Below are 57,671 nucleotides of genomic sequence, written 5' to 3'. Positions count from 1 at the left end.
TGATCATGGTGTCCTCGAACACCTGGATCGACGACTGCTCGATGGCGATGGTCGGGGCGTCGTTGACGGACGCCACCGCGACCGACACGCGCCCGGTACCGACACCGCCATTGCCGTCGGCCACTCTGAAGGTGAAGCCAGCTTCGCCGCTGAAATCGGCGGCCGGACGGAAGCGCACATTCCCGTCGCTGCCGATCCAGACCTGCCCGTTCGCAACATCGGTGAAAGCGCCAAGCGTGAGAGCATCGCCGTCCGCATCGGCCGCCAGGGCCAGCAGATCGGCGCGCGCGATCACGAGCGTGCCGTCCTCGTCCATCGTATACGCGGCATCGCCCGCGTCGGGCACGGTGTTCCCGGGGGCCAGAAGAATCGTCGTGCCGTCGCTGCGGAAATGCAGCTCTTCGACATTGCGCAGACGGTCGGTGCCGTCGCGGTTGCCAACGAGGTCCTTCACGACCACGCGGTCGCCTTCGAAAGTTATTTCGTATTCATCCCGCGATCCGCGCAGTTCCACCGTATCGCGCCCTGCCTCACCGTCGATCGCATCGTTCCCGCGCCCGCCATCGAGAATGTCATTGCCCAAGCCGCCGGCAATCACATCGGCGCTGTCGAAGCCGCGAATGACGTCGTCGCCCGCTGTCCGTCCGGATGCGAGTACGCGGCGCTGGATGTCGAACCAGTCGAGCGTCGTGCCGTCCGCCAGTTCGAAACTCTCCACCCGCGCAGCAGGCGAGCCGAACTGGCCCTTGACCGTGAAAGCGAGCCGGTCGCGACCTGCGATCTCGATCAGAAGGTCGGAACCGCCTGCGCCGGTGCGGCCGAACGCGATATCGTCGAGCGCGATGCCCGGTCCAAAGCGCACGAGGTCGTTGCCGCCGGCATCGCGGATCGTGTCCTCGTCGTAGCCGCGCCCGAAATCGTAGATGTCGTCGCCCGTCCCGCCGAGCAGAAGGTCGTCGCCCGTGCCGCCGTCGAGTACGGTCCCCTCGTCGCCGCCACGCACTACCGGGCCCGACGAAGTATCGACCCCGCCGACCAGTCCGCGCACGACGTCCCAGCTGTACGCGGTGCCGTCGGCGAGCTCGAAGCGGGTGACCGGCTGGTAGTCGTTGCCGTTGTAATCCTCGAAGAACTGCCCCGCGATCCGCAGGGTCTCGCCGGTTTCGCGGATGCGGACCAGCAGATCGTTTCCGTCGGCGCTGGCGAAGAAGGCCAGCTCGCCGAGCGAAGCGATGCCCTTGAAACGAACCGCATTGTCTTGCCACGTGTCGGGAGAGTTGGAGCCGAATACGGTATCGTTGCCCGATCCTTCTCCGAACACGGCTGTTGCATCGCCATCCCTGAACACGATGATGTCGTCGCCGCCGAGGCCATCGATCGTGCGGCCGGCACCAACATAGAGCGTGTCCGTCCCTTCGGTCGGACCGGGACGCAGCGCATCGAGATCGATGACCCGGGGGCCTTCGCCGCCTGCAACGCTCTCGTCGCGCTGGACGACGAAGGGAAGGATATCCTCCCAGGCGGTGAACTCGAGGACGAACCCGAACGGTGTCGACATTTCGAGGCCGATCTGGCCGACCACGAAGCGCTGCAGCGGACCGTCCGGCTGGCCGTCGAGATCGTCGTCGAAGGCATATTCGTCGGGCACTCCGTCACCATCGACATCGCGGGCGAGAATCGACAGCTCGGGACTACCGATCCTGAACGTGGTGAGGCCGCTTGCAGGATCGGCATAGCGCGTGACCGACGAGCCGGTGTTCTGGTCGAAATAGTTGTCGATGGTCTCGACCGTCCAGTCGGCCTCGCCGTCGCCATCAATGTCGGGATTGTCCCAGTCGGGTGCTCCGTCGCCGTTGAAGTCGAACGCCGCGACATCGGAAATGCCGTCACCATCGGCATCGACCGCTGCCCAGTTCACCGTGCCGTCGGCATTGCGCGGCAGCGCGAACTCGTCTCCCGAATATGTACCGTAGTAGTCCGGCTGGTTGTCTCCGTCTTCGTCGGAGAAATAGATGGCATCGAAGAACCCTCCGTCACCCAGCGGTATTTCGAAAGAATCGAAGATGCCGTCTTCATTTTTGTCGTTTGCATAGAGTTCGGCAATGCCGTCCCCGTCGATATCCAGCGAGGCGTACCGGTGAGTTTCCCAGTCGGCGATACCGTCTCCGTCTGCATCGGGGCCCGCCCAATTCGGTTCGCCGTCACCGTCGGTATCGAGAAATGCAAGGTCCGCAGACCCGTCGCCATTGGTGTCCAGCACGCTCCAGCCGCTTGCGCCCGATGGCGCGGGTTCGACCGCGGTCCACGGATCGACCGGCTCTCCTCCCGAGAGCCCGCCGAGGAATTGTCCTACGACGCGCAACGCCGCTCCGGTCGCGAGATTGCGGATCACCAGATCGGCGGGCGAGGACGAATCCTGGACAAACTCGAACTGGTCGAGGGAGGAAGCGCCGCTCAGGATGACCCTGTTCGAACGCCAAGCCGCAGCCGCTGCCGTATCGTCGAGTACGCCGTCGGAAAATACCGCATCGACGAGCACGTCGTTGCCGCTGTCGGGAGCGAAGCCGAGCCAGACATCGCCTTCGAGAGCAAGGTAGGTGGTCGCTGCGGAGGGGTTCAGGAAGACCTGCTCGCCGCGATCGAGGAACTGAACACCGATCGGTCCGGTCCATCCGAACGAAACCGTTTCACCGTCGGAATAGCTAATGCCCCCGATGCTGTCGGTCCCGACGATCACGCCATCGTTGCGGTCGTTGAACGATAACAGCACGTTGTCCGAACCGTCGTCGAGAAAGGTCACCACCAGATCGGCCGGATCGAAGCCCTCGCCGAGCACGATCTGGTAGATCGAGTCGCCGACCAGCCGGTCGATCCCGTCACCGAGATTGAAGATCAGCGTGTCGCTTCCGCCGCGACCGAAGACTATGTCGTCGCCCTTGCCGGGCTGGAAGACATCATTGACCGCCCCCGGGAGCCCCTCGCCCGGAAAGTCTTCGAATTCGGATACTTCTCTCGCGCTTTCGGTCAACATCGCGGCAGACGGAATGTCGCCGCGGTTGAAATCGCCATTGAACATGTCGCTGCCATCGGTCGCCACTTGGGCTCCGACCAGCGCGCCCTCCCCGTCCGCCCAATAGCGCAGTCCCGCCTCGTCGCGGACGTTGATCTTGAGGCCCTGGATCCGGTAATCGTCTCCTTGGAGTTCGCCTTCGATCACGATTTCCTCACCCGACAGACTTCGGATCACGGTCACCGGCTGGCCGTCGCGCCGTTCGACGAACACCGCGACGTCCTCTGCAGCGATGCCGTCCAGCCGGATATGGACCGTAACATCGGGCTCGCCGGTGTTGATGACGGTATCGCTGCCCATCCCCGCCGCCATCACGACATAGAGGTCGTTGAACGGATTCACGATCGTGTCGTCGCCGGCACCGCCATCGATCCAGGAACCGTCCGGGCTGATGAACCCGCTGTTCGGCGCACCGAAGTTGAAAAACGTGTCGGCACCATCGGTACGTTCGGAATCGTGCACGATCTGTTCGATGTCGCGCTGGCTGATCTCGCTGCCGTCGGCGAAGATGATCCGTTCGATCCAGTGCGCACCGCCGCGATCGCCCTCGCCGTAGCCATCGCCGAGCGAGTCCTCGAAGTGATGGACGTAATCGTCGAACGGCGTGCCGTCGAGCGTGAGCGTTTCGCCCGTGTCGTTGATGGTGATGACGAGCGAGAGCGGATCGGATGCATCGCGCGAAAAGGTAACGTCCGATCGGTTGAGGCCCACCAACGTCAGCGTATCATTGTCGCCGCTGCCGCCGAGCAGGCCGTCCTGCTCCTTGATCACATCGTGCCCGTAGCCGCGGCCGAAGCTGTAGTCGTTGGGCGATCCTGTCCCGATGAGCGTGTCATTGCCAGCGCCGCCATCGAGTGCACGACGTCCATAAAGAAGGTCGTCGCCGTCGGTTGCAACAGCCATTTGCGACACGATACCGGTAAGCGAGACCGATTTGTTGGAAAAGCGAAGGAAGCTGTTTCGGATGTCGGCAGCCAGCGGTTCGAAGACATTCTTGAGCGTGAGGCTGTCCTCGTCGGTGATCGAGATCACCAGGTCGTATCCCGACCGGGTGTAGGTCACGTCGGAGCTGTGCGAAATCCCGGAAAACTCGAAATCGGTGTTGTCGATCCAGGAATCATAATATTCGTCATGGCCGAACCCCGCCGTCAGGACGACCCGGTGCCAGCCGTTGAAGCTGAAAATGCGATCGTTACCCGCGCCCGGGCGGAAAACCTGCCGCTGGCTCGCGTAGCTGTAGAGGATGTCATCGCCTTCGTCGCCGTTCAGCAGCTGCCCCGAGGTGAGATCGACTCCCCGCCCGTCGGCGAATTCGATGCGCTCGATATCGCCTTCGCCCGGGATCGGAGCGCCCGTGCTGTAGTCCGATTGGTTGCCGATATCGATGCGGATGTCCCGGTCACCGATCCGTAGTCGTATGGGCGAATAATAACTGTCGCTCCCGGCGAACGTCAGATCTTCGAGCGTGTAGGCAGAGTCGACAGTTATCGTGTCGTAACCGAACCCCTCGTCATAAATTCCAATCCGCCCAGCGCTGACATGGTAGGTGTCGTTGCCGAGGCCGCCATTGACATAATCGTCACCGCCATTGGGCAGGATGAGATCGGCCGCGTCGGTTCCGGTGATGAAGTCGCGCCCGGCTGTGCCGTAAATGGTTTCCTCGGTCGAGGTGCCTGCAAGCATTGCCTGCGCCAGCAGCACGGCTGCCGGGCTGAGGGTCTCGCCGCCGATTTCGACCGATGTCCGGTTTACGGATGAGGTGCCGCGCACCACTACGCGGTCGCCCGTCGTGCGATCGGTAATGCTGAGGTCACCACCACCGATGCTGAAATCGAGGTTGGCGCGCGATACGCTGTCGTCGAAGGCGAGCACGATGGCCCCTTCGTGGTCGTCGATGGTCGTCAGGCCGTAGCCGGCCCGCAACACGTAACGGTCGTCCCCGTGACCGCCCTTGAGCGTGTCGCCTCCGCCGCGCCCGTCGAGGACGTCGTCGAGATAGGTGCCACCGATTTCCTCGCCCGCCGAAGTGCCGGTGGTGAGCAGCTGGCGTATCTCGGCTGCGGTCAGAGTGGTGCTATCGGCGAAGATAAACGTCTCGATCCCGACGTTCTGTCCGGAGAACTGACTGGCGATCAGGGCGGACCCTCCGCCCTCGAGAGCGATAGCCAGGTCCTTCCCGCGGGCCCCGCCGACACTCAGATCGGCGTCGGCGAAGGCGGCGTCGACATAGATCCGGTCGTCCGGCGAGGCGCTGTCGGGTCCTTCCACGATCCAGTCCGCGCCGCTATCCGCGCTGACGGTATAGCGGTCCGATCGGCTGAGTCCTACTAGCAGCTGGTCCGCGCCGTCGACCCCGAAATCGAAAGACGTGCCGTTCCCGCCGATCTTCAAACCGTCGGTATCGCCGACGAGATCGGTAATGCTCGCACGGCTGTCATCGGCGAAATGGACCGTATCGACCGGCGAGCTCAGACGGCCGTTCGTGACATCGAGCACGAAGCGAACCGATTTGTCGCCATTGCGCAGTTCGACGGCGATGCTCGAATAGATTGTTCCGTTCGACAGATCGGTATTGAGCGCCAGGGTCTCGGTCGATACCACCGTTTCCGCGCGCGACCAGCCGCGAAGGACCAGCGTGTCGCCCCCTGCGGTTTCTCCGGTGATATCAAGCTCGCGAACCGTGTCGAGCACTACGATCCGATCGCTGTCCGACACACCCGATAGCGTGACCTTGTCGCCATCGGCCACGAGAATGCGCGCGCCGGGATAGGTCTCGTTCCCGATGGTGCTGACCCGGGTGCCCATCCCGATCCCGCTCGAATCGCCGATGAACAGCGCCGTGCGCAATCCTTCCGCGGTGAAGCCGAGCTCCTGCTGGGCAAATACCGCATCGAGTGCATCCGTGATCGTCCGGTCCGAGGCCCCGAGCGCGGCTCCGTATTGCCGAACCACACCCGACATGGCCTTCCAGTAGCGCAGCCTGTCGTCCGCATTGGCCGGTGCGCTGGACGCGACATCCTCGATGAGGCTTGCAAGGGTCGTATCGCTGCCGACGACGAAGTCGGCTGCCGCCGCAAAAGCCGTATCGGGCATCAGGTGCGCGCCCAGCGCGCTCTGGCCGAGAAGCCGCGCGGCGACCCGGTCGACCAGTGCCGACCATTCCTCGATCAGCAGCGAGGCGGCATCGGCGCGCGGATTGGAGCCGATGACCGCCTGGTTGAATTCCTTGCCGACGATCTGCTCTATCACATGGAGCCAGCGAGCATTGATCGTATCGCCCCGTTGCTCGGGATCAATGGCGTCCGCTCCGGTCCAGCGCAGCACGATCCGCTGTACACGTTCGTGAATCTCACCCGCCCGCGATATATCCAGCGTCGCGAGCTCGCGCACGAGGTTCTCGAGGCCAGCATCGCGTGCCATCGCGACATGGAGATCGGCCAGCGAACCCGACCCGAGAATGTTCGGCAGGTCTTGCACCCGGTCAAGATCGAGTTCGGGGTCGACGATTTCGCGCGCATCGAATTGGTCGATTGCCAGATAGGCATCGTAGATCGTGCGCATGGTGCCGTCGGCAAATGTCACGCTTGAGGATCGGGTTACGGAGGAGTTGTCGTTCGGTCCCGTGAGGTGATCAGACTTCGCCGTCACGAGACCGATCGAAACGATTCCGAGGTCGGCAAGCGAAACCAGTTCGCCCTCGTCGGTCACGGCATCGCCATTGGTGTCGATCCACACCTTGAGCGTCCCGAAATCGGCATCCGCCGCCGTGATGGTGCCATCGGCATTCGAATCGAGACGGGCCAGTTCGATGAAACCCGCTTCGCCGAACTCGCGCAGGCTCCCGCCATCGCTGTCGACATTACCGGTACCGAACATCTCGGTGCCATTGTCGATCGTTCCGTTACCGTCGAGATCGCGCACCAGGAACCCGTCGGCCGCCCCGGCCCAGGCGACCCGCTCGGCAAAGCCATCATTGTCGAGATCGAAATAGGCGGTGCTGGCGGTGAGCGCGGTCACCACACTGCGGTCGCCGTCGAGATCGATGATCAGCGGGTCGCGCTGCTTCTCGCCATCGTCGGTCGGCGGCTCGTCTTCCTCCTTCTTGAGCCTGATACCGGCGAGACCGTTCGAGAAGTTGTTAATGGTTATGGAAGATGCCCCGAGGCCGAACAGGCCGCCTGGAGAGGTCACCGTCAGCGTGCTGCCCGACAGCTCGTATGTCGTGCCATCGTCGGCTTCGTAGACGCCCGATCCCTCGCTTGTCTCCGTTCCGCCCGTGATCAGCTTGCCGAGTAGCTTGACCCGGTCACCGCGATCGGGATCGTGAATGACGTCGCCATCGTTGGTGAGGAAAACGTCGCTACCGCGGCCGCCCCAAAGCTGGTCGGTATAGCTGATCCCCAAGGTCGTATCATCGGTCGCCGCGTCGATTATATCGTTGCCGGAGCCACCGAAGATGTCATCATTTCCGGTGCCGCCAACGATCTTGTCGTTGCCACCTTCACCGAAAATGATGTCGTTGCCAGCTTCGCCATAGACGATGTCGTTGCCCGAGCCGCCATTTATGACGTCGCCCTCGCCGAGCAACCAGTTCTCGTCGCCGCCCCTGATGATATCGTCGCCGTCGTTGCCGCTTATACTGTCGACGCCAGCATCGCCCGACAAATTATCATCGCCGGCTCCGCCGCTAATTCCATCGTCGCCAGCACCGCCATGAATAGTATCGTCCCCATCTCCCCCGTCTATTTCATCGACGTCGTCTCCTCCAAAAAGGATGTCTCGGCCATCTCCTCCCTCAATGCGGTCCCTCCCCTCGCCGCCATAGATCGTATCCGCTCCGGCTCCGCCGAACAGATGGTCATCGCCATCATACCCCCGAATTGTATCATCGCCTCCGAAGCCGTAGATATAATCGTAATCGTCCGTCCCACCGACGGCGTTGTCACTCGAAGAACCAACGTAGAGTATGGGGCCCTCAACGTTTCTGGAGCGAAAATCCACGTTCTCACGAACAACGCCATTAATCTCTTCCGGCCCTCCCTCACGGTCCACAATAGCGTTCTCGATATATCGCCCTTGGGTATAGTCTCTCCCGACTATTAAATTGCTACCGCGCGCGAGATAGCCGACTTCCTTGGGTATACCGAGCTGCTCGAACCAGGGGTTCACGTTGTTGACATTGGTTCCGCGAAGATCTGCAAATCGGGGATCGTCGTATGATCCAGGAATTAAAGCATGCCCCAGTTCGTGGAGAAGGATAGCCTCCCAAGGCATCTTATGCGCCTTGCCAAATTGGTCCAAATAGGTGACGTCATTGTCGGGATTGAGCAGGAGGTTGCCCGATCCAGTCGGTTCGATCGCCTGCGAACCTCCGGCGGTTCTGCGTATTCTTATTTTACTGTCAGGGTTCGACGCGATCCATCTGTCGACCCAACCGCGAAACAAAGACGAATTGAGGTAAGAATGCAGAAAGGATCGAAACACGTCATCATTGCTGACCGCGCCCCCGAAGCCCTCGATGTCCAACTTTGCTTTGATCTCTGCTTCACTCAACATTTCGCCCCCGATACATGAACTTTACAATGTTACTCTATTGGCGAAACCTCTACTGGCCTCAAATTTCCACCTTCGAATAACTTCGAAGTATAAATATCACCTTGCCCATCTTGTCCGAAAACTCGACAATGTCGTTGAGATTTTTCAAATTTTTCCCCGTTCATCGCTACCACATCAACGCATAATCGGAGATTTCCGTCATGATGCTGCGCGACTTCCCAATTTCCGGCGTACTCCATGACATCAATTTGAGCAAACCAGCCACTCCAAGAATAATCTTCGTAAAAATACTCTACGAACGGATTTCCTGACAATGCCTGACTTTGCTCCAAACGCCTCCCTGACATTAGCTTAACCAATTTATCATTTTCGTTATTCTTTAAAAATGAAATATTCACTTGAGAATCCGACGAACTGCCGTTGTTAGAAACATCCACACTGCTTCCGCAGGCACAAAGCGAACCTGTACCTAAAATTGCGAATGCGGAATACAAAACCCTGATGTTTTGCTTGATACCATTGAGCAACGACTTCACAATAACAGATGCGTAATTCGGACACAGGTCCATTTTTCTGTATTCGATCCTAAACATCGGAGCAGTAAGGCCATCCGATAAGATCATTGCACAGCCCTTAGTTATGGCGATGACGCGCATACATTTCGCCGGAAATAGACCCGCCTTCTTGAGTGAAGCGGAGCCGAAACAGGTCGTTTCGATTTTTGAAAAATTCGACGCATTCGACCGTTTCTTGACGGTTTTTGTCCCCGAAGACGCAAATATTCGAGTCGTTGATTTCGAAATACCGGATGTCGTACACGACGGCTTCGCCAGAGGTGGCGTACACGATCTTCTCATCGCCCCTGAAAAGCAATGATGGAGATAGCGACCGCTCGTCCGCTGGAGCGAACCTGCTGAATGGCAGAACCGACTGCAACTCCAACCTCGACAGCGGACTTTCATCTGAAGCTTCCATGTCTCGCCCCTCTTTATCCGGCCTGGACTGGTCGCCCGAAATCGTCCGCAGTGCTTGCCCCGGCCTATTCTCAGCTGCTGCCGGATTGCTCGTGTCGCTCTTCGACCCCGTCTCGATGCCCGAACCGCATCCGGACAAGGCCATAGCCCACAGCGCGGCGGCAATCGCGGAAACACCCGGGATCGTGCCCTCCGGCCCTAACTGCACGCGCAGTCCACGCTGAATATTTGACAAAAGAGGCAGGATCAGCGCGCCAAACTGTGCCCGGCCCAGCAAAACGCCAACCATGCCCTGACAAAGCGACCGCACGTCTTACCCCCTCGCGAATCCCAACCTAAATCTGCCACAATTATTGCGTCGCGCAAGTGGAAACCTCATTTATTTTCAAGTTTTTGGAAGACGTTAAGCGCCGCACTCGAACCATACGAAAAAAACGAACGGACTGGTTAATAGAGAATTCGGCATAGTCAGTACCAGACACCGCCATTTCGGTCCGTCCGCACACCCGAATTCCAGGCTAGCGCTTGCACCCGCCTTATCGACCGCCTGGCCGATTAGGCTGAGAATGTACTGGATGATCCGCCGCTGCCCATTCTTGATCTCAGCCTGCGTAGCCCTGCCCGGTTGGATGCGGTCGCACGGAGGCCAGCTCGCACGGGGCTCGCGAGAAGTTACCCCGGAGGCGCTCGAAAAATGTCGACACAGCTTCCCGAGAAACTGCGCGACGAGAATTCCACCTTACGAAAAGCCTATCTGCGGATGATCGTGAAGCGCAGGCAATGCTGGGAAGAGGGATCGCCCGAGGCTCTCCGCGCCTCGAAGGCGCGGTTCCCATCTTTGACCAGAAGTGGTGCCGCTTACAGGACTCGAACCTGTGACCCCATCATTACGAAATCAGGGGGAAGGCCCGCGCTTTTCATTTATTATCAGAGCCAAACTCATCGGATTCACACATCAGTCCTACTGCTCCCAACGATATCCCAAAGTGGATTAAACGAAGCTCTCGGGCACCACCTTCTGAAAGCTCTTTGGCCCGCTCGACGTCGCGGCAGCGACCTCAGGCTACCCCACTTCCGTCAGCTTTGCGCCCCCATCCCGGTGATTGTAGCCTCGACAGGGATCGCCCGAAAACCGACAATCTCGGCTGTCGGAATACGCTCCAAGAGCGAGAGCAATTCAGGGAAAGACAACGTTCGAACACGTTCCGCGTACCCTTCGGAAGTCGGGTTTGATCGTTCCAAGATGCGGGCGCAAGGTGGACTTCGCGACCTCATCTTGTGCCGACGAGGACGATAGCGAAGGTCGTCCAGTCGTTGATGATGTGCGCCCCTGCCGAAACCCAAAGGTTCTTGGTCTTGAGATAGGCCAGTGTCAGCACGATCCGGGCGCTGCCGATCACGATCAGACACTGCAGGATGTTCCAGTTGTATGTCGGTAGATGGATCGCGGCAAACCAGACTGCGGTGATCAGCCAGGCGGCGATGATCGCCGTCCTGCGCGAGAAGCTGAGCTTTTGGGTCAGTAGGTACAGGAGAGCCAGGAACGGTATGATGCTAATCAGCTCTTCCCCGACCAGCTGCGGGATCGAACTGGCGAAGAACAAGATTTGAAATCCTGCATCTCCCGCGGCCAAGCTTGCGATGCCCGCGTTACGCTCCGCTTCGACAAAATTGACCGCGGCGAGGCCAAGCGGGATGGCGATGGAGTAGTTGAGCAGCGCGAAGCCGACCATCCAGCCGATGTCCTTCCATGCGACATGCCTGAACAATGCGGTCCAATGTTTGCCCGCCACGAGTGCCAGTCCGGCGAGCGGCAGGATTACCAGTAGCAGCGAGGGGACCGCCTGCCATGACCCTTGTGAGAAGACCGGCAGCCGGGCCAGCAGTATACACGCCGCAAGCGCCACGGCCGCCAGCGGGACCAGCCATTCCTTTCCGCTGATCCAGACCGGGGCCCCCTGATAGTAGGGAAAATCCGGCGACAGATCGTTTCCGTTCATACATCCAATCCTCGTAAGCGACGCCCGTCACAGATACCGGCGCGAAGAACACCTCCGAAATTCAGCGAATGCTCCTTCGCATCAGTAGAAAAAATCGCATACGGCAATGCTTAATAAGCATTTACTCTTCTTCCGATTGCCAAGGCCGGTTGAGCGTTGTTATAAAACAGAAAACCGATTCTCTCCATCTGCATTGATGGAGATCGATTCTGCTCGAGGCTGGTGGCGTTATACTGCCAGGTGTGCAGCATCGATAATAGCGGAGTGTCGCAAGTCGGTAAGGAGGCCTTATGCCGCGAAGAAGAGCTAGGATCGCCACCATGGGAATTATCGGGCTGATGGCGCTGTCCCCTTTCAGCGCGACTATTGCTCAGAGCGATGGCCGCGATCGCGGCTATTTCGGCGGCGTCGACCTGCACCTGATTTGCTATGGCGAAGGTGCCAAGCCAAGTGTCCAGAGCGTCCCCACGCTGCACTGGAGCCGCCGCCACCACGAGTTCGATACCGACTATGCCACGATCATGACGCGGCGTGAGTTCGACAGCATGGTGCAAATCGACATCCACGGCGATGACGGACACATCTGGTTGCCGCGCAAGCTGATCCCTCCGATCCACTCGGGCGGCACGGATGGTTGGTGGGAGCTCGACGATCTCGACGTCGGCTATTCCGAGATCGACGCCAGATATCGTCTCAACGGGCTGAACAAGCCGAAGATCAGGATCGACCGCCGGACCGGCCATATCAGGATCGATGGAATCGAGGATTTCCGCGGCACTTGCGAGGAACACGAGGAAGGCGGGTCCCGGCGTTTCTGACGGGACCGCGGAAAAGAGGAAGGCCCGATGCGCACAATCATTGTCCTGACACTCGCGGCCGTTTCTTTGGTTGCGTGCGACCAAGGCACCGATGACACCGATATCGACGCGGTCACACCGGCCGAAGCCGAAGGGCCTTCAGGCGAGCCGGTGGCGGAAGAAACGCCGGCTATCGATACGACCGGGGCTGCAAGCCTTGCGCCCCGCATCCCGGTGTTCAACGCAATCTGCGGCCCCGGCATCGAAGTGCATGCCAACGAAGGCGGCCCGGTCTTCATCGACGGCGAAAAGACCACGCTCGAAAAGTTCAACGACAATTACTTCGAGGCCAGCCTCGACGGGACGACGATTTCGATCTCGTTCAATCCCGACGAGTCTTTGAGCCTGACCTACACCGGACCCGACAGGGCCAACGGCATCTGCACCTTGCAGTGATGGCCGACGGGCCTTGTCGCCGACGATTGAATGGGAGCAAAGACAATGATGTGCCGCCAGCAAGCCGTTGCCGCCGTATGTATCGCCGTCGCCGCGACCGCTGCGCCCGCAGCCGCGCAGGAGGCGCCGCGCATCTTCGCAGGCACCAACGGCGAGATCGAGGCCACATTCTCCGAGAACAATTGCGTCGTCTATTACGACGCGCGTGGCCAGCGCGAGCGTGCGAACGACCATTGCAGCCGGGCGCAGATCGCGCGTGCCGACACCGGCGTCGCCTCCTATCGTCGCGAACAGGGGATGGACGGCTTCCCCGGTCGGGAGGCACCGCGCGGCGGATTCGGAAATGATCGCGGCGCATATCACGGTCCGCCCGAAGTCGTGATGGACCGGCACGGGCGCAGCCACGTGAATGTCGGCGGAGCATGCATCGTTTACTACGACCGCGACGGCGACCGGGATGAGACGAATGATCATTGCTCGCGCGCCGACCGGCGCGAGGCCGACGATGCGATGAAAAGCTATCGGCGGGAGCAGGGGAAAAGCGAGAGGCACCGGTCGGGTTACACCTTCGGCATTCCGGTCTTGCGTCTGCGCAACGGCAAGTATCAGGCGACCGTCTCGGGCACCTGCACGGTCTATTTCAACGATAGGGGCGGCATTCTGACCTGGTTGCCCGATTGCACTACTGCCGAGAAGGCGAATGCCTCGATCGCGGTGCTCCAGTATCGCCGCAATCACGAGTGAGGCTGGGGCGTCAAGCCAATCGTGACCTGTGTGCAGGAGCGTATTCGCAGCGAACCGCGTCGTCGCTGCAGTTCCGGTCGGTCAGAGCGCGCTCGGGCTGGGCCTTATGTCTAGGATGATCGACCACTCTCGCAACCGGATTGCTTCCGCACCTTTCCACTATGCCCTCATGATCGCGGTGGTGCTGGTCGGCACGCTTTTGCTCATTCCCGGGGCGGCAATTGCGCAGGCGAGCGACGGCCGTTCTTTTGAAGCCATGCTATCCGGGTTCGACCAGCGGGCGGAGCGGGCACGGGCGCTTCTGCGCGACCGGGAGGAGAGCCAGTCACTCGTCTATCAGCGCGAGCTCGCGGACATGCGCAGCACGCTCGCTGCCGACCGCGACCGGGCGGCCGAGCTGGTCGCGCGCGGCACGTTTCAGACCCGCCTTCTCGATGCGCAGATCGACGCGCTCGGCGCGCCGCCCGCCGATGGTGAGACCGAACCCTCTCCGATCGCGGACCGGCGAAGCGCGCTGGAAGACCGGCAGGCAGGCGCGATGCAGCCCCTATTGGACTTGCAAGAACGCCGGGCGCGCGCCGCGTTGTTGGTCGCCGAGTTGGATGCGAGGTCCGAACGCATCGTCAGCGATCAGCGCTACGAAAGAGGGCTATCGCCGCTCGATCCGCGGATCTGGGGCCGCTCCGTCCGGGAATTTCGCTCTGGTCTGAAGACTCTTCGCACAAGGAACGGAGTCGTCGAGAATCCGCTCTCGTTCCTTCTTTTAGGCTTCGGCAGCATTGCGGTGCTGGGCGCAATCTCGATCTGGATCGGGCATCGCATCTGGCACGCCCTGGCGGCGAGGGTCACCCGGCGGCTGACGCAAAGCGGGAGCGTGCTTCGCCACCTGCTGCTGCTGGTTGTGCTCGATCTTGTCGCGGCCCTCGTATTCCTCATCGGGCTCGCGATCAGCGTGTCGATGTTCATCGTGACGCTCGTCGCCGTGATAGACGCTGATCACGTCACATTCGTCGCACTGGCGATCGGTCTTGCCTTGGGAATCATCGTCCTGGGAAGCTGGCTGGGCCGCAGCGTTTTCGCGTCCCCGATCCGCGAGCTTCGCCTGCTCGCCCTCCCCGAAGAGAAGGAGACGAAGGCTGCTGCCTTGGTGCGCCTCCTCGCGGTCGTGGTTGCCGCCGAACTGCTCATTGCGAGCTTGGAAGAACAGGCGATGATCGGCATCAACATCGCGCAACTGCTTTCCTTCGCGCTGGTGCTGGCGGGCGCCGCGCTGACCTGGCGCATGGCGGCGCTGCTTGTCGATGCGCGGCGTGCCGCCAAGGAGCAGCAGAGTGTCGCTCCCGACCACAGCGCCGTCCTGAACTTCAGCGGGACGATCGCGAGGATAATGAAAGTCTTCGCCATTGCCTCCCTGGCTGCGGCGCTGGTCGGCTATGCCTATCTGGCCCGTTATATTCTGATCGCAACGCTTGCCTCGCTCGCGATCGTCTGCCTCGCGGTTTACGTCCACCGATTTATCGGGCTGATCGTCACGACGCTCGCGGCGGCTCCGCTGCACCAGTACCGCCGACTTCTGCACTTGGCGCCGCTGCTTGTCGGCTTCGTGCTCACTCTGCTGGCTCTTCCGATCCTGGCAATCACATGGGGCTATAATGCCAACGCCATCGGCGATGGCGTCATGATGCTGAGAAACGGCATCGAATTCGGCGACGTGCGCCTGTCGGCAGGCGATGTGATCACTTTCCTCGTGGTGTTCTTCCTTGGGTATTTCCTCACCCGCTGGATCCAGCGGTTCACGAGGATCGCCATCATTCCTGAATTCGGTATGGATACCGGCGCGCAGGCGGCAATCATCACGTTTCTCGGCTATGTCGGCATAACGCTCGCTGCCTTCATAGCGATCGCCGCGACCGGGCTGGACCTCTCGAGCCTCGCCTTCGTGGCGGGTGCCCTTTCGGTTGGCCTCGGTTTCGGCCTGCAGTCGGTGGTCGAGAACTTCGTTAGCGGCATACTCTTGTTGATCGAGCGGCCCGTGAAGGTGGGCGACTGGGTCGAGGTGGGCGAGCATTCGGGGATCGTGCGCAGGATCGCGGTGCGATCGACCCACATCGAGACCTTCGACCGCCACCAGATCATCGTGCCAAATTCGCAGCTCATCACCGAAGTGGTGAAGAATCGCAGCTTCTCGGTCGGCCCTTCGCGTATCATCGTGCCCGTTGGCGTTGCGTATGGCACCGACCTGGAAAAGGCGCGCAATATCCTCCTCGAGATCGCGAACGCAGACGAGAAAACGCTCGACTATCCTGAACCGCAAGTCGCGATGGACGGCTTCGGCGACAGCGCGATCAACCTGAAGATTCTGGCCTTCGTGCCGCACGCCACCGACGGCGCGCCCACGGCCTCGGCACTGAATTTCGAGATCGCGCGCCGCTTCGAGGAAGAGGGCATTTCGATACCCTTCCCGCAACGTGACCTGCACTTGAAATCACTGCCGGCGAGCTATGGCGCACAGCCTTCGTCCGGCGGCGAAGGATGAGCTTATCAACTTTGGCGTCCGGGTCGGGCAGAAGGCCTTGCGTGCTGATTACCTGAAACCGAACGGTTCGCTATCGGCCCCATTGGCTGCTTTCACATAAACCGCATTATCAATCTCTGGCCCGTCCAGGTGGATGCAGGCATACGATAAGTGAGCGCCAAAGCGTTAAGCGTTATCGCTAGACCTTGATTCCTGCCGCGCCTGAAGGCGACCAAGTGGGGTGATTGCGATACTTTCCGGCATCGTCCTTGTACCAATCGCATTTGGCCGGGTCAGGCCCCGTAAGCTGAGAGAGGGTTTTGCCCACATGCTTGCGATTGAAACCAAGCTTACTCAACACACCGATGATGCGCGGACCTTCGAGGACGCCTTCATCTATGCATGCGGTGATTAGGACCCGAGCCGTGTCATGTCTGCTCGCTTTCGCACCGCAGTCGCGCCAGAGTTGATGGAGTCTTTGGAAGAATGCGTTGGTAGATTCGTTCGTGCCGAAGGGGTCGGATTGCGTCTTGTCGGTACTGGTCATTTGAATTCCTTAGCTGCCGTCATTCGGCAAAAAAATATGAAGGGGTAGCCCCTCCGCGTCGGGTTAAAGCCGATCGCGGAGGGGTTGGTTTTGGGATTAGTTATCGACGCCTGCCATCTGAGCGGCACCGGCCTCGACTGCATTCATCAGCGTTGCATTGGCAAGGTGCGAGTACCGCATGGTGGACTGGTAGTCGGCATGCCCGAGCACCTTGCCGATCGTCAGGAGATCAACCTTGGCGTTCGCCATGAACGACGCCGCTGAGTGGCGTAAATCATGGATGCGCAGCCCCGAAAGGCGAGCTTCCTTTCTCGCCGTCGCCCAGGTTCGCTTGATCGAGTTGTAGGGCTTGAGCGTTTCCGGGTTCGGCAGGAGCCACGGGCAGCCCGGTATCTTCACCAAGCCCTCGATGACGGCCACGGCTGGTCCCGATAGGGGCACCCACCTCGCCTTCCCCGTCTTGCTGTCAGGTATAAGCCATGAGCGAGCCGCAAGGTCGACATGCTCCCACTTGGCAGTGAGCAGCTCCGTCTTCCGAGCTCCCGTATACAGCAGCAAACTGACGATCGCCCAAAGCTGCGGATTGCTCGAAGCCTTGCAAGCCGTGAGCAAGCGTTGAGCCTCGTCCTTCGTCAGATAGCGCTCGCGAGCATTATCGAACTTGAACCTCGGGACACTGCGGACAGGATTGGTTTCAGCGCCGGGAATCTCCCACTGCCTCGCCAGTTCGAAGGACCGGCCCAGCATCATGCGCAGCTTCTCGACGGTGGCGGGTGCGAGCTCCTGCCGCTTTTCCGCGAGCCATCTCGAGATGTCGGCTGACTTGATCTCGTCCAGCCGCATGTCGCCCCATCGCGGCAATAGATGTGTGTTGATCACCGCCTCGGTGTTCTCCGGTCGTTTGAGGTAGGTGCGGGCGTGGTGAATATGTTTCTGCGCGAGATCGGCATAGGTCGGCACCTTGCGCTTCTTCGCCTTAGTCTCGGCTGGGTTCCCCGCCATGACCACTTCAGCGCGCAACTTCTTCGCAGCCTTCTGAGCGGCTGCGAACGTGATGTCTTCCCAGCGACCGATCTTGACCTGCCGCTGCCGTCCGTTGGGATCGATGTAACGCAGAGCGTATGTTTTCCCGCCACTGGCGCGGCATTCAAGCAGGAAGCCCGTTGTCACGGAATCATAGTAGTCGACCTTCGTTTTGCCGTAGGGGCAATGAGCTTCGGCGCAAAAGGCCGCATCCAGCCTTACCTTAGGCATGGCAAATTCCTTTCGTGAAAGTGTGATAGCAAAGGCACGAGGAGCGCGGCTGGGGCGGCGGCAGGGGTAGGCCCCATCGACTGCCCGATCGCTCGCCAGCGCGGCTCTCTCGCCGCCTCTGCATGGTTTTTTGGGTCGACGCGCGGCTGGTGGTTTTGGCCGTGGAGCCGCAACGTCGGTGATGTGGTGAAAAGTGCCACCCCCTCCCCACCCCCGCGCGACCTCAGGGTATCCTCGAAAGGCATGTGGTGGGGGGAGGGGGCGGCGAATTCGAAAGACTAGGTGAAGACCTCTTCTTGCTCGAAGTAGTCCCTCGCATCCGGATCGGGGGCCTGACCCCACGGGATAGGCCAGCGATTTTGACCGCGAATGCGCTTGCTGTCGCCCAACAGCTTCCGAAGAGCGACATTAGCTTCCTTCGACTGACGGTTGCTGGGATTCTTGATGCCCAAGGCATGCAGAACCTCATTCGCCGTCAACCTCGGATTGCTTTTCCTGTCCTTCAGTTCCAAGTGCAAGGCCGTCGTGATCCTCGCCTCGATCGCGCTGACAATTGAGTGTCGGCTGTTGATCTCGTCGAGGGTAGTCTCTTCTTCCCTCGTCAGGTGCCAGATTGCATCCTTGTCGCGAGTTGCCTTCAGTTCCGCGAAGACTTGCTGCATGTCGATGTCGTGCAGGTAGTCGATTTCTTTGACCGCAATGGTCCAGAATCGACTGTTCCCGGTGTTATCGAGCAGGAATTGCGGATCGTTAACCGATGCGCCGAATATGGTGGAGCGGGGATATTCCTCCTCGACTCTACCATAGGGCGGTCGGATCTTGTCCGTCGTATCGGTGAGAAACGCCTTAAGCGCGTCGATCTCGCGCCTGAACGAACCTTCGATCTCACCCAGCTCGACAATCCTGTGCCTAATAGCGGTCAAGCGAGCGTCTTTGTGCCCGCCGTCCCAACTGTGGCCCAGCTTCACGACATCGTCGCGCAGGTCAGAGGGACCGACCAGCCGAGCGAACCAAGCAGTCTTCCCGATGCCCTGCCCCCCTTGAAGGGTCAGGACGCCTCTTGCCCGAAAGCCCGGCCCCTCATACGTCGCCGCAACGATTGAACGCAGCCACTTGATAACAAGCGCGGTGCGCATCGCGTGCGGGTAATCGTCTTCGGGCACGAGCGTTTCCGCAATGGCAGCGAGACGCCCCTTCGAGTCCCAAGGCTTACTGTCGATCCAGTCAGCAAAGGGGTCGTAAGGTTGATCACTGCCGAGCGCGAGGATGTAATCTCGCACCTTCGCGGGGGACATGCGGTGACGGATCGCCGGGTTTTCGATCTGGGTCAGCATTGCCGCTGCACGAGCTACTCCGGCGACCTTGAAACCAGGCAGATCGATATCGACCCTTTTCTTGATCGCGTTGAAGCGAAGCTCGATCCCATAGCACTGCAACAGATGCTCAAAGTTCTCCAAGGTCGGAGGAATACCCTTCCCGCCGTCGGATGGAGGTAGGGGCCAGCTCTCCGCCTTGATCTTAACCGCCGGAATGGCCGAGCCGTTCGAAAAAGGAGGGCCCGAAGGCCCCCCAGTCTGATGTGGATCAGCCATTCACTCGCTCCATTAGCTGAAGCGTGTGGTCCTTCTCGAAATACCAGAGCTTGTGTTGCTCTTCCTCGATCAGGGCCTGCACGCGCGCTTCGATGTGCGCTCCGGAAATTCGGCCTGCCAATTCGACGATCTCAGCATCATCGGTGAGGCCAGATTTGATTGCCGCGACCACGAAGCTCTTCAGCTTGTCGCGGTCCGCTTGGTCCAGTTCGAACTTGAGCTTCTGTTGCTGCCACAGGATTTTCGCACCTGTGGAACTCATGGTTGTTTGCGTGTTCATTTTGTTTTTCTCTATTTTTTACGCATGGTTGACTCTCCTGTTTGGAGAGGACGGAATGTCCTCGCTTGAGGTATTTTCATGGGCCCAGGCCACTTGGCCGTTGCCCGTTCAAATCGGATTTACGCGACCGCGACGCTGACGGTCTTTTCAATGAGCTCCGACACGCGCGTCTGACGGTCGGCATCCCGATCTCAGCTGGGACAAAGCTGGTTCGCGCTGTGAGGCTCAACGCTGGCAGCATTATAGCTCTAACCGGCGGAAATTGTTGATGAATCTACTTTCCGAATGCATCGACTGAAGGCTCTCTCAGCCTAGTTATGCATTTTTTGCATTGCTTTCGATCGACCTTCCGGATTGATGCGACGGCTGAACCTGCGAAGTGATTCGCAGCGGCCAGAACCTCGGGAAGGTGCAATAATGAAGGACATCTCGGACATCCGGATCGTCTGGCTAGAGACGTTCATCGCCGTTGCCGAGCTGCAGTCCGTGACCAAGGCAGCCCAACGGCTCAACATCTCGCAGTCCACCGCCAGCCGCAACCTAGCGCGATTGGATGCCGCCTTGTCCCGGCTCCTCTTGACGGGTGATGTTCCTCCGTCGCTCACGAACGACGGGTACGCATTTTTACCAATAGCCGAGCAGATCGTGTCCTCGCTCAAAGAGTGGACTGTTCCGGTCAAGCTTCGAGGCTAGCGGGCTTTCGGCACATAGGCAGTCAGCACGCCCATCGAAAATAGCGTTAGCGCCAACGCGGGATGCGCCTGAGCAATGGACACTGCAGCGAAGAGGATCAGCGCCGTAATCGTCGTGGCTGGATGACGGACCAAGGCCCACAAGAGCCATGCGGTGACGAGTACGAGGCCTAGGGCAATGGCCAGCCGGAGCAGCGCGAGCCCAAAGCTGGCCAGGAGGATGTACCCAAGCAGCCTCACGTTGCATGCTCGCGGCACAGCTCGGCGAAGGGTGAGCCGTCGGCATCCTCCACCAGCAATATGAATGCGAAGCCATCATTGCCGACCGTATAGAGAAGCTCCCACCAGCCGGAATGATGCTCGATCCAGTCCCAATCCGGTGTATCCGGCAGGTCTTCCATCCGCGATCGAAGCGGGCTGAACCCAATTGCGTCGATCACCGCTTCTTCAGTGTCGACAGCTTCGATAACCAGCACGTGCGTTAGGTCTTGCAGGCCGCAATGCAGCGTGTCGTCCAGGCGATCGCGGAGCAGGGTCTTTAGTGTAGGATCGATCGGCTGGTCGAGGATGGCGCGCAAGGCGTCCATGTCAGGCAGGTCATACATTGGGATTTCCTTTCGGCATAAAAAAAGCCCGCTCGGATTGAGCAGGCTGCGTGGTGTGTGTTGGCGGAGAGCCTAGGTCTGGTGGCGTTGAGTCAGAGAGCTATCGGCCTTCGGCTTTTTCGGCATGATTGCGACAGATGGTCAGCAAGGTGGCATCGATTTCGGATCGATCAGGAATGAGCACCACGTGCCCAAATCCGTCGTCCGACAAAACGAACACTGCTTCGAACCAGCCGCTTTCTGCGATGATGAACTCCCAGCACTCGAACGGTCGCTGCCGGACTGTCGCTAGGTCTGCTGCGCTGTCACCCGGCTGGATGATAAAGAGCCAGGCCAGGTCGATCAGGGTGACGTAGCGTTCGAGGATGGGTGGCGGGATGAAGGGATAGGCTTGGCTCGCATGCGCCAGCGCCTCATAGCTGGTGAGGATAATCATCTCGGAATCTCCAATGAAAAAGCCCCCGGAAAACCGAGGGCTGGATGGTGGGTGGAGGGTTTAACCGCTCCATATAAGATACCGAGATTTGCGCGTCGGCTTTGCAGCACCAGATGCCGATCGTATGGTTAGCGAAGGCGATGAGAGGCTACTAAATGCAGGAAGGCAGACCAGCGCTCCAGAAAGGTGATCTCTTGGCGCGTGGCTTCACCTCGGCCTGCGTCTGGCAAAATGACGCGGGCTGCTTGAGGCGCTCTGCCACCGTCCCTGATCGACCAGGTGTCTACGCGTTCTGTAGGGACGCTGAAGTGCTTTACGTTGGACTCGCTTGGAAGAGCTTGGCCAGAAGACTGTATGGCTATGAAAAACCCGGCCCCTCCCAGAAGACCAATAGGCGGCTCAATGAGCTACTGCTGGCCAGCGCCAGTGCCGGAAACAATGTCGAAGTCCTGATCGCTTCACCTCCTAATTTCGACTGGAACGGCTGGTCGATCAGCGGCGCGGAGGGGCTTGAAGCGGGCTTGATCAGAGACTTCAATCTCCCGTGGAATGTTCGAGGCGGGGTTATTGAGGCGGCGAATCCTGATCGGGTTGTCGCACCGGATACCGAGCTAAGCCAAACATCCGTTCCTACCCGTCACGGCGGCAAGTACGGGCCCTTGAGGACCTATTTGGAGGATTGTCAGCGCGACCGGGTAACTCTGACGCTCCGGCAAATCGAAGAGTTGGTCGGCAAGTTGCCAAAGTCAGCTTCACTTCACCTCGCATGGTGGGGAAACCACGAAGGCAACACCCAGGCCAAGGCTTGGATGGGCGCGCGCTACTTGGTCGAGGCAAACCCGCCGGGTCGTTCCGTGACCTTTCGAAAATTCGAGTACTAGTCGGGCCTGTCTGTCGTTAAGAGCGGCTGGTCGCAAGCCGGAGAGGCTGGGCTGGATCGGACCTACGTGAGCGGCATCGAGCGGAGGGTGAAGAACCCCACGGTCACGGTCATTGAGCGGATCGCGAAGGCGCTTGGGTGTAAGCTTGGCGACCTGCTGGACTGACGGACTTCCATAAAGGATACCGAGGTTTGCGCATTAACTGGCTAAGCAAAGCTTGGTGAGCGACCGGCCATCGGCCCTTCGAAATCGCCAAATTCTTTAAACTATTCCCCGGTTTCGGCGTAAGCCATTATCTAAGCGGCACGCCGGGTTATCTGGCAGGTAATCGTGTTGTGGCGTCGAATGTGTTTTGCAACTTGAACACCGATGGCCTTCGCCATTGGCACCGGCACCGCATTCCCGACCTGCACAAAGTGCTTCATCATGGCTCCGCCAGCAAACTGGAAGCGATCTGGAAATCCCTGCAGCCGTGCAGCTTCGCGCACAGACAGCGTTCTATCCTGAACGGGATGGATATATGCGCCCCAATGTGGATCGCATTTGGTTAGCAACGTGGAAGCCAGACCAGTCCGCTCAAGTCTTCCGTATCGCTTTGTATGATCCTGCGGATGCGCGCGCTGCATTCCGGCTGGGAGCAGATCAAACGGAATAGAACGCCAGTTCCCACCTTCGGGAATATGGACAATGCGGTCCATGTTTACCTTGGTGAGCCGGTTGCAGACGTGATTAAAAATTTTCCTCGTCCCGCGACGCGCTGCTCGCTGATACTGTGAGAACGCGACGCTCCCAGCCCGTGTCATTTCGAGTTCGCCCCCTCCATTCTCGAGAGCAGGAAGATCGCCGATCGCTTGCCATACGCTGATTAAACGCTGTCGAGCCGTTAGGGGGCGCTTCTGGTGCACGCGAGCATGGATACGAAAATTCGGAGACCAATGGGTCGGCTCGGGAAGCATCTCAGCGGCAGGGCCTACACGGCTGGCAACAATAATGACCCTGCGCCGCACTTGCGGCGTACCAAACTCTTCAGCTGACAAAGTCCCGACGGCTACATCGTAGCCGAGTGTCCTCAAACGCGCCTCGATCTCGCGTAGTATTGCTCCGCCACCAATCGAGCGAATTCCAGGGACATTCTCCATCACAAGCGTCTTGGGATTGAGACCCCCTACCAAGGCAAGATAGTGCTCGAAGAGGCGGGCGCGCTCATCCTCAGCGCTGCGCTGATGGTTGTTATGGCTGAAGGACTGACACGGAGGCCCTCCAACGAGACAGCCTAACTCGCCCGGTTCCAAACCCGCATCATCAAGAATGTCGCGGGCATCGAGATCGCTCACTTTTCCTTCGAAGAAACTCGCCTCCGGGAAATTCAATCGGAAGGTCTCGCCTGCGGCCGCGTCGAGATCATTGGCTGACAACACACCCCAACCTGCATCGCGAAAACCAACGCCAAGGCCGCCCGCACCCGAGAAGAGGTCAACACAGGCCAGCTCGGCCTCGATCGCAATGCTGCGCTGGAAATGGCGGATGTCCATGAAGATTCACTACATGTTCCGATTACCCGAGGGAATCCCCTCCGGTCAACGGCAGACATCTTTCCCAAAAAAGCTCGATCCTTGACACCTCCCCACCCTGCACTTACCTACCTCTTTGATGTTTTTGCCTTGCCGAAGCTTGCTCAGACAAGAAAGGGATATTGGAAATGGATGCCGTGACCACGAACGTGTCGACCGAAAGTAACACGAAGATGGGCGATAAGGACGAGAATCGGGTGTTCATCGAGCGTATCGGTACCCACGAGTTCGAGCTCATCGAGACCCAGCTTGATGTCGATAGCGAGGTGCGCCTTTGGGACGCGAACCCTCGCATTATGCCGGATCTTCCTACCCAGGGGATCTCGTCGGAAGATGACCTTATGGCGGCTCTACGAGCCAGTACGGGCTATGATACACTGAAAAAGTCCATCTCGGACTTGGGACAGATGGAACCGATCTACGTGAAGAAGGTCGGCGATAAGTATCTGGTCTACGAGGGCGCTACGCGCCTTACCATTTTGCGCGAACTTCATAGCAAGACAGTTGGCGGTGTCGACGAAGGCAAGTTCAAGAACGTTCGCGTCCGTGTTCTTCCGCCTGAGTTCGGCGACCAAGAGCTGGCCATCCTCCTCGCACGCATCCATGTGCGTGGCCCGAACGTGCGGCAGTGGGGACGCTATACCCAAGCGAAGTTTATGTACGACACGATCGTCGGCATCGCCGGCAAACCGGCCGTGATGAACCAGGCGCAGATGGCTCGATTCATGGAGAAATCCGAGAGCTGGGTTAATAGGCTTAAGTCTGCGTACGAGTTCGCCCGCCATTTCATCGACTACGTCGACGCCGAAGACATCGACGGTGAGCCCACCGAAAAGTTCGTCGTGAAGCGCTTCAGCATTCTTGAGGAAATCAGCAAGGCGACTGTGATCGGTCCGAAGCTTCGCGACTACGACAACGCCAAGTACGACTCCCTTCGCGAAGAAGTCTTCGAAATGGTAAAGAACGACGTCTTCAAGGAGTACCGTGACGCTCGATTCATCAAGGAATTCCACGAGGATGCTGATGCTTGGGACCAGTTGAAGTCGGGCGAGAAACATATCGCGCACGACCTAGCTCGCGAGATGAACGCGAAAGAACGCGGCGCGAGATCGAAAGTTGCAGCAATCCCCGCGCTGGTGAAGCGTGCGATCGAGCGTGATGACACCGAGTTCGAAGAGGAGGACATCGCGTCCCTTCAGGAAGCCATCTCGGAAATGCAAACACAGGTCCATCAGGGTGTGAAGCCTTTCCGGGTCGAACTCCGTCGCATGACCGAAACTCTCAACGAGGCCAGCAAGTCGGACATCGAAGCCTTGGAAGCCGAGGAGGTTGAGAACTTCGCCGAAGCCTACGAATGGTTCACCCAGCTCACAGAGAAGTACGGGAACGCCTGATGAACTATGAACTAATGGAGCATCAGGAAACGGGCGTCCGGTTCCTGACCGACAAGCAACACGGCTTGTTGGCATTCGAGCAAGGCTTGGGAAAAACGCTCGTAGCCATCGATGCGTTTTCCCGCCTGCTACAGGACGGGAAAGCAAACCGCTTGGTCGTCATCTGTCCCAATTCCCTGAAACGAAACTGGGAGTCGGAGCTGGAGAAATTTGCGCCACACATGTCTTCGGAGATCATCGAAGGCACACCTCAAGCTCGTCGCCGGAGAATGATCGACAGTCGCGCTCGTATTTTGATCCTTAGCTACGAAACTGCGAAAGCGGAGGTCGTAGGCCTCAAGTCGATCCTGCAAAGGCAAAGTTGCGTGCTGGTTCTCGACGAATCTCATGCAACCAAGAACTGGGCTTCTTTGACTTCGAAATCAGCGAGGGAAATCGCTCCCTTCGCGAAGTATCGCTGGCTGTTGAGCGGCACACCCGTCACCAACCACGCATCCGACCTGTACACCCAGTTTGAAGTGCTATCTCCCGACAACAATCCGCTCGGCTCCGCTGAGGCGTTCCTCGCGGTGATGGAAACGGACCCATCGGGCAGCGGCTTTCGCGACGAGATAGATTCCATGGTCTTTCGGAGGACCAAAGAGGAATGTTTGGACCTTCCAGACAAGACGTTCGCTGACGTCTATGTCTATTTGCCCCCTTGGCAGCGCAAGCTTTACGATGACATGAAAAATGAGATGGTCTGTGAACTTCAGGCCATGTCCGGTGAGGAATATCGTACCTTCGCCTCAACGGCATTGGTGCAGCTTACGAGGCTGAGTCAGATTGCAAGCAATCCCGGTCTCATTTTCACAGAAAGCATGGATAACCCCGCCAAGTTCTCGATGATTGAAGATGTTCTGTCGGATCTTCTCTCAGTCCCGGGAAGGAAGGTCATCATCTGGTGCAATTATGTCCGTTCTATCGAACAACTTCTGGAGCGCCTAAGTTCCCACAACCCGATCGCATTGTACGGGGCTATTCCGGGGCCCGATCGACAAGAGTTAGCGAAAAGATTTCAGGAAGACCCTGATACTCGTGTGCTGATTGCAAACCCTGCCGCAGCGGGGACTGGCTTTACACTGACGGCCGCAAACTACACGATCTATGAATCGCTCTCTTGGAGGTATGACCACTACGCGCAGAGCCAGGATCGCAATCATCGAATTGGCCAAGATTTCCCGGTGACCTACATGCGACTTATCGCTGTGGACACGATCGACGAGGCAATTATCCGCGCGCTTGAGCGAAAGTCGGGCTTGGCGAAGTCCTTGCTAGGCGATGCTGACGTAGGGTCTATGATCTCGCAGTTCACGAAAGACGAGATGATCGATCTTCTGACGAACAACACTTTGCCCAGCTAAGACAATCCGAAATAGGGGTCACTTTATAGGTCAGTCGGTCCGCGTGCTCGACGTTATCCCAAAGCCCACCCACTTCAGTCCCACGGGCGCACCCAGCCGAACGGCCTTTCGCCTTACACCGGCGCGCGGATAAGCTGAGAGTGGTGGTGCCGCTTACGTGACTCGAACACGTGACCCCATCATTACGAATGATGTGCTCTACCAACTGAGCTAAAGCGGCATTCCGCGCGGGAGCGACGCCCTTATCGCCGTGATGGCGTGGGGGCAAGGGGAATGCGGCCCGGATCGCAATTCTCCTGCGAATGCGGGCCGACCGGCACGTCGAGACCGTGTCAGGACGGCGGCCGGTCGTCGAGAATCATCAGCAACCGCACGAGCTTGGCCACCGGGCGCGGCACCCCGACGCGGCCTTCGAGCCACAGGCTGACGGTCGAGCGATCTACGCCGATCTCGCGCGCCAGCGCGGCCTGGGTGTGAAAGCCCAGCATATCCATCGCCTCGCGCAGTTGCGCCGGACGCATCGAGGCGAGCAGCGGGTCGGGCGCGCTGGCGAGCGCCGTTTTCGCAGGTGCAGCAGCGTCCGCGAAACCTGCGACCGATGGTGAACATTTCACATCCATGGGCAATGCACCCCCCTCTCAAAATCGCGCCAAATCAAGTTGTTAGACTGCCACCCTTTAGAGCGGACCGCCAATTGACGGTTTGACCAATATTGTGCGATGCATCATAAATGACAAATCCGTGACCCTTCAAGCAAGAATTAGAAGGGGGCGGGTGTTGTCGCTGAAATTTAGCTGCCGAGGGGGGCACATGAAGCTGATCGTCGCCATAATAAAACCATTCAAGCTCGACGAGGTCGTCGAAGCGCTCACCAGCGTGGGAGTGACCGGGCTGACCGTTTCCGAAGCCAAGGGTTTCGGACGACAGAAGGGCCACACCGAGGTCTATCGCGGGGCCGAATACGACACGAGCTTCGTGCCCAAGGTGCGAATCGAGACCGTCGTGGCCGATGATGTCGCGCCCAAGGCGATCGACGCGATCGCCGCTGCCGCCAAGACCGACGCCATCGGCGACGGAAAGATCTTCACGCTCGACGTTCCGTCCGCACTGCGGATCCGCACCGGCGAGACCGACGAAACCGCGCTTTGAGGGGGCCAGACATGATACATAAGATGAAATACCTCGCTGCCGGGGGGCTTGCCGCCTTCGCAGCTGCTCCCGCTCTGGCGCTTCAGGCTCCGGCCGAAACGACGGAAGCCGTCGCTACCATCGCCAAGGGCGACACCGCCTTCATGATCATCGCCACCGTGCTGGTCATGCTGATGATCGTCCCCGGCCTCGCGCTGTTCTACGGCGGGCTTGCGCGCACCAAGAACATGGCCTCGGTCCTCACGCAGGTGCTCGGCGTCGCGGCGCTCGCGATGATCATCTGGGTCACCTACGGCTATTCGCTGGCTTTCGGCGGCGACAGCCACGTGGTCATTTCGGACTTCAGCAAGATCTTCCTGAAAGGCGTCACCTCCGATTCGGGCGCGGCGACCTTCAGCGATGGCGTCGAGATTCCCGAATACATCTTCATCGCCTTCCAGATGACCTTCGCCGCGATCACCGCCGCGCTGGTCGTGGGCGGCACGATGGAGCGGGCCAAGTTCTCGACCATGATGGTGTTCACCGCCATCTGGCTGACGATCGTGTATTTCCCGATCGCGCACATGGTGTGGGCGACCGGCGGCCTGATCTTCGAATGGGGCGCGCTCGATTTCGCAGGCGGCACCGTGGTCCACATCAACGCGGGCGTCTCCGCGCTGGTCGGCTGCCTGATCCTGGGCAAGCGCATCGGCTATCCCAAGGAACCGATGCCCCCCCACTCGCTGACCATGACGCTGATCGGCACCGGCCTGCTGTGGGTGGGCTGGTTCGGCTTCAACGGCGGATCGGAGTTGGAAGCGGACGGCGTGGCCTCGCTCGCGGTGCTCAACACCTTCGTCGCGACGGCTGCGGGCGTGCTGTTCTGGATGCTGGGCGAGAAGCTGACCGGCCACAAGGGTTCGCTGCTGGGCGGCTGCTCGGGCGCTATCGCCGGCCTCGTCGCGGTCACTCCGGCGGCCGGCAACAGCGGGCCGTTCGGTGCGATCCTTCTCGGCGCGGTCGCTGCGCTGGTGTGCTTCTGGTTCGTCACCATGATGAAGCCCAAGCTGGGGCTCGATGACAGTGCGGACGTCTTCGGCATTCACGGGATCGGCGGGATCGTCGGCTCGCTGGGCACCGCCTTCACCATGATGCCGGGCCTCGGCGGACCGGGCGATGCGGACTACGCCGCAGGCGCGCAGTTCATCATCCAGGCCATGGGTGTCGGTGTCGCCATCGTGTGGGCCGGCGTCGGCGCCGCAATCGCATGGTTCATCGCCAAGCTGGTGACGGGCGGGCGCGTCTCCGAAGAAATGGAGCGCGACGGCCTCGACCTCAGCGAACACGGCGAACGCGCCTACAACTACTGAGTACGACTTAGGACCGGCAGGGGTTCGCGATCACGGCACAAGAGACCGGGACGCGGCCCCCGCCGGAAGAGGGGGGAGAGGGCGATTGTCCAAGGAGAATAAGAAAATGCGTTTTTCCAGAATTGCCCCGTTGGCCCTTGTGGCCGCGACCATGATCGCGAGCCCCGCGTGGGCTCAGGAAGAAGAGGCAGATACCGGCCCGCTCGAATTCAGCGGCAATGTCACGCTGGTCAGCGATTACCGCTTCCGCGGCGTGAGCTTCTCGGACGAGGATTTCGCGATCCAGGGCGGGATCGACATCGCCCATGAAAGCGGCTTCTACATCGGTACCTGGGCATCCTCGATCGAGGACAGCGCGCTCTACGGACACTCCGAGCTTGACGTTTACGGCGGCTGGTCGGGCGAGGTCGCGCCAGGCATCTCGTTCGATGCGGGCCTGCTGTACTACATCTATCCCAATGGCGAAGATCTCGCCGGCGACAGCGACTATTTCGAACCCTACGCGTCGGTCAGCGCGGCGCTGGGCCCGGTAGAGGCGACGGTCGGCGCAGCCTATGCGTGGGACCAGGATTCGCTCGGCGGGGACAATATCTACGTCTACGGCGGCCTCGGCACGGCCATCCCGGATACGCCGCTCAGCCTGTCGGCCCAGCTCGGCTATTCGGAAGGCAGCCTCGATTACGGTTCGGACGGCTATCTCGACTGGTCGCTGGGCGCGTCTTACTCGTACGACATCCTGACGCTGGGCGTGTCGTATATCGACACCGACCTGCCCGACGCACCGGGCCAGGACGGCGCGGTCGTCTTCAGCATCGGCGCCAGCTTTTAGCGCCAGGGCCGGGCAGCCAAACCAGGGGTCGCACCAGGACGGCCCGCCGCTTCCCCAATAGCGGCGGGCCGTTTTCTATTGGAAGGCCCCCACCCCCGCACCCGCCCCCGCCTACAGCCCGCGCCAGCGGGGCCCGACGGCGCCTCATTCCACACTTGCCTCGCAGATTTCGGACCGTAGAAGCCGACCTAGGCGTATAGGCGGGGGGTCTGGCCTGGGGTCTGGGCCGCGCGTCCGCGACAGGGGAAGGCGCAGCCCCTCGCAGGACGAAAAACCGCGCCGCGTCGGTAGGGTTCGATGATGATGGTCTTTCAAGTCCGGCAATGCCCATCGGCACCACGCGACCTATTCGTACGCCGTGGTTCCAACCCGAGAAATAAAATGGCATGCCGCGCCAATGCCAAGAAGGAGCCCGCGATCTGATGCCCACCTCGTCTTCCACCCTGCTGCTGTTCGGCGCGACCGGCGATCTTGCCAAGCGGATGCTGCTGCCTTCGCTCTACGCCCTGCACGAGGACAGCCTGATCGCGGAAGACCTGCGCATCTTCGGCACCGCGCGCAGCGAGCTGAGCGACGAGGAATTTCGCGAACTGGCGCGTGAAGCGCTCGACGAATACCTGCCGGAAGACCGCAAGGACGACGGCAAGATCGCCACGTTCCTGAAGCACCTGCGCTATCAGCCGCTCGACGCGTCGACCCTCGAGGGGTTCGACGATCTCGCGGCCAAGCTCGGCGATATTTCGGGCGGCCTGTCGATCTTCCTGTCGACCGCGCCCTTCCTGTTCGAGCCCACGATCCGCGGGCTGCAGTCTGCCGGGCTGGCGGGCGAGAATGTCCGGATCGGGCTCGAAAAACCGCTCGGCAATAATCTCGAAAGTTCGCGCGTCATCAACGACGCCGTGGCGAGCGCGTTCGACGAGAGCCAGATTTTCCGCATCGACCACTATCTGGGCAAAGAGACGGTCCAGAACCTGATGGCGCTGCGCTTCGCCAACGCGATGTTCGAGCCGCTGTGGAATGCCAACGGGATCGACCACGTCCAGATCACCATCAGCGAGACGGTCGGGCTGGAAGGCCGCCACGCCTTCTACGACGAGACCGGCGCGCTGCGCGACATGGTCCAGAACCACATGCTCCAGCTGCTCGCGCTGATCGCGATGGAGCCGCCGGCCGATTTCGATTCGACCTCGGTGCGTGACGAGAAGGTCAAGGTCCTGCGCTCGCTGCGCCCGGTCTCCCCGGACGAGATGGTGCGCGGGCAGTACGCCAGCGGCGCGGTAAAAGGCGAGGCGGTGCAGGGCTATGCCGCCGATTTCGGCGACGAGTCCGAAACCGAAACCTTCGTCGCGCTCAAGGCCCATGTCGACAACTGGCGCTGGCAGGGCGTCCCGTTCTACCTGCGCACGGGCAAGCGCATGGCCGAACGGCGCAGCGAAATCGTGATCCAGTTCAAGTCCGTGCCGCACAACATCTTCGCCGAACGCGGCGGGAAGCTGGACGCCAACCGGCTGGTGATCCGCCTGCAACCGGAAGAATATGTCCGCCTGATGGTGATGGCCAAGCAGCCGAGCATGGACCGCGACGGGGTATCTCTGCGCGAAGTGCCGCTCGACCTGTCGCTGACGCAGGCCTTTGCCAAGGCGCGGCGGCGGATCGCCTACGAGCGGCTCCTGCTCGACCTGATCGACGGTGACCCCACGCTGTTCGTCCGGCGCGACGAGGTGGAGGCGCAGTGGAAATGGGTCGACGCGATCCGCGAGGTATGGCGCAAGGAGGGCATGACGCCCCAGCTCTACGGCGCCGGCACGTGGGGCCCGTCCGACAGCTTCAATCTCGCGGCGACCGGCAAGGTGAAATGGCATGACTAAGCGCGATATCCGCTGGGCCAGCGACGGCTCGACCAAGGCAGTGGCCGATCATGTCGAGCGCGTGGTTGCATCTTTGGATGCTCCGATGATAGCGCTACCAGGTGGATCGACCCCGATCGCCATTTTCGAAGAGCTGGCATCGCGAGGGGTCGACTGGGAGGGAGCGACACTGATGCTGGGCGACGACCGGATGGTCCCGAAGGATCACCCTGCCAGCAACCAGGCAAAGCTGGAACATGCCTTCGCGCAGACGCGCGCCACAATCGCGCCGCTGGCCGAAGGCATGGCGGTGCCGGCGCTCGACCTGCTGTGGCTGGGCATGGGGGCTGACGGGCACATCGCCTCGCTGTTCCCCGAAATGGTCATCGACGACCAGCCGGGCCCCTGCGTGATCCGCACGGAACCGCACCCCCTGCCGCCCGAAGCGCCCTTCCCGCGCCTGTCGATGAATATGGAAGCGCTCACCACCGTGCCGCGTGAAACGATCTTCGTGATCCGCGGGGAAGACAAGAAGGCGGTGATCGAAGACGCGATGCATGGCGGCAACGACCTGCCGGTGGCCCGCCTCCTGCGTGCCAGCCGCGCACCCGTGACGATTTACTGGAGCCCAGAATGACGCTGCACCCCACGCTCGCCAAAGTGACCGAGCGGATTATCGAACGGTCGAAGGATTCCCGGCGCCGCTATCTCGACCTGATCGATCGCCAGCGCGACGCAGGTGTGCATCGCCCGACGCTGAGCTGCGGCAACCTCGCCCACGGCTTTGCCGCCAGCGGGGAGGACAAGGCGACGATCCGCGGTGGCAATGCGATGAACATCGGCATCGTCACCGCCTATAACGACATGCTCAGCGCGCATCAGCCCTACGGCCGCTACCCCGAGCAGATAAAGATCTTTGCGCGCGAACGCGGCTCGACCGCGCAGGTCGCAGGCGGCGTGCCCGCGATGTGCGACGGGGTGACGCAGGGGCAGGATTCGATGGAGCTATCGCTGTTCAGCCGCGACGTGATCGCGATGGGCACCGCCGTCGGCCTCAGCCACGGCATGTTCGAAGGGGCGCTGCTGCTGGGCATCTGCGACAAGATCGTGCCCGGCCTGTTGATCGGCACGCTGCGCTTCGGCCACCTGCCCACGATTCTCGTCCCCGCCGGGCCGATGCCCTCGGGCCTCGCCAACAAGGAGAAGATCCGCGTCCGCCAGCTCTATGCCGAAGGCAAGGTGGGCGAGAAGGAACTGATGGATGCGGAAAGCGCCAGCTATCACGGCGCGGGCACCTGCACCTTCTATGGCACGGCCAATTCCAACCAGATGATGATGGAGATGATGGGTCTGCACATGCCCGGCTCCAGCTTCGTCAATCCGGGTAACAAGCTGCGCCAGGAACTCACGCGCGCCGCCGTCCACCGGATGACCGAGATTGGTTGGGCCAAGGACGGCGCGGCCAATGATGACTACCGCCCGCTCGGCCGCTGCATCGACGAAAAGGCGATCGTCAACGCGGTCGTCGGCCTGCTCGCCACCGGCGGATCGACCAACCACGTGATCCACCTGCCCGCGATCGCGCGCGCGGCGGGCATCGTGCTCGACTGGGACGACATGGACGAACTGAGCGACATCGTCCCGCTGATCGCCAGCGTCTATCCCAACGGCGCGGGCGACATAAACTACTTCCACGCCGCAGGCGGCATGCCCTTCGTGATCCGCGAATTGCTCGATGCAGGCCTCGCGCATGGCGACATCATGACCGTCTATGGCGCATCGCTCGCCGAAGGCGCGCAGGAGCCGGTGATGGACGGCGACACGCTCGTCTGGAAACCCGCCGCGCAGGAAAGCCGCGACGACACTCTGCTCAAGCCCGCCTCCGATCCCTTCCGCAAGGACGGCGGCCTCGCGCTGCTGCAGGGCAATCTGGGCCGCGCCACGATGAAGGTCAGCGCGGTCGATCCCGAACGGCACACGATCGAGGCGCCCGCGCGCGTCTTCACCGACCAGCACAGCGTGGCCGAAGCCTTCAAGGCGGGCGAGCTGGACCGCGACGTGGTGGTGATCCTGCGCTTCCAGGGTCCCGCCGCCAACGGCATGCCCGAACTGCACAAGCTGACTTCGCCGCTCGGCGTCATCCAGGATCGCGGCTACAAGATCGCGCTGGTGACCGACGGGCGCATGTCGGGTGCGAGCGGCAAGGTGCCCAGCGCCATCCACGTCTCGCCGGAAGCCTTCCACGGCGGCCCGCTGGGCAAGGTGCGCGACGGCGACATGGTCCGCGTGTGCGCGACCACCGGCACGCTCGAAGCGCTGGTCGACAAGGCCGAATGGGACGCACGCGAACAGGCCAGCCCGCCGCCGCAGGAATGGGGCACCGGGCGCGAGCTGTTCGCGATGCTGCGCCGCCACAGCGACCCGGCGGAAAAGGGCGGCAGCGCCATGCTGGCGGAGGCCGGCCTGTGATCGAGCGGCCGGACCGCATCGTTGCGGTCGATATCGGGGGCACTCACGCCCGCTTCGTGATCGCCAGCTTCGATGCCGAGGGCAAGATCACGCTGGGAGAGCCGGTCACGCTGAAGACCGAGGACCACGCCAGCTTCCAGACCGCATGGGAAGATTTCGGCTCGATGCAGAACGGCGACCTGCCCCGCGCGGTCGCCATCGCGGTGGCCGGGCCTGTCGGCGGGGAGGTGATCCGCTTCACCAACAATCCCTGGCTGATCCGCCCCGCGCTGGTAAAGTCGAAGCTGAACGTCGACGCCTTTACCATCGTCAACGATTTCGGCGCGGTCGGCCATGCGGTCGCGCGCGCGCAGGAAAGCGATTTCCTCCATCTGACCGGGCCGGACCAGCCGCTGGCGGACGAAGGCACGATCAGCATCGTCGGCCCGGGAACCGGGCTCGGCGTGGCGCAGATCTATCGCGACGGACAGGGCGGCTACCGCGTGCAGGCGACCGAGGGCGGCCATATCGATTTCGCCCCGCACGACATGATCGAGGACGCGATCCTCGCCCGGCTGCGCAAGCGGCATAACCGCGTGTCGGTGGAACGCGTCGTCTCCGGGCCCGCGATCGTCGATATCTACGCGACCCTCGCCCGGATGGAGAGCCGCGGCCGCGTGCTCGAGGAGGACGACCGGACGATCTGGCAGGCGGGCATGTCAGGCGAAGACAGCCTCGCTGCGGCGGCGGTCGACCGGTTCTGCCTCTCGCTCGGCAGCGTGGCGGGCGACATCGCGCTCGCGCAGGGGGGCTTTGGCGGCGTGGTCATCGCCGGCGGGCTCGGCTACCGCATTCGCGACACGCTCGCCCAGTCCGGCTTCGCCGAGCGGTTCCAGGCCAAGGGCCGCTTCCAGACGCTGATGTCGACCATTCCGGTCAAGATCATTACCCATCCCCAGCCCGGCCTGTTCGGCGCGGCGGCGGCCTTCGCCAAGGAGCATTTCGTATGAAACCGATCGAGCAGCTGATGCGCACCGCGCCGGTGATCCCCGTCCTGGTGATCGAGGATGTGGAGATCGCCGTCCCCTTGGCCGAGGCACTGGTCGCCGGCGGCCTGCGCGTGCTCGAAGTCACGCTGCGCACCCCTGCTGCGCTCGACGCGATCCGCGCGATGCGCGGCGTCGAGGGCGCGATCGTGGGCGCAGGGACGGTCACCAATCAGGAGCAGCTGCAGGCCGCGATCGATGCGGGCTCCGAATTCATCGTGTCTCCGGGCCTGACCGAGACGCTGGGTCGGGCTGCGATTCGCGAGGATGTCCCGTTCCTCCCGGGCATCGCCAACGCGGGCGACATCATGCGCGGGCTCGACCTGGGGCTGACCCACTTCAAGTTCTTCCCGGCGGTGGCCAGCGGCGGAATCCCTGCATTGAAGGCCCTTGCAGGCCCCTTCGGCGATGTGAAGTTCTGCCCTACCGGCGGCGTGAAGCAGGACACGGCGGCCGACTGGCTCGCCCTCGATCCGGTGCTGTGCGTCGGGGGAACCTGGCTCGCGGGCAGCGCCCCGCTCGACTACACGGCAATCGAAGCGCGCGCGAAGGAAGCCGCGGCGCTGGCACGCTGACCGGTCGGGCCGGTCGAATGTAAGGGAAAATGGAGGCCCGAGCCGGAATCGAACCGGCGTGCAAGGATTTGCAGTCCTCTGCGTAACCACTCCGCCATCGGGCCCCACTGTCGCAGGCTTGGCGCGAAGCGGGGCATCTAGCGGCTAGTGCAGCGCAGTTCAATGCGATTTTGCCGTACCTGCCCGGGTTCACATCCGTCGGTGTTGATATAAGGAGCGCGCATGTCGATTGCCGCCATGCTGGAACCCATCGCCGGAGACGGCGCGAGTGTCACCCTTCCCGCCGAGGAATGGCTGCAGGGCCGCACGCTGTATGGTGGGGCCAGCGCGCTGGTCGCCTACACCGCTGCGACCCGCACCTTTCCCGATCTGCCACCGCTGCGATCCGCGCAGATCGCGTTCGTTGCGCCGGTGGGCGCCGAGGTGACGCCGCAGGCCAGCCTCATCCGGCAGGGCCGCAATGTCACGCAGGTGCGCGTCGACCTGCTGGTGGAGGACAAGCCCGCGCTCACATCCTTCTGGCTGTTCGGCACCGCGCGCGAGGCGAACGCGGTCCACCCGGCAGAGCCGGTATCGCCCGCGCCGATCCCGGTGGAGGAAGCGGAGGAACTGATGGCGGGCAAGGGCCCCGCCTTCATCCAGAACAATTTCGAGCTGCGCCGCGCCTCGCCCCCGGGCGGTGACGGCGGCCCGGTCGTGCGCCGCTGGCTTCGGCTGAAAGGCGACGAAGGCCTCGACCCGACCAGCCGGCTGGTGCTGATCGGCGACACGATGCCGCCCGGCGCCATGCGGGTGATGCAGCGGCCCGGCCCGCTCAGTTCGATGAACTGGGCGCTGAACCTGCTCGACCCGGTGGCCGAGAGCCGCGACGGCTGGTGGCTCGCCGAAACGGCCAGCGATCACGCCGACCACGGCTATTCGAGCGAGCGCCTGCGGCTGTGGGATGCCGACGGGCAACTCGTCTCGATCGGCCAGCAGGCAGCGGCGATCTTCGGGTAAAAGCGTCCCTCCCCGTGGGGAGGGGTTGAGGGGGGATTTCCAGGCATCAGGCTGGGCATGCCCCCAACCACCTTCCCCCTCCTGAGGGAAGAGACGAAGCGCCCCACCCCGCGCGGGCATTTTCCTACTTCAGGCGCTTTCGCTAGCGTGGTGACGGCTCTTTCCCATCGTCGTCCGCCCTGCTCCCGCACATTGGGCGCAAGCCCGCAGGTGCACAGGCTCGCGGGGCGTAAAACCGCAAAGCGTCACCCGGCTAGCAACAACTCTCTGAGAGATAGGGAATTTGTCAGGGTGACACATGGGTGACACCTGTCACCCTGCGTCACGCCCCCACCCGACCTCCCCCTTTAAAGGGGAGGAGTTCAGCCATCGAGATCGACAGCTTCAGCTGGCATCCGTGAAATTGGGTGTGCGCTTGGCCATGCCCGCCATCACCGCCTCGACCTGGTTGGGCTGGCGGATGATCCGCGCCTGCTCCTGGCTCTCCGCCAGCAGCAGGTCTTCGCCGGTCGCGTCGTGCATGCGGTTGGAGAGGCGCTTGGCCGCGCGCACCGCATCGGGGTTGCGCTGCGCGATGGTGGCGGCAATTTCCTTCGCCTTCGCCAGCGGATCGTCCGCCACGAACGTCGCGAGGCCCAGAGTCTGCGCTTCCTCGCCCGAGAATTCGCGGTTGGTGTAGACCAGCTCGCGCAGCACATCGTCGCGCACGAGGCCCCGCCACAGCTGGTATCCGCCCATGTCGGGCACCAGGCCCCACTTCATTTCCATGATCGCCATCCGCGTATCGGGGGCCGCGACGCGGATGTCCGCCCCGCTCGCGATCTGCATCCCGCCGCCGAAGCACACCCCGTGCAGCGCCGCGATTACCGGCACCGGCAGCTTGCGCCACACGGTCGCGACCTGCTGGTAGCCGTTCGAATCGCCGTATGTCCGATCGGTCAGCTTCGGCTCGTCGGGATCGGGCGTGCGTGCGAAGCTTGAGGTGTCGAGCCCGGCGCAGAAGCTGCGCCCCTCGCCCGACAGCACCACGACGCGCACATCCTTGCGCTCCATCAAGGCCTCGCCCGCGGCAATGATCGCCCTGAACATCTCGGGATCGAGCGCGTTCATCTTGTCGGGCCGGTTGAGGCGGACGTGCATCACGCCATCCTCGCCCAGTTCGCTCTCGACCCGCTTTTCCTGTGCCTCGGTTGCCATGCTGGCGCTCTCCTCGATCCTGTTTTGTCCGTCGTTGCGGATCGTGGGCGCGCTGTCCAGCCTGCCGCTCTCCCCGGCAGGATCGAGCCTGTATCCCGGTCCGTCGGTCGCGATCAGTCCGTCGAGCCCCATGGGAGCCAGCTTGCGCCGCAGCCGCGCGACATGCACCGCGATGCGGTTGGTCCCCGGCTCGAACGTCAGCCGCCAGACATCGAAGAGCAGCGTACGCTGGCTGACCGTGCGACCGGGCGTTTCGGCCAGCCGCCACAGCAGCGCGAACTCGCGCGGGTGCAGCGCGAGCCAACGCCCTTCGACGGCGGCGTCGCGATGAAAGAGGTCGAGCCGCAGGGGCCCGGCCTCGATCGATCTCGCAATCAGTTGCTCCGCTGCGTGCACCCGTCCCCCGTGGTCGCGCCAGGGGGCATGATGGCACGAAGGCTACTTCATTGGAAAAGCAGACCAATCCGGAATGGATGCGACGCGATCAGCCGCCCTCGCGCTGGAGGAAGCGCTTGATGTTGCGCGCCGCCTGGCGGATGCGCTGGTCGTTCTCGACCATCGCGATCCGCACGTAGCCTTCGCCTTCCTCGCCGTAGCCGATCCCCGCGGCAACCGCGACGCCCGCCTCTTCCAGCAGCTGTTTCGAGAATTCGAGGCTGCCCATATTGTGGAAGCCCGGCGGCAGCGGCGCCCAGGCGAACATGCTGGCGGGCGGCGAGGGGATGTCCCACCCGGCACGCGCAAAGCTTTCGACCATCACGTCGCGCCGGTGCTGGTAGCGCACGCGGTTCTCTTCGACGATGTCCTGCGGCCCGTTGAGCGCGGCGCAGGCCGCCGCCTGGATCGGCGTAAAGGCACCGTAGTCGAGGTAGGATTTCACCCGCGTCAGCGCCGCGATCAGCGTCGGGTTGCCGACCGCGAAGCCCATCCGCCACCCGGCCATCGAATAGGTCTTCGACATCGAAGTGAACTCGACCGCGCACTCCTTCGCGCCCGGCACTTCGAGGATCGAGCGGGTCGGCTTGCCGTCGTAATAGAGCTCCGAATAGGCGAGGTCGGACAGGACCCAGACCTTGTTCTCCCGCGCCCAGGCGACCAGCCGTTCGTAGAAGGCGAGGTCCACGGTCTCCGCCGTCGGGTTGCTGGGGTAGTTGACCACCAGCACGCTCGGCCGCGGCGAGGTATAGGCCATCGCCTGGTCGAGCGCGTGCCAGTAGGCTTCGTCCGGCGTGGTCGGCACCGATCGGATCGTCGCGCCGGCAATGATGAAGCCGTAGGTGTGGATCGGGTAGGACGGGCTCGGCGCGAGCACCACGTCGCCCGGCGCGACGATCGCGGTCGCCATCGAGGACAGGCCCTCCTTGGAGCCCATGGTCACCACCACTTCGCGCTCGGGGTCGAGATCGACGTTGAAGCGCCGCCCGTAATAGTTCGCCTGCGCCTTGCGCAGCCCGGGGATCCCGCGCGACTGGGAATAGCCGTGCGCGGATGGCTTGCCCGCCACCTCGCACAGCTTGTCGATCACATGCTGGGGCGGCGGATGGTCCGGATTGCCCATGCCAAGATCGATGATGTCGCGCCCCGCCCGGCGGGCCGCGTGTCGCATCGCATTGACTTCGGCAATCACGTAGGGCGGCAGCCGCCGCATCCGGTAGAACTGGTCGTCGCTCAGCATCGCCTCCCGCTGGATCGCATGGTCGCCGTTACATCGGCGCTGTGCATTCTGGAACGCCGCGCGCTTCTGTGCAATTGTTGCGAGTGGGGGTGCGCCAAAAAATCCGCCGCGTGACGGCGGTGGTAGCGGTATCGCCCGGCGAGAGAGAGGACCGAATGCGATGGCGGACACGAAATCCGATTCCCCGATCCCCGGGTTCGATCCGTTCAGCGCCATGCTGGAGGCGCAGGCGCGCTGGACCCAGATGATGTTCGCACCACTGGCACAGCCATCCGCAGACGAGCCCTCGCCCGCACTTTCCGACCTGCAGAAATGGACGCAGAATGCGACCCGTCTGCAGACGATGTGGATCGAGTTCTGCCAGAACCACGCGATCGGGGCGACTAGCGAGATGATGGCGGGCGATTCCGCCCAATGGCCGGCCAAGTGGTTCGCGCTGTTCGAAACCTGGGCCGAGCAGCTGCCCTTCGCCGACCCGGAGGAACAGCGGCGCTGGTGGGCGGAAAGCGCGCAGCTGTGGCAGGCGCTGCTCTCGCCGCACGACAGGTCCGAGGCAGAGGATGACGCCGCGCCGGAGCTGCCGCGTGAAGACCGCCGCTTCGCCGATCCCCGCTGGCGCGAACAGCCGATCTTCGCGCTGATCCACCAGACCTACCTGCTTTTGACCGAACGCGTGGTCGCGATGGTGGAGAAGATGGACCACATCGATTCCGCCAAGCGCGAACAGCTGAAGTTCGCCACGCAGGCGATGGCCGAGGCGCTCTCCCCCTCCAATTTCGCAGCGACCAATCCGATCGTGCTCGACCGGATCATGGAAACGCAGGGTGAAAGCCTGGTCAGGGGAATGGAGAACCTGCTGCAGGACCTGCAGAAAGGCCAGCTCACCCATTCGGACCCGGAGGCATTCGTAGTGGGCGAGAATATCGCCACGACCCCGGGTCAGGTCGTCCGCGAAACCGAGCTCTATCAGCTGATCCAGTACACGCCGAGTACCGAGAAGGTGCTGGCGGTTCCGCTGGTGATCTTCCCGCCTTGGATCAACCGGTTCTACATCCTCGACCTCAACGAGAAGAAGAGCTTCGTCAAATGGATGGTCGACCAGGGGCTGAGCGTCTTCATGGTCAGCTGGAAGTCCGCCGATTCCTCGCTCAGCGATATCGTGTGGGACGATTACATCGCCGCGCAGATCGAGGTGATCGAGCATGTGACGAAGCGCCTGCGCCAGCCTGCGGTGCACGCGATCGGCTATTGCGTCGCGGGCACGACGCTGGCCGCCACGCTCGCGATCCTGGCCGACCGGGGCGAGGCGGACAAGGTCAGGAGCGCGACCTTCTTCACCGCGCAGGTCGATTTCGGAGAGGCGGGCGAACTGCTCCACTTCATCGACGACCACCAGATCGCTGCGATCAAGGGGATCGAACGCGATGGCTATGTCGACGGGCGCTACATGGCGGCAACCTTCAACCTGCTGCGCGGCAACGACCTGATCTGGAACTACGTCGTGCGCAATTACCTGCTGGGGGAGGATCATACAGCGTTCGACCTGCTCCACTGGAATGGCGACGTCACCAACCTGCCCGCGAAGTGGCACCGCGATTACCTGCGCGATCTCTACCGCGACAACCTGCTGGTGAAGCCCGGCAGGCTCGAAGCGCTCGGCCACCCGATCGACCTCACGAAGGTCGCGGTGCCTACCTATATCCAGGCCGGCAAGGACGATCACATCGCGCCCGTAGCCAGCGTATGGAAGCTGACCGAGCACTTTTCCGGACCGATGCGCTTCGTCCTCGCCGGGTCGGGCCATATCGCAGGCGTGGTCAACCCGCCCGCCGCGAAGAAATACCAGTACTGGATCAATGAAGATCCCGAAGTCGAGACGCTGGTGGCTTTCCGCGCAGGCGCGACCGAGCATCCCGGCAGCTGGTGGCCGGACTGGATCGAATGGATTCGCCAGCACGACGACACGCAGGTAGCCGCAAACGGCAAGCGCAATCCCGGCAGCGTAAAGTCCGACACGGTGATCGAGCCGGCCCCCGGACGCTACGTGAAATCCCGCTAAAACGGCAGAATTCCGGGATAGTCCCGGGTTTTGTGCGCTGCACAAAAAGTGCTTGAATTTCGCAGCCGCAATGCATATTTGTGCATTGCAGCAAAGTACGCGAGGTTCATGTTTTCATGGCTGACCAGAATACCGACACGGCTGATGCCGCAGCGCAAAAGGCTAACGAATCCGCTTCGGCGGCCAAGTCCGAACGCGCGCAGGCCGAAGCCAGGGCCAAGCCTGCTGCGGACGCGGTAGCCGCTCCAGCGGCGAAAACCGAAGAGGCGCCCGCCAAGGCCGAGCCGGAAGCGAAGAAGCCAGCCACCGGCAAGAGCCCCGTTTCCAAGGCCCCCGTATCCAAGGATCGGACCAGCAAGAAGGTCGCCGCCCCGAAAAAGGCGGTCGCCAAGAAGGCTCCGGCCAAGCGCAAGACGACCAAGACCTCACCCGCAAAGACCGGCCCCGCAAAGGCGGCCCCCGTGACAGGCGCGAACAGCGCCACCAAGACCGAGACGAAGGACACCATCATGGCTACCAAGACCCAGACCAAGACCGCCAATGCCGCCAGCGACATGGCCAACGAAATGCAGACCCGCCTCGCCGGCATGTACGAGAAGGGCACCGAAATGACCGGTGAAATGGTCACCTTCCAGCGCGCCAATGCCGAAGCAATGGCCGAAGCGAGCAAGATTCTCTTCACCGGCATGCAGGACATGACCCGCACCGCCGTGGAAGAAGGCCGCAGGGCTGCCGACCAGATGAGCGAAGATGCGCGCCTGATGGCTGCCGCCAAGTCGCCGACCGAACTCGTCAAGCTGCAGGGCGACATCCTGCGCCGCTCGTTCGACAGCGTCGTCGCCACCAGCTCGAAGAACACCGAAGCCTGGATCAAGCTGACCAACGACGCTTTCGCTCCGCTGACCAGCCGCATGAGCGAAGCGGTCGACAAGATGAACAAGATCGCCGCCTGAGGCTTTCCGGGCGCGGCCACGACCTTCTCGGTCGACAGCGCCACGACATGACAGAGGGCCGGGCGATCCCATCGCCCGGCCCTTTTTGCATCCGACCCGTTCCCGACACCCCCCCCGGGCCCGCCCCACCCGCTTTTTTCCGTCTCTTGCGGATCGGCGGGCCGATACGATATTATTGCGCTATGCATGTCCCCCCGCCCCCCACTCTCGATCGCCTGCCTGCGGCCCCGCGTCCGGCCTGGCCGTGCGACCCGGCCCATGCGGCCATCCTGATGGGCGATGACGACGACGATGGTCAGGGCGGGCGGCCGGGAACCCCGCCGGAAAATCCCGAGATCGGGATCGCGACCAAGACCCGCGCCAAGCCCAAGAAGCCCAGCCAGTACAAGGTCCTGCTGCTGAACGACGATTACACCCCGATGGAATTCGTCGTGATGGTTCTCAAGCGGTTCTTCCGCATGGACCTCGACGAGGCGACACAGGTGATGCTTCACGTGCACCAGCGTGGCGTCGGCGTGTGCGGCATCTTCCCCTACGAAGTCGCCGAAACCAAGGTGAACCAGGTGATGGATTTCGCCCGGCAGAACCAGCACCCGCTCCAGTGCACGCTGGAAAAGGCCTAGCGCCAAGCCCCCCACAACAGCGTGGATGACGGCACCCCGCTTTGCGGCTAGGGCCTGACCTGCCCCGTCAACCTCTCGTCGGAAAATCCTTGCCGTTCAGTTCGCGTCTCGACCGTTACATCTTCCGGCTGGTGATCGTGCCATTGCTGGCGGTGTTCGTGCTTGCCGCGTCGCTGCTGGTGCTCGACCAGATGCTGCGGCTGTTCCGCTTCGTCACGACCGAGGGCGGGCCGGTCGGCGTGGTGTTCCAGATGCTCGGCGCGCTGCTGCCCGACTATGCCAGCCTCGCCATTCCGCTCGGCCTGCTGCTCGGCACGCTGTTCGCCTTCCGCCAGCTGGCCTTGTCGAGCGAGCTGGACGTGATGCGCGCGGTCGGTCTCAGCTATCTGCGGCTGCTGCGCGTGCCCTACATGATCACGGCGCTGCTGATCGCAATCAATGCCGCGCTGGTGTTCTACGTCCAACCGATCTCGAAATATTACTACGAGGAACTCCAGTTCGATCTGCGCTCGGGCGCGCTGGGCGCCTCGATCAAGGTGGGCGAGTTTACCACCCTGGCCGACCGGATGGCACTGCGCATCGAATCGAGCGAGGATTCGGGACGCGAGCTCAAAGGCATCTTCGCGCGAATCATGGCGGAGGACGGGCAGGTCCTCTCGATCAGCGCACGCGAGGGGCGCTTCCTTTCGACCAGCGACAATCCCGACACGATCATCCTGCGCCTGTCGGAAGGGACGATCGTGCAGGAGCTTAAGGGCGACCAGAGCCCGCGCGTGCTCAGCTTCACGCTCCACGACCTGCCGATCGACCTGCCCGCGATCGAGAGCTTCCGCCAGCGCGGCGAAGGCGAGGCGGAGTTCATCCTGCCCGAGCTGCTGCGCATCGGATGGAGCGATTCCTCCAGCGAGGAACAGCGCAATGCCAGCCAAGCGAGTTTCAACTACCGCCTGGTCGAACTCGCGATGATGGCGTTCATGCCGCTGCTCGCGGTGGCGCTGGCCATTCCGCCCAAACGCTCGACCAGCGCGCTCGGCGTGTTCGTGGCCGTGGTACTGGTGGTCGCCTATCACAAGGTGAACCAGTACATGCAGGACTTCGCCTCGCTCGGCCGGATCGATCCGACGCTGGGCCTGTGGGGGCCCTTCGCGGTCTTCGCCCTGCTGATCCTGTGGTGGTTCTGGCAGATCGCCTATGTCCCCGGCGGCCAGCCCATCGGCGCGCTGGAAAGCGTCTTTTCCAAGATCGTGAAGCGGATCGGCAAGATCCTGCGTCCGCGCCGCCGCGCCGATGCCTTCCAGGTCGAACAGGCAAGCTAGGCGGCCGGCGATGACACTCGATTTCTTCCCCTCGCGCACGCTCACCATGTACCTCGCGAAGATGTTCTCGCTGCGCATCATCGCGGTGCTGGTGATGCTGGTGCTGGTGCTGATGATGCTCGACCTGCTGTCGACCAGCGGGGAAATCCTGGCGGTGCCCGGCAATACCGAGGCCGAACTGTGGCTCTATTCGAGCCTGCGGGTACCTTTGCTCATCCAGCGCTTCCTGCCCTATTCGGTCCTGCTGGCGACGATCATCACGCTCGTCACGCTCAACCAGAACAGCGAAGTGATCGCGATGAAGGCGGCGGGGCTTTCCGCGCATCAGGTGCTGGCCCCGCTGATCATCACCGCGATGGTCGTCGCCGTGGCCAGCTTCGCCTTCAACGAACGCGTGGTGACGCGGGCGGCGGCCGAGCTGACAGTTTGGGAAAGTACCGATTATGGCGCCCTTCCCGAAGAGCCCCAGGGCAATGGCATGGTCTACCTGGTCGATGGCCCGAACATCCTGTCGGCACGCAGTTACGAGCGTGGCGGCCCTGCGCCGCGCCTGCGAGATGTGACTTATTATCGCCGCAGCCCGAGCGGCGAGATCATGCAGCAGATCGACGCCGCGGTCGCCGTGCGCGGTCGCGACGGGTGGGCGATGCAAGCCCCGCGCGTGCTGACCATCGGCACCGCGAGCGTCGCCGAGCCGGACGAGGTGATCGTCGCGCCCGACATCGCGCCCTCGCAAATCGAGCTCGCCAGCGTCGATCCGACCGCGCAGCCGCTCTGGCAGCTCGACGATTCGATCGACGCCTACCGCGCGGCGGGCCGCGACACGGGCGAGCTGGAGGCCAATTACTGGCACAAGATCGCAGGGCCGCTCTCTGCCGTCCTCATGCCGATCCTCGGCGCCGTGGCAGGCTTCGGTCTCGCACGCTCGGGCCAGCTGTTCGTGCGTGCGGTAATCGGCATGGCGCTGGGCTTTGCCTATTTCGTGCTCGACAATGCCGCGCTCGCAATGGGCAATTTCGGCGGCTACCCGCCCTTCCTTGCCGCCTGGGCGCCGTTTTTCCTGTTCCTGCTGATCGGCGAGACCGTGCTGGTACGGACCGAGGAATGACCCCCGGCGAAGACGCGCAATGGTCGATCCGGCTGGCGCGCCCGGGAGATGCCGATGCGATGCCGGCGATCGAGCGGGCGGCGGGCACGATGTTCGAGCGGATCGACGGGCTCGCCGGGATCGCTGCACAGGACACCGTCCCGGTCGAAAGGCTGTTGCGCTATATCGCGCGCGGGCACTGCCTCGCAGCGGTGCATGACGAAGCCGTGATCGGGTTTCTGGTCACCGAGCCTTTCGGGCGCGAATTGCATGTGCGGGAATTCAGCGTCCATCCCGACTGGCAGGGGCGCGGCGTCGGCTCCGCCCTGCTACGCGGATGCATGATCGACGCAGGCAATTCCGGCTTTACGGCCATCACGCTGACGACCTTCGCCGAAGTACCGTGGAACGCGCCGTTCTATCGCAGGCTGGGCTTCGTCGATCTCGACCCGGTGGACCATGCGCGCCTCGCAGGCGAGCTGGAGAGGGAATACGGCCACGGCATGCCGCCCGGTTCGCGCATCGCAATGGTCCGCGACCTGACTTGAATCAAAGGCGGCTCAGCCTGCCGGCTTGCCCCCGGCCCGATCGCTCGCGGCGCGCTTCAGCATCGTGCTGCGCGCGATCCGGCCCACCAGCACCAGCAGTCCGGGATGGTTCGCCCCGTCGTAGGTCGACCCCGTGCCCAGCTCTCGCGCGAGGCGGCGGTGCGCTTCGGGCAGGTCGTGGTACGGCATTGAAGGCATCAGGTGGTGCAGCGCGTGGTAGCGCAGGCCGACCGGCGCCCAGACCTCCGCCACGAATCCCGGCGGGGGAACATTGACCGAGTCGAGGAACTGCGCGGTCACCGTCATCGCCTCGCCTTCGTTCTCCCACAGGTGGGCGACGAGCGTGCGCAGCTGGTTGAGCAGCGCGGTGAGCGACAAGATGGCGAGCGCGATCAGCAACGGGCGCCAGCCGAAGGCCAGCGGGCTGGCGAGCAGGGCGATCGCCCACACGCTTCCGCCCGCCTCCTGCCAGCGCACCCGCTTCGCAAACGCGCCTTCGGGCGCCTTGCGGCGGAAATCGGGATTGATCGAGAGCGAGGACAGCCGCTGCCAGGTGAAACGGCGTACCGCCGGGATGACCGCACCGAGCGGCACCAGCACGGCGAACCGGAACAGCAGCGCGACCGGTGCCAGCAGTGCGACAGCCACGAACAGCGGCAGGCTCCACGGCTTCATAAGCGCCAGGGGCAGGTATTCGGGATCCTCGATCGTGCCGTACTGCGTGCGCTTGTGATGGATCGTGTGCACGCCTTCGTACATGAAACTGGGCGTCAGCAGGGGGATGCCGACCAGCAGGTTCCAGCCCGTGCGGAAGCCGCGCAGCGCTTTCTTGTGGATATGCGTCAACTCGTGGATGAACATTTCGGCGCGGTAGAACGCCAGCGCGCCGACAAGTCCTGCCACCAGCTGGATCGCGAGATTGCCCGACAGGATCGCGGTGGCGATCGCCGCGTAGCCAAGCCATGCGGACAGCAGCATGTCGGTCCAGTAAACCGCCGGCTTCGCTTCGCCGAGGCCCTTGGTCAGGTCGCGCGCGGCGCGCAACATGGCCTTGTCGTCCTGCGCCATGAACTGGAGGCGGGTCGCGCGCACGGGAGCAGGCTGGGTGGGGTCGATCGGCTGGTGCATGGTCATCTAGGGGCTTTGTCCAGGGCGGGTGTTACTGCAATTACCAAGGTCGGCCAAACGCATCTTAACCATCAGAGTGATCGATCGGGTTGCGTCCGGCGCAAGTGAGGGACACAGGGGCCGGATTGCTCAAGTAGATACGGAAACATGCGCGTGAAGGATGCAACCACACCGGGCCAGGGCGTCTCGGCTCAAGTCGGTGACATAGTGATCGAGCCGGTGAGCGACAAGCGCGGGCGCGCCGCCTTCGTCGATCTGGGCCGTCGCTTCTCCGAACGGGTCCCGCATTCGGTGCCGCAGATGCGGTCGGAACAGCTCGAGCTGGTCGATCCCGCCAAGAACCCGTTTTTCGGCCACGCCGAGGTGCAGCTTTTCATCGCCCGGCGCGGCGATCGTGAGGTCGGGCGGATCAGCGCGCATATTGATCACCTCGCGCTGACCATCGCGCCGGAACAGGGGATGGGCCCCGGCACCGGCATGTTCGGCTATTTCGACGCTGAGGATGAAGAGGTCGCCCATGCGCTTCTCCAGCAGGCGGAAAAGTGGCTGAAGGAACGGGGCATGACCCGCGTGCTCGGCCCCATCTCGATGTCAGTCTGGGAAGAGCCGGGCCTGCTCGTGCGCGGGCAGGACCATGCCCCGATGATCATGATGGGCCACCACCCCGCCCACTACGCCGATTTCATCACCCGCGAGGGGTACGAGCCCGCAAAGCGGCTCTACACCTACGATCTCGACATCACCCAGCCCTTCCCGCCGCTGGTCCAGCGGATCGTGAAATCGGGCGAGCGCAATCCGCGGATCAATGTTCGTCAGGTCAATCCCGACCATTACGAGCAGGAAATCGCCATCATCCTCGAAATCCTCAACGATGCTTGGTCGGATAACTGGGGCTTCGTCCCCCTGACCGAGACCGAGGTCGAACATACCGGCAAGAAACTGCGCCCGCTGATCCACCCCCAGCTCAACCGTATTGCGGAACTCGACGGCGAGCCGGTGGCCTTCATGCTGACCCTGCCCGACGCGAACGACCTGTTCGCGAAGACCGGGGGCAAGATGTTGCCCTTCGGCTGGCTCACCTCGCTGCGCTGGCTCAGGGCGCCGCGCGGGGCCGGAATGCGCGTGCCGCTGATGGGCGTGCGCAAGCGGCTCCACAATTCGCGCCTCGCAAGCCAGCTCGCCTTCATGATGATCAGCGAGATCCGGCGCTGCGCGGCGAAGGAATTCGAGTCCACGCGCGGCGAAATCGGCTGGATTCTGGAAGACAATCAGGGAATGGTCGCAATCGCCGATACGATCGACAGTTCGATCAACCGCGAATACATCATCTACCAGAAGAATTTGTAACGGAACGCAAGCGGCCCCTGTATCGTTCACATGACTAGCCCCGCCTCCCGGCGCGGGTGACTCGAGGAACGACTGCCCATGCCGCCCGACGGCCCTTCCGGAACAAAGACGCGCAAGATCGGCCCGGTTCTCGTCGTGGAAGACGATGCCGTACTGGCGCTCGCGATAGAGGATGCGCTGCTGAACGCCGGCGCGACCGACGTCGTGACCGCCGCGACCACTGCGCGCGCGCTCGACACCTTGCGCGATCGACGGTTCGATACCGTCATCCTCGATGTGAATCTTGCCGACCGGGGCGATGGCTGGGCGATTGCCGAGCTGATCATGGCGCTGGGCAATGTCAGCCCCAAAATGATCTTCGCCACCGGATCGCCCGAGGTCATCCCTGCGGACATCGCCAGCCTCGGCACCGTCCTCGCCAAACCGTACGATTTCGACGAACTTGTCGAACTGGTCGCCACGCGCGAGCGCCCGTCGTTGCTCGCCCGCCTGCGCCGCGACTGACGCCGCCCGATCGAGGGCCCGATCCAGAGCCCGCCAATCTCCCTCCGCATCCCAAGCCCCGCAGCCATCGGCCGACTGCGTCTGGCTGCCTCCGCACCGGTCAGGCCCCGACCGCACTGAAAGATCGCATAGATAAAAAAAGGCCTCCGATCCGCTAGATAGCGGAACGAAGGCCTTCGGGATCGTATCACCGGCCGCTTGGACGGGAGGGGGGTCTCGGCGGTGACATAGGGAAAATGCCCCGCCACGAGACCGGTTCCTCCGCGAGCGAAAAAATTTTTGCGCGGCTCGAAAACCGGCATTGACGAGGGCTCCGAAACGAAGTTTCGCAGGCCTGGAACCTGCCCCCGCCCCGCACGTTGCGGGAGGGTTCAGACGGGAAAGATGATTCATGTCCATTGGTGAAAATGTCGCTGCGAACCTTCCTTACCTGCGTCGCTACGCGCGCGCGCTGACCGGATCGCAGCAAACCGGCGACGCCTTCGTGCGCGCCACGCTCGAAGCCGCCCTCGCGGATGAGGCGCTCAAGGCATCGCTCGAAGGCGGGCGCGTGCCGCTTTACCGCGCATTCAACAAGGTATGGTCCAGCGCCTATCTCGAAGTATCGGACCGCGGAGCCGATAACGCAGACCTGCCCGGCGATGTCGAGGCGGACCGCCTGCAGACGGTGACCCCGCTCAACCGCCAGGCGCTGCTGCTGACCACGCTGGAAGACTTCACGATCGAACAGTCGGCCGAGATCATGGAGATCGAGCCCGAAGAGGTCGAGAAGATGGTGCAGGACGCGATCGCCGAGATCGATCGCGAATCCGCTACCAGCGTCCTCATCATCGAGGACGAGCCGCTGATTTCGATGCAGCTCGAAGACCTCGTTCGCGGCCTCGGCCACGATATTTGCGGCACTGCCGCCACCCGCACGCAGGCGCAGGAAGTCGTCGCCAACAAGCGGCCCGGCCTCGTGCTGGCCGATATCCAGCTCGCCGACGGCTCTTCCGGCCTCGACGCGGTGGACGATATCCTGAGCATCGGCAGCGTGCCGGTGATCTTCATCACCGCCTATCCCGAGCGTCTGCTGACCGGCGACCGGCCAGAGCCGACCTATCTGGTGACCAAGCCGTTCCAGGAAGCCACCGTTCGGGCGGCGATCAGCCAGGCGCTGTTCTTCAACGCCAGTCGCGAAGGCGCGTCGGCCTGACGCTCCAACGGGTACATCTCAGCATAGGAAAGGGCGTCGCATTGCGGCGCCCTTTTCGTATCTGCCACAGGCGCGCGCGGGAACGGCGGTCGCCAATCTAGTGGCTGCATCGTCAGTGGTATGATTGCAGGCGGGGACCGGCCCGCCTTGTTGGACGCGCCGCTATCGCACGCCCCTGCAGGACAATCGCAGCGTCCCCGCCAGCGCCCGCCTGTCGTCAGGCTACCGGCGGCGCATCGCTGAGCGCCTTCTTGCGCGCGCGCATGCGGAATTCGGTTGGCTTGCGCACCGGCACCCGCAGCACGCACCGCACGCCCGAGGGCGCGAAGTCGAGCTCGACCGGGTGCTTCAGTTCGTGCGCGACGATCTTCTCGATCAGTTCGGTGCCGAAGCCGCGCGAACGGTCCTGCGAGACGGGCGGGCCGTTGGCTTCCTGCCAGACGACCTCGACCAGCTCGTCGCGCAGCCGGGTCCAGGTGACCGATAGCCGTCCGCGCTCGACCGACAGGGCACCATATTTCGAAGCATTGGTCGCCAGTTCGTGGATCGCCAAGCCGAACGAGAGGGCATCGTTCGGGGCCAGTTCCACCTCGGGCCCGGTCAGGTCGAGGATCGCCTCGGCCGGGTTCGCGTAGGGCGCCAGTTCGGCCTCCAGCACCGCGAGCAAGGGGGTCGTGCCCCATTCCGACTGGGTGAGCAGGTCGTGCGTCGCCGACAGCGCGCGGATGCGCCCGTCGAGCCCGCTGGCAAACTCGTCCAGCGATGTGGCCCGGCGCCGGGTCAGGGCCACGATCGAGAGGACATTGGCCAGCGTGTTCTTAACCCGGTGGTTCAGCTCGCGCGTCAGCGAATTGCGGATCGAGTTCTGTTCGGCATAGAAATCGAGCGCGGCCTGGTCCTCGTGCGCCTGCTGCGTCAGCAGTCGCGCGACGAGCATCGAGAGGCTGGCGACCGCGATGCCGAACAGCAGCGTGATCATCGACAGCAGCGAGAGCGCATCGCCGCGCGCCGATTCGACCTCCACCGTCATCGGACGATCGGCCAGCTGCACTTCGATCCGGGTCACGTTCCCCGTCATCCGCGCAGGGGCGTGCGACGCGATCAGGTTTTCGGAAGCCGGCTCGCCGTCGAAAAGCCGGACCCCGCGCTGGCCCACCAGTTCGCGGGTCAGCACGGAATCGAGGAATTCCTGCGAATTGAATGGGCTATAGACGAACCCGCGGATCAGCTCGCGATCGGTTCCGGGTTCGAAAACCGGCATGAAGACGATGAAGCCGACGGCCGAGTCGGCATCCAGCGTCTGCAGCGCGATCATGCCGCTGGCCGTGGGGCGTCCCGTCCGGATCGCCTCCTGCATCGCCTCGCGGCGCTCGCGCTGGGAATACATATTGTATCCCATGTACCGGCTCGATCGCACGGGAAGCGGTTCGAAGAAGGTGGCCGGCACTGCGAAATTGCTGTCGGAAGAGGGCACGGGCCGGATCGTGAAGGGCCTGCCCGTTTCGGCGGATACCATCCGTTCGAACGAAGCGATCTGGCCGCGCGGGACGATCGGTGCCCAGCCGATCCCCATCGAACCGCGATAGTCCGCATCGAGGCGCAATTCGGTGGCGAAGCGCCGGAACAGATCCTCCGGCACCCGGTCGAGCGTGCTGATCAGCGAGGCGCCGGCAATCAGGTACGATCCGCTCGTGTTCACCCGCCGGTCGAGCGAGGAGGCGATGACCTGCGCGGTTTCGCCCAGCGTCGCCTGTTCGCGCCGCCGCTCGCCGCGCTCGATCGCGAACACGCTCAGCGCGGTGATCGCGGTAATCAGCAGGAAGATGATCACCGGGACCGCGCGCGGGTAATGCACCAGCCAGCGCCTGATCCGGCGATTGGGAAGATCGGTTTCGGACGCCACGTATGCTTCGGTATGCCTCTCGTTCTGCCGCGGGTCCGGCGGGTCGTAATCTATTCGACTGTCCCAAGGGAACCACGTGCGGCCCGCAACGTTCCTGTGGTTCTCGGATCGATTATGGGAAGGGCAGGCTTGGGTTTCGGCAACCCGATACCCATGTAAGCCAACAGGCATGGACGACAAAGATAATCAACAGGCACGCACCACGCCTTCCAAGGGTGCAACCATGGATTCACGCTCAACGGACAAGCCGGAATGGGCGGACAGTCTGCGTAATATGTACGAGTCCGTCGTCGACGAGCCGATCCCCGACAGCTTCAAGGATCTGCTGTCGAAGCTCGACGAACCCGGCAAGGGCGGAGACAAGGCATGAGCGGCGAGCCGGCACCGGCCGCCGATCCGGTCGAGTTCAAGCGCGAACTGACCGGCGTGGTCCCGCACCTGCGCGCTTTCGCGCGCGGCTTGTGCGGTCGCCCGGACATGGCCGACGATCTGGTCCAGGAAACGCTGATGAAGGCGTGGGCCGCGCAGGAACGGTTCGAACCCGGCACCAGCATGCGCGCATGGACCTTCGTGATCCTGCGCAATGCCTACCTCACAGACATGCGCCGCAACCGCTTCCGCGGCGAATATGACGAGAACGTTGCCGAGCGCATCCTGACCGCACCCGCGGGCCAGGAAGAGCCGATCCACCTGTCCGACATGCACCGCGCCCTGCTGACGCTTCCGCCCGAGCGACGCGAAGCGCTGCTGCTGGTGGGTGCGGGCGGCTTTTCCTACGAGGAAGCGGCCAATATCTGCGGCTGCGCGGTGGGCACAATCAAGAGCCGCGTCGGCCGTGCGCGCGCCGCTCTCAACGCGATGCTTGCCGATGGCGACATTCCCAAGCGTTCGGTCGACGACGACACCGCCCATCGCGCGATCCTCGAAGAGCTGGACGATGTTGCCGCGGGCAATGGCCTTGCCGAACCGACCAATGGGCGCACCTGAGCCCCACGCGTCGACACGGTCAACACCGTGACTGCGGCTGAGGATGCCGCTGAGGCCGGGGCCCAGGACAAGACTGGTCACGGGACAGGTGCCGAGGCATCGGCTGCGCCCAAGCGCCCGCGCAACAGCGGCGCATCCAAGAAGCGCACCCTGCTCGCCGAGCAGGAACTGCGACTGCTCAGCACGCTCGTGCTGCTGCTGGGCATCGGCCTGTTCCTTGCCCTGCCCTTCGTTCTCTCGATCGGATCGGTGGTGTTCCTGCCGCTGACCGCAGCGATCATCCTGTCGGTCCTGCTCGCCCCGCTGGCCGATCGGCTGTCGGCCTGGGGCGTGCCCAACACGCTCGCCTCGGTTCTCTCGCTCATTATCTTCGTCGCCATCGTCGTGCTGGCCTTCGGCGCAATCCTGCAGCCTGCCTTCACCTTGTTCGACCGGTTGCCCGAACTGATCGAACAGGTCGGCACGCGCTATCGCGAATTGCAGGCCGAGTTCGCATGGCTGGCCAATGCGAATGATCGACTGGCCGAACTGATCGGCGGATCGGGCACGACCGAGGTCGTGCTGGCCGGACCATCGGTCTTCCAGCAGGTCGCCTTCAGTGCGCCGGTGCTGCTGCTGGAGGTGATGCTGACCTTCCTGATGGCCTTCTTCATGGTCGAGGCCCGCGGACGGCTGCGCCGCAACATCCTGTTCGGCCGCTCCAGCTTCGGCACCAGCGTGAAGGCCGCGCGCGTCCTGCGCGAAGTGCAGGACCGTGTCGCCGCCTACATCCTGACGGTTGCGTGGATCAATCTGTGCGTCGGCATCGTCGTCGGGCTTGGCGCGTGGGCGATGGGCCTGCCGGCCCCGGTCATGTGGGGCGGCATCGCCACGCTGCTGAACTTCATTCCCTATATCGGCCCGCTCGCGATGACCGCGCTGCTGACGCTGTTCGGCCTGGGCACGGCTGACACCGTCTTCATCGGCCTGATCCCCCCGATCGCCTATGTGACGCTGCACGTGTTCGAGGCGAATGCGGTGACCCCTGCGATCCTCGGGCGGCGCTTCACCATGAACCCGGTGATGATCCTGCTCGCCTTTTCCTATTTCACCTGGATTTGGGGCGCGATCGGCGCGCTGCTGTCGGTCCCCATCCTGCTGATGCTGACCGCCTTCTTCGACCATATCGGCCGACCCAACCTGCTCGGCTTCATTTTCGGCGAGCCGCTGTTCCAGACCCCTCTGCTGGAGGCCGATGAACCGCCGCCGCCCGGCGCATCGGGCGAAGACGACACCCGTCCCGCCTGAAACCGGGAATTCGATAAGGGCGCACGAAAAAGGGGCCGTACCGCAAGCGGCCGGCCCCTTCGTCATGTCGCGCAAGCGCGATGCGCTTAGGCGGGATAGGTCCAGGTTTCGCCGCGGGCGAGGTTTTCGCTCGCGAAGGACCAGTTGAGCTTCTCGGTCGTCAGCGCCTTGAGATAGGCCGGGCGCGCATTCTGGTGATCGAGATAGTAGGCGTGTTCCCACAGATCGATCACGAGGAGCGGATTGACGCCGTCCTTGTCGGCCAGCGTATCGCCATCGTGCGTTTCCTCGATCGAGAGCTTGCCGCCCTTTTCGGCGAGCCACACCCAGCCGCTGGCGAAATGGCCAGCGCCGCGTTCCTGCAGCTTTTCCTTGAGCGAATCGATCGAGCCGAATTCGCTTTCGATCATGCTCTTGAGTTCGTCCGATGCGGCCGATTCGTCGCCCGCCATCGAATTCCAGTAGAAGCCGTGGTTCCAGCTCTGCGCGGAATTGTTGAACAGGCCCTGGTCGCTGCCGCGCGCGGCCGCGATGATTTCTTCGAGCGACTTGTCGGCGTGATCGGTCCCTTCGATCGCGGCGTTGGTCTTGTCGATATAGGCCTTGTGGTGCTTGCCGTGGTGATAGCTCAGCGTCTCGGCGGAGACCGCCGGGGCGAGGACATTATCGGGGTAGGGCAGCGGGGTTACTTCGAAAGCCATGAATTTTTCTCCCGTTTTCTGGGTTGTGGTTTAGCTGTCGTTCAATGAACGCGCAGGCGCGCTATCCGTTGCAAGATCGTTGCCGGATTCTCGTTCGGTCGCGCTGGCCAGTGCCACATCGGCGGTGACATTCGCCAGCGTGCGCATGATGTCGGGCAGCATCTCGACCGCGACCAGCAGCGCGAGCGGCTCCACCGGTACCCCCATCGCCAGCGCGATCGGCCCGATCGAGACGACGAAGCTGATCGATCCGGGCAGACTTACCGATCCGATCGAGATGACGAAGGCGACCGCCAGCCCGGCGAGCAGCGCGGTCAGCCCCAGCTCGATCCCGAACAGGTGCGCAACGTAGATCGCCACCGCGAGGTTCATCGCCGGGCTGGTCGCGCGGAAGATCGCGACCGACAGCGGCAGCACGAATTCCGCGATATTCTCCGACACATCCAGCCGCCGGGCGCTTGCCAGCATCGCAGGCAGGCTGGCGAGCGAGCTCTGGGTGGAGATGGCGACCGCCTGCGCGGGCAGCAGCGCGCGCGCGAATTTCCCCGGCCCGTGGCGCAGCGCTCCCACAATGAACGCGCCGACCAGCACGATCGCGCCCATTGCCGATACGGTCAGGATGTAATGGATCAGCGTGAAGAAGGCCGCGTCTCCCCCCGCGCGCACCGCCACGCCCAGCGCCAGTGCGAACACGCCGACCGGCGCGAGCCACAGCACCCAGCCGATCACCATCAGCATGGCGTTGGCGACCGCTTCGAAGAAGCTGCGCAGGATGGCGGATTGATCATCCGCCAGCCGCGTGATCGCCACCGCGAACAGCGCAAAGAAGATCGTCAGCGGCAGCATCGCGGTTTCGGCGGCCGCAGCGACGATGTTGGGCGCGATCAGCGAGAGGAAGAATTCCGCCAGGCCGGGCACCTGCTGCGGTTCCACATCCGCCGCCAGCAATCCGCGCGCGCCGTCGGGCGCGGGCAGCGCATCCAGCAGCAGCGGCATCGCGATGATCGTCGCCAGTCCACCGGCAAGCAGTGCACCGCCCACGAAGATCAGCATGCGCCGGGCCGTGTCGCCCGCGCGCGCCGCGCTCGCCAGCTGGGTGATGCCGAGTACCAGCAGCGCGGCGACCAGCGGAATGATCGTCATCTGCAGCGCACGCAGCCACAGCGCGCCCACGGGGCCGCTGACCGGCAGGATCGCCTCCGCCATCGGCGTACCCGCGATCAGCGATCCTGCGATCAGCCCGCCGACGAGCCCGCCGAAGGTCCACCAGACCGGGAGGCGCAGCGAGACGAGCCGCGCGGGCCGCGATGTTTCATGTGCCGACAATCTGCATTGCCCCCTTCCCTCGATGGGTTGCGGCGTCCACAAGCACGCCGCACCAACCATTCCGGTAGAGACGACGAGCAGGGGTGTGAAGACCTGACATGGCACGCAAGTATTTCGGCACCGACGGCATTCGCGGGGAAACCAACAAGGGCGCGATGACCGCGGCGATGGCGATGCGCGTCGCGCAGGCCGCGGGCGCGCACTTCCGGCGGGGAGACCACCGCCACCGGGTGGTGATCGGCAAGGACACACGCCTTTCGGGCTACATGGTCGAAAACGCGCTGGTCGCGGGCTTTACCAGCATGGGCGTGAACGTGATCCAGACCGGCCCGCTGCCCACCCCCGCGATCGCGATGCTGACGCGCGAAATGCGCGCGGACCTCGGCGTGATGATCTCCGCCAGCCACAACCCCTACCAGGACAACGGCATCAAGCTGTTCGGCCCCGACGGTTTCAAGCTGTCGGACCAGGACGAGGCTGCGATCGAGGCGCTGATCGAGCAGGAGCCAGACCTGGTCCCGGCGAGCGAGATCGGCCGCGCCCGCCGGATCGAGGATGCGCGCGGACGCTATATCCACGCGGTCAAGCAATCGGTCAGCGACCAGATCCGCTTCGACGATCTGAAGGTGGTGGTCGATTGCGCCCATGGCGCGGCCTACCAGGTCGCCCCCAGCGCGATCTGGGAACTGGGCGCGGAGGTCGTCACGCTGGGCGTCGAACCCAATGGCACCAATATCAACGATGGCGTCGGCTCGACCTCGCTCGATGCGGTCAAGGCGAAGGTGGTCGAAAGCGGGGCGGACATCGGCATCGCGCTCGATGGCGA

The 57,671-nt window shown here is 62.7% G+C and carries 49 protein-coding genes, 2 tRNA genes and 1 pseudogene (2 of these 52 running past the window's edge); 31 read left to right on the top strand and 21 right to left on the bottom strand.

All coding sequences use genetic code 11. The features are described from left to right. The 5 genes and pseudogenes from ACYQ0L_RS09835 to ACYQ0L_RS09815 all read right to left on the bottom strand — a co-directional run. On the bottom strand, nt 1–7,474 hold the 5' portion of the coding sequence (locus ACYQ0L_RS09835) for a putative Ig domain-containing protein (RefSeq protein WP_459789032.1). The gene continues 2,669 nt to the left of window position 1, outside the view; only the first 7,474 of its 10,143 coding nucleotides appear in the window; the start codon lies at nt 7,472–7,474; its stop codon lies beyond the left edge, outside the window. Nucleotides 7,475–7,522: 48 nt separating this feature from the next. Beyond that, nucleotides 7,523–8,344 (bottom strand): annotated as a pseudogene (locus tag ACYQ0L_RS09830) (calcium-binding protein); the annotation flags it as partial. A gap of 311 nt (nt 8,345–8,655) precedes the next feature. Next, nucleotides 8,656–9,249, bottom strand: coding sequence for a hypothetical protein (locus tag ACYQ0L_RS09825; protein WP_459788930.1), 594 nt, complete (start codon nt 9,247–9,249; stop codon nt 8,656–8,658). Nucleotides 9,250–9,259: 10 nt separating this feature from the next. Continuing rightward, nucleotides 9,260–9,910 carry a hypothetical protein gene (locus tag ACYQ0L_RS09820; protein ID WP_459788929.1) on the bottom strand — a complete coding sequence of 217 codons (651 nt, stop codon included), beginning with the start codon at nt 9,908–9,910 and terminating at the stop codon, nt 9,260–9,262. A 961-nt stretch (nt 9,911–10,871) separates the two neighbouring features. After that, entirely contained in the window at nt 10,872–11,600 is a 729-nt protein-coding gene (locus tag ACYQ0L_RS09815) for a CPBP family intramembrane glutamic endopeptidase (protein ID WP_459788927.1), read from the bottom strand. 320 nt (nt 11,601–11,920) lie between these two features. Between ACYQ0L_RS09815 and ACYQ0L_RS09810 the strand changes: the two genes are divergently transcribed. From ACYQ0L_RS09810 to ACYQ0L_RS09795, 4 genes are all read left to right on the top strand, one after another. Next, complete coding sequence (locus tag ACYQ0L_RS09810) at nt 11,921–12,418, top strand: hypothetical protein (protein ID WP_459788926.1); 498 nt, start codon at nt 11,921–11,923, stop codon at nt 12,416–12,418. 27 nt (nt 12,419–12,445) lie between these two features. Further along, nucleotides 12,446–12,853, top strand: coding sequence for a hypothetical protein (locus ACYQ0L_RS09805; RefSeq protein ID WP_459788925.1), 408 nt, complete (start codon nt 12,446–12,448; stop codon nt 12,851–12,853). Nucleotides 12,854–12,898: 45 nt separating this feature from the next. Next, entirely contained in the window at nt 12,899–13,597 is a 699-nt protein-coding gene (locus tag ACYQ0L_RS09800; RefSeq protein WP_459788924.1) for a hypothetical protein, read from the top strand. Nucleotides 13,598–13,712: 115 nt separating this feature from the next. Further along, the gene (locus ACYQ0L_RS09795; RefSeq protein WP_459788923.1) at nt 13,713–16,133 is read left to right on the top strand and encodes a mechanosensitive ion channel family protein; all 2,421 of its coding nucleotides are present in this window, start codon (nt 13,713–13,715) and stop codon (nt 16,131–16,133) included. A gap of 178 nt (nt 16,134–16,311) precedes the next feature. On the opposite strand, the gene ACYQ0L_RS09790 is transcribed toward ACYQ0L_RS09795, so the two are convergent. The 4 genes from ACYQ0L_RS09790 to ACYQ0L_RS09775 form a co-directional block, all read right to left on the bottom strand. Beyond that, nucleotides 16,312–16,659 (bottom strand): hypothetical protein, encoded by a 348-nt coding sequence (locus ACYQ0L_RS09790; RefSeq protein WP_459788922.1) that lies wholly within the window; start codon nt 16,657–16,659, stop codon nt 16,312–16,314. Nucleotides 16,660–16,755: 96 nt separating this feature from the next. Then, nucleotides 16,756–17,913: a site-specific integrase gene (locus tag ACYQ0L_RS09785; RefSeq protein ID WP_459788921.1), complete on the bottom strand. Its 1,158-nt coding sequence runs from the start codon at nt 17,911–17,913 to the stop codon at nt 16,756–16,758. A gap of 278 nt (nt 17,914–18,191) precedes the next feature. Then, a complete protein-coding gene (locus ACYQ0L_RS09780; protein WP_459788920.1) occupies nt 18,192–19,505 on the bottom strand; it encodes a VapE domain-containing protein in 1,314 nt (437 codons plus the stop codon). Continuing rightward, on the bottom strand, nt 19,498–19,785 hold the full coding sequence (locus tag ACYQ0L_RS09775) for a hypothetical protein (RefSeq protein ID WP_459788919.1): 288 nt from the start codon (nt 19,783–19,785) through the stop codon (nt 19,498–19,500). The genes ACYQ0L_RS09780 and ACYQ0L_RS09775 overlap by 8 nt, the downstream gene beginning before the upstream one ends. 417 nt (nt 19,786–20,202) lie before the next feature. Between ACYQ0L_RS09775 and ACYQ0L_RS09770 the strand changes: the two genes are divergently transcribed. Then, nucleotides 20,203–20,478: a helix-turn-helix domain-containing protein gene (locus tag ACYQ0L_RS09770; protein ID WP_459788918.1), complete on the top strand. Its 276-nt coding sequence runs from the start codon at nt 20,203–20,205 to the stop codon at nt 20,476–20,478. A gap of 235 nt (nt 20,479–20,713) precedes the next feature. Here ACYQ0L_RS09770 and ACYQ0L_RS09765 read toward each other — a convergent pair whose 3' ends face one another. Together ACYQ0L_RS09765 and ACYQ0L_RS09760 are read right to left on the bottom strand one after the other, a co-directional pair. Further along, entirely contained in the window at nt 20,714–21,082 is a 369-nt protein-coding gene (locus tag ACYQ0L_RS09765; protein WP_459788917.1) for a hypothetical protein, read from the bottom strand. A gap of 100 nt (nt 21,083–21,182) precedes the next feature. After that, nucleotides 21,183–21,518: a hypothetical protein gene (locus ACYQ0L_RS09760; protein WP_459788916.1), complete on the bottom strand. Its 336-nt coding sequence runs from the start codon at nt 21,516–21,518 to the stop codon at nt 21,183–21,185. Between the two features lie 338 nt (nt 21,519–21,856). On the opposite strand from ACYQ0L_RS09760, the gene ACYQ0L_RS09755 reads away from it, so the two are divergent. Together ACYQ0L_RS09755 and ACYQ0L_RS09750 are read left to right on the top strand one after the other, a co-directional pair. Then, entirely contained in the window at nt 21,857–22,399 is a 543-nt protein-coding gene (locus ACYQ0L_RS09755; protein ID WP_459788915.1) for a DUF7662 domain-containing protein, read from the top strand. A 6-nt stretch (nt 22,400–22,405) separates the two neighbouring features. Beyond that, nucleotides 22,406–22,564: a helix-turn-helix domain-containing protein gene (locus ACYQ0L_RS09750; RefSeq protein WP_459789031.1), complete on the top strand. Its 159-nt coding sequence runs from the start codon at nt 22,406–22,408 to the stop codon at nt 22,562–22,564. A 131-nt stretch (nt 22,565–22,695) separates the two neighbouring features. Here the strand turns inward: ACYQ0L_RS09750 and ACYQ0L_RS09745 are convergent, their stop codons facing one another. Beyond that, nucleotides 22,696–23,931: a DNA cytosine methyltransferase gene (locus ACYQ0L_RS09745; protein WP_459788914.1), complete on the bottom strand. Its 1,236-nt coding sequence runs from the start codon at nt 23,929–23,931 to the stop codon at nt 22,696–22,698. Between the two features lie 167 nt (nt 23,932–24,098). Here ACYQ0L_RS09745 and ACYQ0L_RS09740 point away from each other — a divergent pair, with 167 nt between their 5' ends. Further along, entirely contained in the window at nt 24,099–25,364 is a 1,266-nt protein-coding gene (locus ACYQ0L_RS09740) for a ParB N-terminal domain-containing protein (RefSeq protein WP_459788912.1), read from the top strand. After that, the gene (locus ACYQ0L_RS09735; protein WP_459788911.1) at nt 25,364–26,767 is read left to right on the top strand and encodes a DEAD/DEAH box helicase; all 1,404 of its coding nucleotides are present in this window, start codon (nt 25,364–25,366) and stop codon (nt 26,765–26,767) included. Before ACYQ0L_RS09740 ends, ACYQ0L_RS09735 begins: the two co-directional genes overlap by 1 nt. 144 nt (nt 26,768–26,911) lie before the next feature. On the opposite strand, the gene ACYQ0L_RS09730 is transcribed toward ACYQ0L_RS09735, so the two are convergent. Both ACYQ0L_RS09730 and ACYQ0L_RS09725 read right to left on the bottom strand, forming a co-directional pair. Continuing rightward, nucleotides 26,912–26,987 (bottom strand) — tRNA-Thr (locus ACYQ0L_RS09730). A 112-nt stretch (nt 26,988–27,099) separates the two neighbouring features. Beyond that, complete coding sequence (locus tag ACYQ0L_RS09725) at nt 27,100–27,387, bottom strand: helix-turn-helix domain-containing protein (RefSeq protein ID WP_459788910.1); 288 nt, start codon at nt 27,385–27,387, stop codon at nt 27,100–27,102. 190 nt (nt 27,388–27,577) lie between these two features. Here ACYQ0L_RS09725 and ACYQ0L_RS09720 point away from each other — a divergent pair, with 190 nt between their 5' ends. From ACYQ0L_RS09720 to eda, 8 genes are all read left to right on the top strand, one after another. Continuing rightward, entirely contained in the window at nt 27,578–27,916 is a 339-nt protein-coding gene (locus ACYQ0L_RS09720; RefSeq protein WP_459788909.1) for a P-II family nitrogen regulator, read from the top strand. An 11-nt stretch (nt 27,917–27,927) separates the two neighbouring features. Then, a complete protein-coding gene (locus ACYQ0L_RS09715) occupies nt 27,928–29,265 on the top strand; it encodes an ammonium transporter (RefSeq protein ID WP_459788908.1) in 1,338 nt (445 codons plus the stop codon). Nucleotides 29,266–29,371: 106 nt separating this feature from the next. Continuing rightward, entirely contained in the window at nt 29,372–30,094 is a 723-nt protein-coding gene (locus ACYQ0L_RS09710) for a TorF family putative porin (RefSeq protein WP_459788906.1), read from the top strand. Nucleotides 30,095–30,516: 422 nt separating this feature from the next. Further along, nucleotides 30,517–31,962, top strand: coding sequence for a glucose-6-phosphate dehydrogenase (zwf, locus tag ACYQ0L_RS09705; RefSeq protein ID WP_459788905.1), 1,446 nt, complete (start codon nt 30,517–30,519; stop codon nt 31,960–31,962). Continuing rightward, nucleotides 31,955–32,578 (top strand): 6-phosphogluconolactonase, encoded by a 624-nt coding sequence (locus ACYQ0L_RS09700; RefSeq protein WP_459788904.1) that lies wholly within the window; start codon nt 31,955–31,957, stop codon nt 32,576–32,578. The genes zwf and ACYQ0L_RS09700 overlap by 8 nt, the downstream gene beginning before the upstream one ends. After that, nucleotides 32,575–34,410, top strand: a complete 1,836-nt coding sequence (gene edd, locus ACYQ0L_RS09695) for a phosphogluconate dehydratase (protein WP_459788903.1) — start codon at nt 32,575–32,577, stop codon at nt 34,408–34,410. The genes ACYQ0L_RS09700 and edd overlap by 4 nt, the downstream gene beginning before the upstream one ends. Continuing rightward, entirely contained in the window at nt 34,407–35,399 is a 993-nt protein-coding gene (glk, locus tag ACYQ0L_RS09690; RefSeq protein WP_459788902.1) for a glucokinase, read from the top strand. Before edd ends, glk begins: the two co-directional genes overlap by 4 nt. Continuing rightward, a complete protein-coding gene (gene eda, locus ACYQ0L_RS09685; RefSeq protein WP_459788901.1) occupies nt 35,396–36,010 on the top strand; it encodes a bifunctional 4-hydroxy-2-oxoglutarate aldolase/2-dehydro-3-deoxy-phosphogluconate aldolase in 615 nt (204 codons plus the stop codon). Before glk ends, eda begins: the two co-directional genes overlap by 4 nt. Before the next feature lie 30 nt (nt 36,011–36,040). Here the strand turns inward: eda and ACYQ0L_RS09680 are convergent. Further along, nucleotides 36,041–36,114, bottom strand: a tRNA-Cys gene (locus ACYQ0L_RS09680). Nucleotides 36,115–36,232: 118 nt separating this feature from the next. Between ACYQ0L_RS09680 and ACYQ0L_RS09675 the strand changes: the two genes are divergently transcribed. Then, nucleotides 36,233–37,009 (top strand): acyl-CoA thioesterase, encoded by a 777-nt coding sequence (locus tag ACYQ0L_RS09675; RefSeq protein ID WP_459788900.1) that lies wholly within the window; start codon nt 36,233–36,235, stop codon nt 37,007–37,009. Between the two features lie 384 nt (nt 37,010–37,393). Here the strand turns inward: ACYQ0L_RS09675 and ACYQ0L_RS09670 are convergent, their stop codons facing one another. After that, entirely contained in the window at nt 37,394–38,602 is a 1,209-nt protein-coding gene (locus ACYQ0L_RS09670) for a crotonase/enoyl-CoA hydratase family protein (RefSeq protein ID WP_459788898.1), read from the bottom strand. 88 nt (nt 38,603–38,690) lie between these two features. Next, nucleotides 38,691–39,881 carry an LL-diaminopimelate aminotransferase gene (locus ACYQ0L_RS09665; protein WP_459788897.1) on the bottom strand — a complete coding sequence of 397 codons (1,191 nt, stop codon included), beginning with the start codon at nt 39,879–39,881 and terminating at the stop codon, nt 38,691–38,693. Between the two features lie 160 nt (nt 39,882–40,041). Between ACYQ0L_RS09665 and ACYQ0L_RS09660 the strand changes: the two genes are divergently transcribed. The 6 genes from ACYQ0L_RS09660 (at nt 40,042) to ACYQ0L_RS09635 (ending at nt 46,467) form a co-directional block, all read left to right on the top strand. Beyond that, nucleotides 40,042–41,940: a PHA/PHB synthase family protein gene (locus ACYQ0L_RS09660; RefSeq protein WP_459788895.1), complete on the top strand. Its 1,899-nt coding sequence runs from the start codon at nt 40,042–40,044 to the stop codon at nt 41,938–41,940. A gap of 116 nt (nt 41,941–42,056) precedes the next feature. Continuing rightward, entirely contained in the window at nt 42,057–42,893 is an 837-nt protein-coding gene (locus ACYQ0L_RS09655; RefSeq protein WP_459788894.1) for a phasin family protein, read from the top strand. A 272-nt stretch (nt 42,894–43,165) separates the two neighbouring features. Beyond that, nucleotides 43,166–43,516: an ATP-dependent Clp protease adapter ClpS gene (gene clpS, locus ACYQ0L_RS09650; protein WP_459789030.1), complete on the top strand. Its 351-nt coding sequence runs from the start codon at nt 43,166–43,168 to the stop codon at nt 43,514–43,516. Between the two features lie 89 nt (nt 43,517–43,605). Next, entirely contained in the window at nt 43,606–44,832 is a 1,227-nt protein-coding gene (locus tag ACYQ0L_RS09645; protein ID WP_459788893.1) for an LptF/LptG family permease, read from the top strand. 10 nt (nt 44,833–44,842) lie between these two features. Continuing rightward, a complete protein-coding gene (lptG, locus tag ACYQ0L_RS09640; protein ID WP_459788892.1) occupies nt 44,843–45,940 on the top strand; it encodes an LPS export ABC transporter permease LptG in 1,098 nt (365 codons plus the stop codon). Next, nucleotides 45,937–46,467: a GNAT family N-acetyltransferase gene (locus ACYQ0L_RS09635; RefSeq protein WP_459788891.1), complete on the top strand. Its 531-nt coding sequence runs from the start codon at nt 45,937–45,939 to the stop codon at nt 46,465–46,467. Before lptG ends, ACYQ0L_RS09635 begins: the two co-directional genes overlap by 4 nt. Before the next feature lie 12 nt (nt 46,468–46,479). Here the strand turns inward: ACYQ0L_RS09635 and ACYQ0L_RS09630 are convergent, their stop codons facing one another. Next, on the bottom strand, nt 46,480–47,601 hold the full coding sequence (locus ACYQ0L_RS09630) for a fatty acid desaturase family protein (RefSeq protein ID WP_459788890.1): 1,122 nt from the start codon (nt 47,599–47,601) through the stop codon (nt 46,480–46,482). Nucleotides 47,602–47,742: 141 nt separating this feature from the next. On the opposite strand from ACYQ0L_RS09630, the gene ACYQ0L_RS09625 reads away from it, so the two are divergent. The 3 genes from ACYQ0L_RS09625 to ACYQ0L_RS09615 all read left to right on the top strand — a co-directional run bounded on the left by ACYQ0L_RS09625 (nt 47,743) and on the right by ACYQ0L_RS09615 (nt 50,641). Then, complete coding sequence (locus tag ACYQ0L_RS09625; RefSeq protein ID WP_459788889.1) at nt 47,743–48,942, top strand: N-acetyltransferase; 1,200 nt, start codon at nt 47,743–47,745, stop codon at nt 48,940–48,942. Between the two features lie 78 nt (nt 48,943–49,020). Beyond that, nucleotides 49,021–49,446, top strand: a complete 426-nt coding sequence (locus ACYQ0L_RS09620) for a response regulator (RefSeq protein WP_459788888.1) — start codon at nt 49,021–49,023, stop codon at nt 49,444–49,446. Nucleotides 49,447–49,837: 391 nt separating this feature from the next. Beyond that, nucleotides 49,838–50,641, top strand: coding sequence for a response regulator (locus ACYQ0L_RS09615; RefSeq protein ID WP_459788887.1), 804 nt, complete (start codon nt 49,838–49,840; stop codon nt 50,639–50,641). A gap of 217 nt (nt 50,642–50,858) precedes the next feature. On the opposite strand, the gene ACYQ0L_RS09610 is transcribed toward ACYQ0L_RS09615, so the two are convergent. Next, nucleotides 50,859–52,544, bottom strand: a complete 1,686-nt coding sequence (locus ACYQ0L_RS09610; RefSeq protein WP_459788886.1) for a CHASE domain-containing protein — start codon at nt 52,542–52,544, stop codon at nt 50,859–50,861. A 223-nt stretch (nt 52,545–52,767) separates the two neighbouring features. Between ACYQ0L_RS09610 and ACYQ0L_RS09605 the strand changes: the two genes are divergently transcribed. The 3 genes from ACYQ0L_RS09605 to ACYQ0L_RS09595 are packed head-to-tail and all read left to right on the top strand — an operon-like array spanning nt 52,768 to nt 54,818. Beyond that, entirely contained in the window at nt 52,768–52,914 is a 147-nt protein-coding gene (locus ACYQ0L_RS09605) for a NepR family anti-sigma factor (protein WP_459788885.1), read from the top strand. Continuing rightward, entirely contained in the window at nt 52,911–53,531 is a 621-nt protein-coding gene (locus ACYQ0L_RS09600) for a sigma-70 family RNA polymerase sigma factor (protein WP_459788884.1), read from the top strand. The genes ACYQ0L_RS09605 and ACYQ0L_RS09600 overlap by 4 nt, the downstream gene beginning before the upstream one ends. 27 nt (nt 53,532–53,558) lie before the next feature. Next, complete coding sequence (locus ACYQ0L_RS09595) at nt 53,559–54,818, top strand: AI-2E family transporter (protein ID WP_459788883.1); 1,260 nt, start codon at nt 53,559–53,561, stop codon at nt 54,816–54,818. An 86-nt stretch (nt 54,819–54,904) separates the two neighbouring features. Here the strand turns inward: ACYQ0L_RS09595 and ACYQ0L_RS09590 are convergent, their stop codons facing one another. Both ACYQ0L_RS09590 and ACYQ0L_RS09585 read right to left on the bottom strand, forming a co-directional pair. Continuing rightward, nucleotides 54,905–55,519: a superoxide dismutase gene (locus ACYQ0L_RS09590; protein WP_459788882.1), complete on the bottom strand. Its 615-nt coding sequence runs from the start codon at nt 55,517–55,519 to the stop codon at nt 54,905–54,907. 30 nt (nt 55,520–55,549) lie between these two features. Further along, nucleotides 55,550–56,845, bottom strand: coding sequence for a dicarboxylate/amino acid:cation symporter (locus ACYQ0L_RS09585; protein WP_459788880.1), 1,296 nt, complete (start codon nt 56,843–56,845; stop codon nt 55,550–55,552). Between the two features lie 98 nt (nt 56,846–56,943). Between ACYQ0L_RS09585 and glmM the strand changes: the two genes are divergently transcribed. Beyond that, nucleotides 56,944–57,671: the 5' portion of a phosphoglucosamine mutase gene (gene glmM / locus ACYQ0L_RS09580; RefSeq protein ID WP_459788879.1), read on the top strand. It continues 610 nt past the right edge of the window; the window shows 728 of its 1,338 coding nt (coding positions 1–728); its start codon is at nt 56,944–56,946; the stop codon falls past the right edge of the window.

Source organism: Alteriqipengyuania triglochinis, assembly GCF_054655655.1.
This window is presented reverse-complemented; position numbering and strand designations above follow the sequence as displayed.

Bases quoted from the DNA above. Each gene is read 5' to 3' on its own strand.
- ACYQ0L_RS09825 (WP_459788930.1), bottom strand. From the start codon at position 9,249: ATGATCTTATCGGATGGCCTTACTGCTCCGATGTTTAGGATCGAATAC.
- ACYQ0L_RS09815 (WP_459788927.1), bottom strand. From the start codon at position 11,600: ATGAACGGAAACGATCTGTCGCCGGATTTTCCCTACTATCAGGGGGCC.
- ACYQ0L_RS09810 (WP_459788926.1), top strand. From the start codon at position 11,921: ATGGGAATTATCGGGCTGATGGCGCTGTCCCCTTTCAGCGCGACTATT.
- ACYQ0L_RS09805 (WP_459788925.1), top strand. From the start codon at position 12,446: ATGCGCACAATCATTGTCCTGACACTCGCGGCCGTTTCTTTGGTTGCG.
- ACYQ0L_RS09800 (WP_459788924.1), top strand. From the start codon at position 12,899: ATGATGTGCCGCCAGCAAGCCGTTGCCGCCGTATGTATCGCCGTCGCC.
- ACYQ0L_RS09795 (WP_459788923.1), top strand. From the start codon at position 13,713: ATGATCGACCACTCTCGCAACCGGATTGCTTCCGCACCTTTCCACTAT.
- ACYQ0L_RS09790 (WP_459788922.1), bottom strand. From the start codon at position 16,659: ATGACCAGTACCGACAAGACGCAATCCGACCCCTTCGGCACGAACGAA.
- ACYQ0L_RS09785 (WP_459788921.1), bottom strand. From the start codon at position 17,913: ATGCCTAAGGTAAGGCTGGATGCGGCCTTTTGCGCCGAAGCTCATTGC.
- ACYQ0L_RS09780 (WP_459788920.1), bottom strand. From the start codon at position 19,505: ATGGCTGATCCACATCAGACTGGGGGGCCTTCGGGCCCTCCTTTTTCG.
- ACYQ0L_RS09775 (WP_459788919.1), bottom strand. From the start codon at position 19,785: ATGAACACGCAAACAACCATGAGTTCCACAGGTGCGAAAATCCTGTGG.
- ACYQ0L_RS09770 (WP_459788918.1), top strand. From the start codon at position 20,203: ATGAAGGACATCTCGGACATCCGGATCGTCTGGCTAGAGACGTTCATC.
- ACYQ0L_RS09765 (WP_459788917.1), bottom strand. From the start codon at position 21,082: ATGTATGACCTGCCTGACATGGACGCCTTGCGCGCCATCCTCGACCAG.
- ACYQ0L_RS09760 (WP_459788916.1), bottom strand. From the start codon at position 21,518: ATGATTATCCTCACCAGCTATGAGGCGCTGGCGCATGCGAGCCAAGCC.
- ACYQ0L_RS09745 (WP_459788914.1), bottom strand. From the start codon at position 23,931: ATGGACATCCGCCATTTCCAGCGCAGCATTGCGATCGAGGCCGAGCTG.
- ACYQ0L_RS09740 (WP_459788912.1), top strand. From the start codon at position 24,099: ATGGATGCCGTGACCACGAACGTGTCGACCGAAAGTAACACGAAGATG.
- ACYQ0L_RS09735 (WP_459788911.1), top strand. From the start codon at position 25,364: ATGAACTATGAACTAATGGAGCATCAGGAAACGGGCGTCCGGTTCCTG.
- ACYQ0L_RS09725 (WP_459788910.1), bottom strand. From the start codon at position 27,387: ATGGATGTGAAATGTTCACCATCGGTCGCAGGTTTCGCGGACGCTGCT.
- ACYQ0L_RS09720 (WP_459788909.1), top strand. From the start codon at position 27,578: ATGAAGCTGATCGTCGCCATAATAAAACCATTCAAGCTCGACGAGGTC.
- ACYQ0L_RS09715 (WP_459788908.1), top strand. From the start codon at position 27,928: ATGATACATAAGATGAAATACCTCGCTGCCGGGGGGCTTGCCGCCTTC.
- ACYQ0L_RS09710 (WP_459788906.1), top strand. From the start codon at position 29,372: ATGCGTTTTTCCAGAATTGCCCCGTTGGCCCTTGTGGCCGCGACCATG.
- zwf (WP_459788905.1), top strand. From the start codon at position 30,517: ATGCCCACCTCGTCTTCCACCCTGCTGCTGTTCGGCGCGACCGGCGAT.
- ACYQ0L_RS09700 (WP_459788904.1), top strand. From the start codon at position 31,955: ATGACTAAGCGCGATATCCGCTGGGCCAGCGACGGCTCGACCAAGGCA.
- edd (WP_459788903.1), top strand. From the start codon at position 32,575: ATGACGCTGCACCCCACGCTCGCCAAAGTGACCGAGCGGATTATCGAA.
- eda (WP_459788901.1), top strand. From the start codon at position 35,396: ATGAAACCGATCGAGCAGCTGATGCGCACCGCGCCGGTGATCCCCGTC.
- ACYQ0L_RS09675 (WP_459788900.1), top strand. From the start codon at position 36,233: ATGTCGATTGCCGCCATGCTGGAACCCATCGCCGGAGACGGCGCGAGT.
- ACYQ0L_RS09665 (WP_459788897.1), bottom strand. From the start codon at position 39,881: ATGCTGAGCGACGACCAGTTCTACCGGATGCGGCGGCTGCCGCCCTAC.
- ACYQ0L_RS09660 (WP_459788895.1), top strand. From the start codon at position 40,042: ATGGCGGACACGAAATCCGATTCCCCGATCCCCGGGTTCGATCCGTTC.
- ACYQ0L_RS09655 (WP_459788894.1), top strand. From the start codon at position 42,057: ATGGCTGACCAGAATACCGACACGGCTGATGCCGCAGCGCAAAAGGCT.
- clpS (WP_459789030.1), top strand. From the start codon at position 43,166: ATGGGCGATGACGACGACGATGGTCAGGGCGGGCGGCCGGGAACCCCG.
- lptG (WP_459788892.1), top strand. From the start codon at position 44,843: ATGACACTCGATTTCTTCCCCTCGCGCACGCTCACCATGTACCTCGCG.
- ACYQ0L_RS09635 (WP_459788891.1), top strand. From the start codon at position 45,937: ATGACCCCCGGCGAAGACGCGCAATGGTCGATCCGGCTGGCGCGCCCG.
- ACYQ0L_RS09630 (WP_459788890.1), bottom strand. From the start codon at position 47,601: ATGACCATGCACCAGCCGATCGACCCCACCCAGCCTGCTCCCGTGCGC.
- ACYQ0L_RS09625 (WP_459788889.1), top strand. From the start codon at position 47,743: ATGCGCGTGAAGGATGCAACCACACCGGGCCAGGGCGTCTCGGCTCAA.
- ACYQ0L_RS09620 (WP_459788888.1), top strand. From the start codon at position 49,021: ATGCCGCCCGACGGCCCTTCCGGAACAAAGACGCGCAAGATCGGCCCG.
- ACYQ0L_RS09615 (WP_459788887.1), top strand. From the start codon at position 49,838: ATGTCCATTGGTGAAAATGTCGCTGCGAACCTTCCTTACCTGCGTCGC.
- ACYQ0L_RS09605 (WP_459788885.1), top strand. From the start codon at position 52,768: ATGGATTCACGCTCAACGGACAAGCCGGAATGGGCGGACAGTCTGCGT.
- ACYQ0L_RS09600 (WP_459788884.1), top strand. From the start codon at position 52,911: ATGAGCGGCGAGCCGGCACCGGCCGCCGATCCGGTCGAGTTCAAGCGC.
- ACYQ0L_RS09590 (WP_459788882.1), bottom strand. From the start codon at position 55,519: ATGGCTTTCGAAGTAACCCCGCTGCCCTACCCCGATAATGTCCTCGCC.